Here is a 57,671-nt window from a genome sequence, read left to right as displayed (position 1 = left end):
GGGCATGTTCCACAATAGGGCTGATAAACACAATCGCAACAAGATGGAATTGTTTCAAGAATACTTGCAGCACATACTGTTTTACTAACACCATTATTTATTAAATCATAATAGGAATTCTCAAAAACATTACCCAATTTAAATGTGTCATATCCCATTTCATATAACATTCTTCCTTCGTCACATGTAAAAATATTTCCATCAGAATAATAAGCAATCTGTCCAATACTTGCACCACATGGAGATCGTAATTCCATATAATTTTCTGCATTACCTTGAATACGGCTGTATAGTATTCCCGCATGATTTTCCTTTATATAAGTACCATTACTGTTGATTGTAAATAATTCATCTAGAGCTTTACGATAAAAATCTAAAAATTCTTTAGCTGAATATCCAATAAGATTCCATGATTTATTTGCTTTTCCTAATGGAGTAAGAGGTCTAAGAAAAATGCTATCAAATCCAAGTTCTTGATAAGTGTTTACAATTTCTTTAGAATAGTTCAATGAATGACGCGTTGTTGTTTGAATGGCACCAACACGTAATCCAGCATTGCGAATTTTATTAATAGATTGCGTTACATCCTCAAAAGTACCTTTACCTGATTTATATGGCCGATTAAAATCATGAACATAAATAGGTCCATCTAATGAAGTTGAAATATCAAATCTGTATTTTTTAAAGAATTCAAGTATTTCATCAGTAATCAATGTTAAATTAGTTACAACATTATAAAATATTTCATGATTTCCTTTATGTTGCTCTGCATACAATACGATTTGTTTGATTACATTAAAATTTATTAATGGTTCACCACCCTGAAATTCAAAACTCAAATATTTATTTGGTGATTGAAGAGCAATATCAACTGCTTTTTCAGCCATCAATTCATCCATAACTCGTAGTTTAGTATTTTCATTCCCTTTGTTTGCTTGACAATAAATACAGCTTGTATTACATCCAGTAGTCACTACAAATATATGTAGTGAAGTCGCAATATTTAAATGGCTTTTAATTTGTCTGATGCTACTATAATTTTCATTACAAAAAAGTAAATTCGTTCCTTCGTATATAAACTGTTTTTGAATCAATTCTTTTCCTATATCTGAATTCAAATCAATTGTTTTATTTATAATTTTTCTGAAATCCTCTAAGGAGACAAAAATATGTTTACCTAAATCATTGGTCATCAAAATCTTATCTTTAAACTGTCTAAAATTAAAATAATTCCATTTCATATAATTGCCTCCAATTCAGATTCCTCTAGATCCTTTGTTCCAGAAAAAATTCCTCCACATTCAGTTTTCACTTTACATTTTTTACATTTATTACTATAACGAATTTTTTCATATGAAATGCTTTGTTTAGAAATAGACCAGTATGAAGATGATATGGTACAAAGAGGAAAATTATACAATTTTACTTCTATTCCTGCTTTTAACAATTTTAATATGGCTGTTTCAATTTTTTGGAAAGTTTCTCTATATGGAATCCAAACATCTTTATAATTTAGTCTAGCATTTCCAGTCATTTCCATTGCAATAATGCTGACATACGCAACAGTACTAAAATCATTAATTATTAATTCAGCTATTTTTTCAAAGTCATCAATATTCATTTTATTAGTCACAAGTCGCAATTCCACTGCAATATTATTTCTAAGAAGCTGAGTAATCCCAAACTTTGTCTGATTAAAACTTCCTGAACTACGAGTTATTGCATCATGTATTTTTGAACATGATCCATGTATTGGTATAGCAACAACAGAATAAGCCGGCGCACATTCACTAAATAATTTGACATATCTTGGGATCGAAAATATTCTTCCGTTTGTAAGAAATAAAAACTCAGTATTTAGAAAAAATGTCTTTAAATATTCAATAAAAGTAAAAATACGATCTCCTATCATAAAAGGTTCTCCCCCTGTTATTGTCAGGTGTGGAGTGTCCTTGGGAATATGTCTAGCAAGTTCAATCAATTCTTGTAATGGTACTGCTTTACTATTTTTTCTAGAAAAATCTGGTGATGGGCACATAATACAATTTGAGTTACAAGAACCAGTAATAAAGAAATAATTATCGTCTGATTTATCATTATATTTTCTTGAAACTAAACCATTTTCCCATACTTCAATAACATCGAAGCTATTATATTTATTAAGTTCAATCACTTCACTCATTTCATTTGTCAATTTAATCTGATCCGGATAGATAGTTGCATCATTTTCAGTAATAAAGAGAAAATCTAAACAATTTGCTACCAATTCTCTTCGATCCATTTCATTTTTTGCGATAGATAAAATTCTAAAAAATCCTTTATAATTTTTAATTTTAATCATAATGTGCTCCATATAATGAAATAAATAATAAAACCTGCCGAAACAAAAATCGCAAAAGGTATTTTTTTCACTATTATCAATTCTTCGACTTTTGTTGCTTTAGCCCACAGTTTTATACTATCAATTTCTTCATTTGTTAATCTGTTACTCAAATCTTCTTTTGAAACTTTAGGCAATCCTGGTGTAATAGATAGTTGCATTGGTAAAGTGCAGGCAGTTGAAAGAATCATACCTGGTTTCAAATCAATGATTTTTATTGTTTCATATATATTAGTTTTAATAAACATCTGACAAAACAATAAAATAAATATCAAATAATAATGTTCAGGATTTAATGAAATAGGAATCTGCTTCATTAATATTGAACACGTTAAAGTAATCAAAAACGTTCCTATTAACATTCCTTTTTTATGAAATATTTCATTTTTTCCAACAAACCAAGCTATTACAAAACATATTATTCTAGTAATCCATTCATTAAGATATAAACCATTTCTTCCAATGAAAATAAGAATTATATTGAACAATGACAAATATATCAATGCTTTAAAGTATGACGAAAAAAACATCTTGAAATTTTGAATTACATACTCTTTTGAAATTACTTCTTTTTTTACAATCATTGACCAAATAGAATTCATTAATAAATACATAAACCCTACAATCAAAGAAATTCCTATAGTAAAATATAAAGTCAAATTTGTATTCCCGTACACAATATATAATCTTGCTGGATAGAGTAACGACAATACAATCGTCATTTTACTATCACCACCAGCATAAGAATTACTCAAAAATAGAATAGTGCTGATCAAAGCGATAATGATTAGATTCAATAAAAAATCAAAAAAAAGATCTCGAACAAAAAAGCCGTAATACACTAAGTCCACTAGTATTGCTATTCCTGCAAATAAAAGCAAAGCCTTGTTATAAATCAACCCTTCTTTCAAATCTGTTTTACTACATATAAAACTCGCAACAATAATTAAAAAAATACTGCACATTTCTAGTATATTCATTTATGTATTTTCAACTCCAATTAAATAATTTTCAAATTCTTTTATAGTCCTATCTTCATCATACTTACATTGATCAAATTCTAATACGTAATAATTATCATCTTTTACCAGTTTAATCTTAGCTAGCCCATTATACGCAGAAATAGCACGCATTACTGATTTATATCTGTATATTTCACTATGAATTTCAATTATTTTCATTATTAAACCAATCCTTTAATATCTCATCTTCTGAAAATGCTTCAGGAACCACTGATTCATTTAAAACATTTTCCTTAGCAACTAAACTAGTTGACATGGCACGAGCTAACAATAATTCTCGAATATCCTTTGTTTGTAGATATACTTCATGTCTTATACTTTGTGAAAGCATTTCATTTATAAATTCATTTTCACTTATCTCTTTTCCATCTAATTTAGTTTCTAATCTTACATAATAATAACTTTCATCTGCATCCAAATGAATATATGCTTTATCAGAAAAATTATAGGCTGCCTTAATCAAAGCAACCTTTGAATATAATTCTTTTCTAAATCTTATCTCTTTCATAATTTTTAATCTTCCCTCTGTAAACTATATTTAATTTGATAATTGAATGAACAAATAAATCATAAAGCCATATTTTATTATCCTGAAATTCACAACAAAAATAAGTTGTAATAATGTCATTAAAATTATTTTCTAATATCTTTCTCACAATTAAATTGTTTAAAATATCCATGTTAAGTTCAAATAATAACAATTAATGTAGTCCTCAAGAACATATGAACTTACAGAATCTATACTGATAATGTTCAAATAATAACAATTGATGTAGTCCTCAAAAACTTATTTGAAACGTTTTTATTTTTATATGCGTTCAAATAATAACAATAAATGTAGTCCTCAAGAACTCGATACAGTGCTGGTCAGACAATCCGTATGTTCAAATAATAACAATTAATGTAGTCCTCAAGAACGATAATCCTAATTGATTAACAGCAGATAAGTTCAAATAATAACAATTAATGTAGTCCTCAAGAACGGAGGAGGATTCTCAATCAAAGAGATTCAAGTTCAAATAATAACAATTAATGTAGTCCTCAAGAACCTGATACTTATTCATTATGATTCATCACCAGGTTCAAATAATAACAATTAATGTAGTCCTCAAGAACGCGGTCTGTGAAGCCGTCCATGCGTTTTGGTTCAAATAATAACAATTAATGTAGTCCTCAAGAACCTTTTTCTTCTTTGGTTTAGTTGAACATGAAGTTCAAATAATAACAATTAATGTAGTCCTCAAGAACTGTGATAGTGTTCTGCGATATGTCCACCAAGTTCAAATAATAACAATTAATGTAGTCCTCAAGAACTGAATCTACGTTCATCCGCCCAATCTTCCTGTTCAAATAATAACAATTAATGTAGTCCTCAAGAACCTTGAACTGCTGTTGCCATGTCTTAATTCGTTCAAATAATAACAATTAATGTAGTCCTCAAGAACAAACCCACGTCTTTTGTCTCCAAACATATGGTTCAAATAATAACAATTAATGTAGTCCTCAAGAACATGTACCCTTGTTTGTTTTGCTTTGAATCCGTTCAAATAATAACAATTAATGTAGTCCTCAAGAACCTTCAAAATGAAAACCATCTGCATTGCATAGTTCAAATAATAACAATTAATGTAGTCCTCAAGAACAAAATCATCATGTGGATGGCTTGCTTCCAGTTCAAATAATAACAATTAATGTAGTCCTCAAGAACCCACATAACTTACTCCTTTACATTGAAGACGTTCAAATAATAACAATTAATGTAGTCCTCAAGAACTCTTTATCTATATATGATTCAAGGTTATCGGTTCAAATAATAACAATTAATGTAGTCCTCAAGAACTGGCTGATGATCATCTTATTTGTATCACTGTTCAAATAATAACAATTAATGTAGTCCTCAAGAACATTGATACTTGATTCAGAGTTGAGTACAGGTTCAAATAATAACAATTAATGTAGTCCTCAAGAACGTCATGATCTGCAATTCTTTAGTCAATTCGTTCAAATAATAACAATTAATGTAGTCCTCAAGAACGTTGGTCGCTTATCTTTCGATTGTCTACTGTTCAAATAATAACAATTAATGTAGTCCTCAAGAACGTTGGGGATAATCCATTATCAATGAGTGTGTTCAAATAATAACAATTAATGTAGTCCTCAAGAACGTTAATACCGCAATATCTTCTTCTACTAGGTTCAAATAATAACAATTAATGTAGTCCTCAAGAACCAACGGAACCATTAATAGATATTGAAAAGGTTCAAATAATAACAATTAATGTAGTCCTCAAGAACAGCTGGCTTTATTATACCATGATTTTTACTTAATATTAGCCAAATATTCAGATTCAGTGTCAATTGGTTTAATCAAAAAAGTTGTATTTTTATCCTCAAAATTTCTATATAATTCGATATTTTTTTCAGTTTGATATTGAATATTCTTTTCGAAAAATGTATGAAATATATAAGATAATCGGTTGAAATCATCACGCTGAATATTTATTTTTTCTAAAAAATTGTGATATGAAAGCCTTACAAAAGCCATAGATTTTATATCAGCAATATCTGTAAAAATAGATTCATTGTCTATTAATAAAAAATTATGATCTTTATCAATTTTCTTTATCCAATTTAATTCTTTTTCCTGAATATTAAAATCAATAAGAACAATATTATTTTCGTTTCTATTTAAATAGAGAAGCAAATTATATAAAACAATGTATTTATCTGTTTCTGAAAACATATCTGTATTAATTTTGAATGATTGAAGTAATGTTGATATATCAAAATCATCAATTTCTATTTCAACATGTTTGTCTAAATCTTTTTCTAAAATTCTTTTCAATTTATATATTCCACAATCTGTCAACAAATCATAGAATCCATTTCGTATTAAATCAATTGATTGAAAATATTCAGAATTTTCTTCAATTATTTTTGAAATTTCTAAATTCATAAGACTTTTATTTTTGAATTCAAAATTTGGATCTATATTCTTGCTAGAAGGAATATAAATAAAATTAAAATCTTTTGATAATATGATTTCATCTTCATCATCTTTTATTATTGCTTTATTCTTTTTATTATTGTTAAAATAAGAATCCAAACAGTCAATTATATCTGCTTTAAATTCAGAAAAAGAAATGATATTAATGCAATAATTAAAAGGAAGAATATATGTATTATCTGTAATCAAACTTTTAATTATCATCACTAAATCCTCCAACTATTAATGTACGCTTTGTAGTTGTAATTGCTTCTTGTAACGTATGTTTTTTATTTACATTAACGATATTTTGATATTGATTTTCTGAAATAATTAAGTATCTAATATCTCCTTCAGTCGGTGAATGCATTGATATATGTTTTGAAACAGTTTTAGCAGAATCTTTATTTATACATAATTTTGAATATATCGAATATTGAATTCGAATAAATCCTTCATTCTTCAAAAATTTTATGAATTCTCTATATACTTTCTGTTGTTGTTTGGTCTCAACAGGTAAATCAAACATTAAGATTAGTCTCATAAATCTAATCATCCCCATTAAAAATAATCCCTTCACTTAGACTAATTTTAAGTACATCACTTGTTTTTTCATTTAGAAAAGATATATATGAATCAATAATATCTTCTATTGCATCACATAGCCGGAACCATTTATCATTCACTTTAATCTTACACTGCAATAAATTAACCAATTCCATCTTGTGTGCTGCTTTGAATTTATCTTTGATGTTTAAATATACCCAAATATCCACAATTGCTCTAAATGGTTCGATAAAATCATATGTTAAATTAAATGCATTTGATTCTCCTATATGGTGAATACCTAATTGTGTAACAAATCCTCTTGCCACAATACATTTAGAAATATAACTAGATAATATTTTATATCCATAATTTAGTGCAATATTTGTAACATTTGTATCTTCTCTTCTAAAATCCAACCCAAACAAAGTTCTAAAATAAACACGTGCACTTGCACTTTCTCTATTTGTTTGATCATTATTGTATACAGAATTCTTATAATCTTTTAATATTTCTTGTGATTCTTTATTTTTTTCAAGCAAGTTTAATACATCTATTTCTGTATTAATTTTCTGTTCTATTATTAATTTCCAGAGCCTCTTTTTACGCGTGATTTTCCAATTTATTTGATTATTTAATTGTTTAAAAACCAAAGAATGATTATTGAACGCCTGAAATACACCAATAGGATCATTTTTACTATCACATATTACAACGTTTATATTTTTCTCGACCAGTTTAGTTAACAAAGGTATCGTGATAACTAATTTATCATGTGAAAAAATAATTGTATCAATATCACATAACGCAAATGTTTGGTATTCATTTCCTGTAGTTAATTTCATTCTGTTTTCACTTAATGACACTTTACAATCTGAACTAATTATTATTGTTTTCCAGCCCATAAAGAAAATAAGGTAGCACAATTGCTACCTTTGATAGTTTTCGAATTAATCTTATTCTTTCGAACTACATTAACTCTTATTATTTGAACAACTAAACTATATCACTTCCGTACAAATTCTCCAAGAAAAATCTTCCTTTTTTATTTTAGAGTATGCGTATTCATGATACTTTGGACCCTGAATTAACAATTTATTGGATTCATTCAAAGAATAGCGAATTCCTAATGGACTATATTTTAGTTTTACGTATTGAGAATCCTCATCAAATTTTGGATTATTAGCCGCTGGTGTGTATTGTTTAGTAATGGATTTTGGAGTACATTTCCTATTTACTATTAAATTTAAAAAAGCTATTTTTTCGATGAACGAATTTAACGTTTTCTCATCAGTTAAAATTTCATAAATTGCATCCTCATATTTTTCCAAATCTTCTATAGCCATTAAATTGTCAATACAAAATCTAATTAATTTATTTTTATCAATTTCTTCAAATGGAACTTCATTCTTATTTTTATTTATTCGGTCTTTTATATTAAAAGCATCAACCAGTGTATGTTTAATCGTTCCGAAATCATTATAAATATCATTATAAGCAAAATTGTAAATATGTTTCATCTCCAAAATTTTTTTTGCTATACTTCCAATATTGAATTTTTGAATCACATTATTTTTAGTGTCATAAATCAAATCATTTTTGAATACACGGAGTCTGAATAAATATGTTTTTAATTCTCCATTTTCATCCAATAATTCTGATGCTTTATAATAATCTCTAATTAATCTTAAATACTTTTCTTTATTGATGTTTCCTTTAGAATCAATTATTACTTTTGGAATATGTATAGCAATGTGCTTCTTATGTCCTTTTTGATCTGTACACTTATAAAAATCAACCGCAGCACAATATACTGTACTAAATGCTTTTCGTTCGTCATTAACACCTAATATCACTAACGGATCTAGTTTATTTTCATCTTGATTCCTTTTCATTTTAGGAGAGTATATTGTTGCTTTAAAAAACTCACCTGTATAATTTTTTTCTGTCTTTATAGAATAAAGTGGAGTCGTATTTTTTATTTCATTTAATAAAGAATCACTATTCTTCAAATCATGTTTAAATGTTTTTTTGTACATATTTTGAATCCAAATAACATTATCTCTTGTTTCATTTTTTTCAATGTTATTCATTGATTTTATCAAATTTTGATAAGCACTAAAATTTCCTCTTTGATCATAATTAGGATAATACGTATTTAATATTTGGTCTGCTAAAACCAACGTTGCCGCATCTAAGGCATGATGTTGATCACCTATTTTTCGATTTTTATTTATATAAAATGCTCTTCTAAATGTATCAGTAAAAGCTGATTTTAATGCAGAAATATGTGTATCATAATTATTCACCTTATTATAGGCTCTTAAAATGGACATAAACTCACGTATAATATAACGTGTATCAACTAAATTACGATTAATAAAACCTTCAACTTCTGCAGTATTTTTTAACAACAGTCTTTGATGTTTATTTTCTGAAATCAAACCTAACTTAAACAATTCATGAACACGATTTTCATAATCACTTTGAATAATAGGATTACCTGTTTTAATTTCATATGCTCCATCTTCAATATACATCAATGGCACACGATTATTTTTTAATGAATTATATTGTTTATTTATAAGCATCTTGTTGTCCATTGAATCATCTCCGAAACCTCTAGGTAATATATGATCAATTTCATAATTCAATAAATTATGAATATCAATTTTTTCTCCCGATATCATATCTCGCCCATTTTGTCGAATATACAATTCAATTTTTCTTTTATTGTTATTTGTTTCCAAATAAGTTGATATTGTATCCCAATCTTCTAAATAAGATTTTCTAAACTCTTGTTTATGCTCACTTAATTGTTTAAAGATATCATTATAACAATCTTCCATTTTATTATAGTGCTTAGCCTGTATTTCACCTGTTTGAGAACTATCTTTTAATTCTCTAGCTGTTTCAATTACAACTCTATCTGGAACACCATACATATTTGTAACTGTATTATACAATTTTAAACATTCATTTAAAGCCCTAACAACCTCTCTAGAAATAGGAATAACTGGCTTTCCATCTTCTAACAATAAATTAATGCCCAATATTTCTCCATTTCTAAACTTTTCCTCATATTTGTTTGATGAAAAGTCTATTGGATTACCATTGATGTCTTTTGCATTTGAAATTAAAGTCATTTGTTCATTTCGATATGAAGAAGTATTATCTTCAAATAATTCCTCTAACAAAGACCTACCAGATTCATTTATCGAAGTTTCTAAAATAAATGCTTTGGAAAACGAATAAAACCCTTTTGATTTTAATTTCGATAATTTTTTCGAAATATCTTCAGAATAACCTAATTTAATAAAATGTTTAATGCTAGAATCTTCTTCATCAAACAAATTAATGTCCATAACTATTTCTTCAATTTTATTGATTTTTTCACTTTGAGAAAATATTTCTGTGATAGATTTTAGTCTTAATTCAGGTAACAAATTCACAATTTGATGATATAAACTATATCCTACTTTAAATTTTTGAATTGTCCCTTTGTTGTGCGTTGAAACTGATTTTAAATTCAAAACATTTGCCACTTCTTCATATTTAAATAATTTGCCTTCTTTTAAAAATAGTAAATCAAACACTTTATATTTCTCGGCAGAAGTCAAGTAATGGTCATTTTCATTTAAATCTACACAATCTAAATTATTTAATTCATTGATTATACTAAAAGTTTCAGCAATAAAAGAGCCTTTTGGAAGTGCATATTCCTCCGTTAAATATGTACAATGAGAAATCATTCTTTTTTTCCATTTCTCAATTGTCAAGCTTTCATCTACACAACTATCTTTACTATAGTTATAGCTGTATTTAAAATTCCCCTTTTTTTCTACCCAACCATTTCTTGCATTTTCACCTAGTGGTCCAACATAATAAGGAATTCGAGATTTTATAATATCCAAGCAGATATCAATAAATTCATCAGTAATCATAGAATTATATTCTTGTTGTTTCTTCAATATTGCTTTTGCTTCTTTTACATATAAACCATTAGGAAATTTATTTTCGATATTCTTAACAGCCCGAATACGATCCGGATAATTATTATTGACTCTTACCATTTTTGACTGTAGTTTTTTCTTATCATTTTTGAAATCTGGATCATTCATATCCTTTTTATGATAAACTTCTTTAACAGTTTCTAGTAAAGCAACATCTTTCTGACAAATATAATTATATTCTTGTAAAATAGCTGCTACATTTTTTACATCATATAGTTCTATACATCCTTTTAGAAAATCATTTAATTCTTTAGCTTTCAATAGATCATTTATATTAACCTTTTTGCTATTTTCTTTTAATTGAACAGACGGATTTATTAAATTTAAATCTGCTTTATTGTTGCAAATTAAAAGACAAATCTCCTGTAGTGCTTTATCATTTTTATCATCTATTGTAAAATTCTTGATTTTAATTTCTTTCTTCAAAGTATTTACTTTAATCGTTTGATTAAAAATTGGTAATAAGACAGACTTCTCAAAATCAATTTTGTCTGCAAAATCAACATAATCTTCTACTAACGAATAAAAGCTCTCTTTAAATATGTCAAAAGAAATTGAATCTGTATTTTCAAAATCTACTGTTTCTAATAGAAAATGCCCTCTTGTTTTGCAAATATTATATAAAGCTAAAAATAATTCTCTAATAGATACTTCTTCAGTTAATGCTCTATTTCTTAGATGATATATTGTCGAATCTTTTTTATTTTGGTTCTTTCCAAATGAAAGATAATTTACATTAATTTCTTTTTGATTATTATCTAGAAAAATATCTTTACTATCAATAAACCCAAAATCAACAAACGCTTGTATCATTTGTCTTTTTCGCCAATTTTTATGACGTAAATTTCTTCTTGCAGATCTATGATTTCTTGCTTCTTTGGCTTGAGTAGCAGATTCAAAAATTGAAACACCCATATCAACCATTTTTTGATTACTCTGGTTATACAACATCCAACCAATTGAACCAATTCCAATGTCTAAACCTAAAACTAAATTATTCATACTTACCTCCATAAGCTTTACGTACATTATATAACTTTTCTAAACCATAATAAAAATAATAGAACTTATTAATCTATTTATAAATAACATAATTACTTTTTATATTATTAAACCTTTTTATTAGACACTATCAATGTCATAAACAAAAAATATATTTATAGCTCATGGGTTCTATATTATTAATATCCTAATTTTTGAAATGCCTGTAAGTAATGATTGCATTTTCTTTCATAATCATCTGTATTGATAGAAATATCTTGTCTTGCGTACTTATTATTGTATTTTAATCTTTTGGTGCATATACCAATACATTATGATAAAAATTTCTTAATCATATTTCTCATATTTAAAATTAAAACAATATCCTTTTTACAGGTGATATAATTGAATTAATTGGGATTGTAAGAATTGATAACTGAAAAGGAAAACATTTTTATATGAATTATAAAGAAATTTTAAAAAAAAGAATAAAGACTCACAGGAAAATTTTATTTTCAAAAGAAGATGAAATCATTTTATCTTTGAATGAAATAATCTGTAATATGCCTAGAAAAGCCGTTATTTTATGGGCTCTGGGACTGGCAGAAGAAACTGTAATATTACTTGAAAGAAAATATCCTTTGGAAAAACGTCCTCGAATGGCATTGATGTCAACAAAAATGTGGGCATCTGGGGAAATTAAAATGCCTGTCGCAAAAAAGGCAATACTGGATTGTCATGCCTTTACTAAAGAAATTTCATCCCCTGTAGATATCGCAAGAGTTCATGCGATTGGACAAGCCTGTTCAACGGTTCATACAAATGGTCATGCCATTGGATTTCCAATATATGACCTAAGTGCATTAATTTTTGAAAATGATTTAGACAATTATGATGAAATCATCACTTCTCGTATTCAGTATTATACTGAAAAACTATTATACTGGAAAGAACACTATAAAACCCATTCCAGTCAATGGGCTAGTTTTATAATCGATTAAGAAAGAAAAAGTGAATCCAAACTTCTTCTTAGAACAAGAGATTCCTTTTTTTGAATTTATATTATCTAACATCCTTTTATCATTTGATTTCAGCTAATTATCTACACTAAAACAGATAATATTTCATAAACCTCATCTATTTTTTTGAATATCCTGCCAGTTAACATTATTCAGTATTTCTGCATTGTCACCATAGAAAACAGAACCTGCATCTTCATCATTCTGTAAATGATACATAAACCAGGCTGTCATATATCCATCGGCATAAGTCAGCATATCTCCATGATCCGTATCTTTTCTTCAAGCGATTACCTTTAAAACGTCGTCGGAAATCTTATTGTACTTTTCCTGAAGCTCAACCAGTGGACAGATCCCTGAATTTTTTCCGTCACCAGCATCCACTTTTCCAGTTCCTGCAACCATAAAACAAGGAATCTTTACACCCGTTATATCAAAGGGGGCTTTCAACAAATCCTTGCTTATTTGATAGGTTGGTGCACTTGCTGCATAATCCATTAAATGATTTTATATAAATTAATGGTATACTTTATATAAGTTTATATATTTAATTTACTGGAAAGGAAAGAAAATGAAGATTAATAAAGAACAATGGAAATGGACAAGAGAGCCTAAACAATATTCAATATCTGAGGATAAAATAGAAATCATCACAAATCCACATACAGATCTATGGCAGCGTACGTATTATCATTTCAGAAACGATAATGCGCCTGTACTTCAAATAAAGACAAAAGATAAATTTTTTTCTTTTGTAGTTAAAACTGAATTTGAAAGTAAAGTACGTTTTGATCAATGTGGTATTGTCCTATATCTTGATAGTGAAAACTGGCTTAAGGGTTCTATTGAATATGAAAACGACGAATTTCAACATTTAGGAAGTGTGGTAACGAATCATGGTTATTCGGATTGGGCAACCACTGAAATTGATGCTGGAATCCAATCTATGTGGTATAGATTAAGTCGAAGAGAAGATGACTATTGTATTGAATGTTCGGAAGATGGAATTACGTTTAAACAAATGAGAATTTGTCATATTTATGAAGCCAAGGATGAAATACAGTTTGGAATTTATGCTTGCAGCCCAGAAAATTCTTCATTTAAAGCTATTTTTACAAATATGGAAATAACAGAGTGTAAATGGTTACCTCATGATGGACAGGCACCTGATATAGAATAAAGATTGAATTATTTTGTTGATTATAGTAAAAAACAGCTAATTTTGATTAGCTGCCTGACATACATGATAAACCAATATACTATTTGTGATTGATCCAATTCCTTTTGGAACCGGTGTAATATTGTCTACAACCGGTTCTACTTTTTCATAAAGAATATCTCCACATAATTTCTGTTTAATTTCATTATAGTTGATTCCTACATCAATAACCGTTTGTCCTTTTGAAAAATAAGTGTCGTCCATGGATTCCATCTGTCCTGTGGCAACAACAACTATTTCTGCTTTTTTTGTGATTTCTTTTAAGTCTTTTGTTTTTGTATGACATAAAGTTACCGTCGCATTTTTAGAACACATCATCATAGACAATGGTTTTCCAGCCACCAGACTTCTTCCCACAATGACAACATTTTTAGAAGTAACATCTATATCATAATGATCCAGACATTCCATTACCGCCTGAGCTGTACAGGGAGCATATCCAACAGGAGTATTGGTAAATACCCCAGCTAAACTTTCATTTGTACAGCCATCTACATCTTTACTGGAAGAAATATAGTTTCTGGCTTTCTCATTGTCCAGATATACCGGTAAAGGTCTAAACATTAAGATTCCATGAATATCTGTATCCTGGTTTAAAGAATCCAGCTTTGAATAAAACTGTTCTTTGGATACCTTTTCATCCATGATAACATTTCTGACTTCCACTCCGATTTTTTCACATCGTTTCATCAATCCTCTTTCATAAGATAAATCACTGGGTTTGTTTCCCACTCTTACAATGGCTAAAACCGGTTTATTTCTTTTTGCCAGAGTCATGCTTTTTTCATCAATAGCCTTGGCAACTTCATTTCCATACAAAATCATATTTTAGATCCTTTCCAGTACAGAATCATAGATTCTTAAAGCTTTTTGACAATATAGATCCAGATAAGACTGTACCTGTTCTTCCAGTTGACTGGCATAGTCTTTTTCTTTCATCAGATGCGTATTGACATATACATTGATGGCCGCTCCTTTTAAAGCTCCATAGGCAATACTGGCAGCCGTTGCCGCATCAGAAATTGCCAGTTTAGATCCAATTTCTGCATAGATTTCCAGTACATCTATTACCTGACCTATATGTTTTATCATTTCAAAAGGGGCAAGAGCTGCCTGTTTTAAACATTGTTCCAGGATTTCTTCTCGATTTTTATCTTCTTTTGGAATTCCATATGCTTTTGATAAAGGCTCAAAAGCCAATGCATCCTTTTGAATATCTTCCAGTAATACTTTACGAAGGCTTTCTGATTTTTCTAAACAAGATTCAATCTGTTCTTTTACATGGGCATACTTCTTTTTATTGACCGTTAAATTTCCCACCATTGAACCTAAAGAAGCACTTAAAGCTCCTGCCAGTGCACTGGCACCTCCTCCTCCAGGAGTGGCTTTTGAACAAGATAATTCTTCTGTGAATTCATTTATTTTCATTTCTAACATATGTTTATAACCCCATAATTTTCATACTGATATTTGAAAATAAAGAAACCATTGAACTTTCTAAATGGTAAATAGGTGCATTGATCACTCCTGAAAATAAGATTGCAATAAAGATTATTGATAATACAGGAGTCCCCTGAATCAGTCTAAAGTATTTATCTTCATCTAAAAAGGAAAATAATACTTTAGATCCATCCAATGGTGGAATGGGAATGCAGTTAAAAATTCCTAAGCCAATGGATAAATAAGCCGTCTGTGCCAATAGATCCAATATAAAACTACCAATGCCAGTATAATATAAAGAAGGAATAAATCCTAAAATCAAATAATAAAAGAAGATACAGACAAATCCTAAAATAAAGTTCATGACAGGTCCAGCAAAAGCGGTCCATACCATACCATTTTTGGGATCTTTATAATAGCGAGGATCCACGGTAACCGGTTTTCCCCATCCAAATCCAAACGCAAATAAACACAACAGCCCCATCCAGTCAATATGAGCCAGTGGATTGATCGTCAATCGATTGTGTGTTCCTGCACTTCGATCTCCTAAACTATAGGAAACCAAAGCATGAGCAAATTCATGAAGGGTAAAAGCAATTAATAGAGCCAGTAATCGAATGGCAAGTGAACGAATATTAAACATGATTATACATTAAAACGGAAGTGCATAATGTCTCCATCCTGCACAACATAGTCTTTCCCTTCTAAACGCAAACGACCCGCTTCCTTAATGGCTGCTTCGGTTTCCAGCTGGTCAATGTCTTCAAAACGATACACTTCTGCACGAATGAATCCACGTTTAAAATCGGTATGGATCACTCCTGCACAATCCGGTGCTTTCATTCCTTTTTTAAAAGTCCATGCACGACATTCGTCTTCTCCAGCGGTTAAGAATGTACATAAATTCAATACCGAATAGGCACTCTTGATCAAAAGATCCAGCCCTGAATAAGGAACACCCAATTCTTCTAAAAATGCATCTTTTTCTTCTTTTTCTAAACCAGACAATTCTTCTTCCATTTTGGCACAAAGAGCAATCACCTGACTCTGATCCTGAATCGCAAATTCTTTTACCCGATTGTAATAATCCACAGAATCTGGATCCATCACACCTTCTTCATCCAGATTGGCAACATAGATCACTGGTTTTGCGGTCAATAAGTTATAGCTTTTCACCAGTGCTTTTTCATCTTCATTCAGATCCAGCAAACGAGCAGGTTTTTCCTGTTCCAGCCATGGCTGCAGACGATCCAGCAAAGCCAGTTCCGCTAAAGATTCTTTATCTTTATTGGTTTTTGCTTTTCTTTCGATCTTGCTTCTTCGATTTTCAATGGTCTGCAGATCCGCAAAAATCAGTTCCAGATTGATGATTTCAATATCACGAATCGGATCAATGGAATCTTCCACATGAGTAATATTGTTGTCATCAAAACAGCGAACCACATGACAGATCGCATCGGTCAGACGTATATTGGATAAAAACTGATTTCCCAGTCCTTCTCCTTTACTGGCTCCTTTTACCAGTCCAGCAATATCGGTAAATTCAAACGTTGTATAAATGGTTTTCTTTGGATGAAACAGCTCACATAAGCGATCCACTCTATGATCTGGAACTTCTACAATTCCTACATTGGGCTGAATGGTCGCAAATGGATAATTGGCTGCCTCTACCTGTGATTTTGTAATGGCATTAAATAAAGTGGATTTCCCTACATTTGGAAGTCCTACAATTCCAGCTGTTAAAGACATATCAATTATTCTCCTTTACTGATTACTTTTTTTAATTTCTTTTCAAATTTAACTCTAGGCATTAATACACTGGCCCCACATCCTAAACATTTGATTCGAATATCGGCTCCCATACGAATCACCTTCCACTGTGTGGATTTATGACAAGGATGTTCTTTTTTCATTTCCACTATATAATTTAAATCATATTCTTTATTTATCATATAAACTCCTAAAGATCATCACTATCCAATACAATGGTAATTGGACCATCGTTACACAAATCAATTTTCATATCTGCACCAAATACACCTGTCTGTACAGGTACATATTCTAAACATTTTTCATTAAAATAATCATACAGAGGCATAGAAATTACAGGCTTAGCCGCTTCTATAAAACTAGGACGATTTCCTTTTTTACAATTGGCATATAAAGTAAATTGGGAAATGGATAAAATGGAACCTTTTACATCTAAGATCGATAAATTCATCTTTTCATTTTCATCCATAAAAATACGCAATTTCATAATTTTAGAAACCATTTTATCTACAATTTCTTTCGTATCGCTTTCTTTAAAACCAACCAGAATACAATACCCTTTTTCAATTGAAGATACTTTTTTTGAATCTATAGTACAGCTTGCATGTTTTACCAATTGGATTACCGCTCTCATTTTTCTTCCTCCAGTAAACAGACACACATCGAAGCAATTCCTTCTTCTCTTCCTACAAAACCTAATTTTTCTCCACGAGTGGCTTTAATGGAAATTCTGTCTATATCACAATGAAGAGAATGTGCAATGTTTTCTCTCATTTTAAGAATATAGCCTGCCATTTTCGGCTTTTCTGCTAAAATGGTCGCATCCACATTTCCAATATGATACCCTTTTTCTTTCATTAATGCATATACATGTTCTAAAAGTACAATACTGGATATTCCTTTATACTTAGGATCGGTATCTGGAAAATGTTTTCCCAGATCGCCTAAAGCCAGAGCACCTAGAATACTTTCCGCAATGGCATGCACCAGTACATCGGCATCGGAATGTCCATACAAACCAAGAGGATGCTCAATTTTTACACCCCCTAAAATCAGATCCCGATTTTCTTTTAATGGATGTATATCAATGGATTGTCCAATTCTCATTTGACCCATACCACCTTTGATGTTCTTTTGCACATAGAAACTTCCTGTTCGCTGTAACCCAGAATACAGTTTCCAATTCCTGCATACGTTTCACTAAATCCCCACTGATTCAACAATTCTCTTCCTTCTTTGGAATCAAACATTTCTCGAGCTCGATGGATCCAGCAGGAAGAAACGCCTAAAGCATGGGCTGCATTCATTAAATTTCCCATAGCCAGAGCCCCATCGTATTCATAGGTACTTCCTTCTTTGGTATCCACTAAAACAACAATAACAGCTTTTGCTCCAAAAAATGGATCGCTGTCTGTGTGCAGGATTTCTGCATTCATTTTGGATAATTTATCAATCATCTCTTTATTTTTTATCACAACAAAACCTGTATTCTGACGATTTCTCCCTGTTGGAGCACATTGTCCTGCATAAACTATTTTTTCTAAAACTTCATCTGAAACTTCCTGATCATTATAGTTTCGAATACTTCTTCTTGTACATAAATTTTCATATGCATCCATACTTCTGTCCTCCTTATAGCCCACTTATTATAACAAAAAAAAGTCTAGTTTTACACTAGACTTTCAAATTAACGTTGTACCTGAATAAATTGAGGAGCTCCACCATTGATATAAACGGAAGCAACAACTGTCTTGCTGACTCCATTTTCATCATAGTAGTTACCATGAACAGCCATTCCATTTCCGATATAAACGGCAATGTGATCGACTCCACGTCCTCCATTGTAGTAATAAACCAGGTTACCAGCCTGTGGATCATCTGTATAATATCCATACTGACCTACATACTGATCTGGCCATAACTGATAAGCATCCTGTACTCCAGCCAATGCCAATGCCTGCTGTACAACCTGTGTACACCATTGACCATCCGTAACTCCAACAAGTGAAAGAGCAGAAGAAGCAATACGATCGTTTAAATCCTGGTAAGGATTTGCTGGTGTTTCAGGAACTGCTGGTGTTTGTTCAGCTGGTGCTTCCGGAATAACTGGTGTTTCAATTTCTGCAGGAGCTTCTGGTTCTGCAGGTGTTTCAGGAACCGCTGGTGTTTGTTCAGCTGGTGCTTCCGGTGTAACCGGAGTCTGTTCTTCTGCTGGAACTTCTGGTACTTCTTCAGCTGGTGTTTCAGGAACTTCTACAACCTCTTCTTTGTCAGAAACTTCTGGAACATCAGTTGTATTGGATTCTTCTTTTTGAATTTCAGTTGAAACAAAATCTGCTGTTTCTGTTTTTACTTCTGCTGTAACTGTTTCTGTCATTTCAACATTTACAGTCGCAACCACTGCATCTTCTGTTGTCTTTTCATCAACCGTACCATCTTCTTCTGAAAAATAATACGATTTACCTTCGATTTCCTGCCAACCTTTTGCAACTGTTGCATCTTCGTTTACATATTTATCTCCGTGCCATCCTGGATTTGTTTCCATTGCGTAAACAGTAGCTACCACTGGAAAACAACTGGCTACACATAACACGGATGCGACTTTCTTTCCGTTATTTTCAATTAAACTCACTATCATCTACCCCCTTTTACAGACTTCTAGTTATCTATAAGATACCATAGAATTTGATTAAATACAAAATTTTTTAAAAAAATTTTACTTTTCCTTAACAAATACAGAATCCATGAAATCTTTAGATGGTTCTTCTATATAAAGCCAGGCCACCGGTTCATAGGAATTGGTAATAATATTCTGTACAAAGACTTTTCCATTGATTGTAAATCGTCCACTTCCTAACACATATGCCTTTGCGTAATAATACTGATTGTTTGAAATGGATTTCATCAGTAATATAACATCTTTACCCATTTCTGGAACCTGCTGTTCCATTCGATTCCATCCCGATGAAACCATCTGAATAAACATCTGATTAAGACTGTCTTCTGTTAATCTTTCATTTTCTTCTAAAGATATGATTTTCTTCATTCCCAGATCCATTTCCTGTTCAATAAAATATTCAAGATCTCGAGTAAATGGAACCTGACGAATGTTATTTTTACGAAGCACAATTAATTTCTCCAGTTTATTTTTAATACTGGTTCTTAGCTGAATCAGATCTTTATAATTTACAGGTGGAAGTTCATTTTTTTCCAGTATCCATTTTGCCATCAGTAAAGGTTTTAATACCCATAAACAGCTTTTAACTCCAATATTTTCACGATTTATAATTTTCTTATAATTGTTTCTGGCCATAGATATATAATGTAAAGCCAGTGTACGAAGTGAAAATCCTTTTTCCAGTAAACATTTACGAATCGGCAAAAAACCTGAATCTTCATAATATACAACAGGAGAAGCCAGCCACTCATATAAATTTGTCTGACTTTTTGATACCGTTCGCAATACTTTTTTTATGTCCCATCCAACAATATCAAAATGTTCTTCCTGTATTTCCATTTCTTCTTTCTGTCCAAATAAATTCAAATAAGAATGCAGAGGCATCGAATAAATAAAACGGATATTATAATCACTCTCTTCATTATGCAATCCATACGCCCGACTTCCTGCTTCGCACACATATAATAATTTAATTCCTTCAATCTGTTTCAGTCTTTCTATAATCTCCATATAAACATCCCCTTGTTTATATTATAAAAAAAAGGAACTGATTTTTAAATCAATTCCTTACATCTTATTTAAAATATCTTTCTAATAAACCTTTTAAAGCTTTACCATGTCTAGCTTCATCACGTGCCATTTCATGAACTGTATCATGAATCGCATCCAGATTGTTTTTCTTAGCACATTTAGCCAATTCAAATTTACCAGCTGTTGCACCAAATTCACAATCCACACGCCATGCTAAGTTTTTCTTAGTTGAATCTGTCATATTTGGTTCTAAATCAGATCCTAACAATTCCGCAAATTTAGCTGCATGTTCTGCTTCTTCAAAAGCTGCTTTTTCCCAGTATAAACCAATTTCAGGATATCCTTCACGGTGTGCAATACGAGCCATGCATAAATACATACCGACTTCTGAACATTCACCTTCGAAATTTGCTTTTAACTGATCAAAAATATATTGTTTATCTTCATCTGAAATATCTGGATTGTTTTTTACAGTTTTTTCATAAATACCAAATTCATGTTCGGCTGCTAATTTCATTTCTCCTTTTACTTCTTCAAACATTTTTGCTGGAACTTTACATACTGGACATGTGAAATCTTCTGGTAAAAAATCTCCTTCATATACATATCCACATACTTTACATACCCATTTAGACATATTAAATTTCCTCCTTTTAACTGTTATCATTATAAACTTTTTAAAATTAGAATACATCTAATTTGCTCAAATTTTTTAATTTTTTTTATTTCCTGTAAAAAATGGAATAATATTGAAAACAATAATAGATATGGAAATATTTCTGGCATTACATCCTGCAAAGTACTCCAGTCCGATTTATAAATCCAGTCTACATTCATTCGAATCACCTGTAATAATGTCAGAATCAGAAAAGTTAAACTGGAAATCATTGCCCAGATGGATAGTCTTCGATTTAAACGAAACAAAAGCCAGTTAACAATACAGAAAAGAATACTGAATCCCCCACAAAGTATCCACATAAAAATTATCCCCCTTATGGATTTATTTTAGCACTTTCCATTTTAAAGAAAAGAAAAAACCGTATGAACGGTTTACTCTTTTATGACAGCTTCTTTTGTATATTTTAAGTCACTTCCCTGCTGGTAAATAAATTTGGCATACATTTCTGTTCCAAAGAAATCTACTTTTGTATCATACCAGTCTGGATGGGCAATGATTCGATTGGCTGTATCCATGATATACTGCAATGTTTTTGGATGCAGATCGATGGTTCCATGTCCTGGAAAAATTCCCGATACTTCTTCGATTCTTGGCATAAAATCTTTTAAGGCATCTCTTAAAGAATTAATAGTGCAGAATTCTGGATATTGTTCTTTCTCGTCTCCCCCAAAAGCACTGGTTACATCTCCGATAAAGAAACATCCATTCTGATGATCTAAAAATCCAGATTGTCCCGCAGTATGTCCTGGTAAATGAATCAGTTCCACTATGTAACCTTGTCCTAAATCAAAATAATGATGATTGTCTACACCAATCACTTCATATGGACTAAATGGAGGTAAATCGTTTTCATCAAACCATGTATAAGACAATTCTCCATTTTCATCGTGCACAAAATCATAAACTACCTGTGCACTTTGATTGTCTTTAATAGCCTGTGCATCGGCATAATGGCAATACACTTTTTCAAAATGACTGTTTCCAGAAACATGATCAATGTGTCTATGGGTATTACATACAATTACTTCTTTATCTCCCACTAATTTATGAATCAGTCCTTTTAAATCTCCCAATCCAAAGGCTGTATCGATCAGTAAAGCTTTTTCAGGTCCATCAATTAAATAACACCACATTTCTGCTGCATGAATGCCATCGTAATAAATACAGTACACATTGTCTCTGAATTTATATACTTCTGCATACGGATTGATTTCTGGATAGAATTGTTTTAAAGTACTATATTCTCTTAATATCTTTAAAAATGACCATCTTGATGGTTTCTCTTTTTCTGGATTAATATATCTTGTTTTTAAATCGGATTTTATCGGTCTAGGATCTAACATTTTATTCCTCCCATATCTTTCTTTGTCTTGAATTTAATATAAACATCTGTTCTCTATATTTTGTAATAGTTCTTCTGGATACAATGATATTTTCTTTTTCTAAATATTTTCGAATCTTTTCATCACTGAATGGATAATTTTTATCTTCCTGATCAATGATTTTTTTATCTGATTCTGAATATACTGTTTGCTTAATTGAGACACTCCTCCATGAGAAAATAAATATTTGATGGGATAATATTCATTTTCAAATTCAAAAGATTTATTCATGATTGCTCTTGAAACAGTAGAAATTGCCAGTCCACATTCCTTTGCGATCTTTTCTAAAGTACATGGTTTTAATTCTTTATGATATAGAAAGAAATCTTTCTGTATCTGACAGATCGCATTTAAAATCTGGATCAGTGTCATATTTCTTTTCTGCATCGCATTAAATATCAGTAAAGCCTGTTTTCTCTGTTCTTTTAAAACTTCACTGTCAATCAGTTCAATGTCTACATCTATATTAAACATTTCAATTTTAATCTGTTCATCGATGATTCTTATTTTACATTCAGGAACTAAATAGGTACTCTTTTTTGAAAAAGCACTGCCTGGTTTTGGATTTAATGTTTTAATAAACTGAAATCCTTCTATAATTTCATCATATTCTAAATCCGTTTTTTCTATGATTTCATCAAATTTAGAATAAGCCAGTTCATTCAGATATGAACATAGAATGTATCCCGTTTCACTTTCTGGTTTTTCACTCTGTTCACACTGTATCTGTAAACATTGTTTCAAATCAAAAGAAAACAATCCATATGGTTCACATTGTCTTAATAGATTTATATGATAAAGAAGAGTCTCTTTATTCCAGTTACTTTCTTTAAGGATAGAATCCAGTGGTTTATCAAAATATCCATTGTCATTCAGACAGGAAATTAAATATTCAACCACCATTTCATCAATTTTTTCATTAAATAAACGAACCCGATTTAAAATATGTTCTCTTAAATCAGGTTTATTGTATTGATATTCCAGCAGTAAATCATATCCATCTTCTTTCATCTGAATACATGGATTGTCAATAGACAATTCTTTTAGATAAGACTGTAACTGTATAGAATTACAGGAAAGGACATGCAGATACTGCTGCTGTTTTTTATTAAATTGTTGTGTCTGGGTTAATTTTGGAATCAGTTGCGTTTTCATTGATGCAGTACTTTCTTTTTAATAATTCTTTATTGATATTGTATTCTTTTTCAAAATATTCGTCCATGGAAGAATATCGATTTAAAATGGCATCAAATGTGGATTCTAATAATTCTGAATGTACCGAACAGACATAATATAAAGTTTCTTTTACTTCTTTGGTATAATCCGATTTATATAATATGGGCATTAAATGTTTCTGTACCGATTCATTACTGATTAGATAATCTTTATAGATTGTATCTAAATCACATCCAAATAAAGTTAATATCAGTGCAGAAAAGATACCCGTACGATCTTTTCCTGATCCACAATGAAATAAGATAGCTCCATCAGTTTCTTCCATTAATTGAAATACATTTAAAAAGGCCTTATTCTGAAACGGAATGACTTTATATCCATTTCGAATAAAAGAAGACAGTTGAATGATTTCTTCTTTTGTGGAAGCTTTTGTGACCAGTCTGGGAAAATAAAAATCATCAATTCCTGTTTCCGGCATTAAACAGCACCAGTTATAATGTACAAAGCGATCATCACAAATATATCCATCCTCTTTAATTTCCAGTTCACTTCGAAAATCAATAATGGTCCGAATGTTTAACTGATACAGTTCATCCCAGTCTTCTTTTTTAAATTGTAAAGGTGCATCACTTCGAAACAGAAGATTCTTTTTAATAACCGGATACACATCGTGTAAATCTCTAAAATTTGATAAATTCATGTTATTTCACTATATATTTATAGTTATCTCCCGATTGTTTAAACCAGCAAGGTACATCACACTGGCAGGCATCTTTGAGATAAGTCAGCATATATTCCATTCCTGGTTCTTCCAGATTGAAATGTCCCATTCCTAAGGCTACACGATTGCGGTTTAAACATCCTGAATCTCGAATGTATTCTGCATACGTAAAATCAATCAGTTCCATTGTCAAAAGACAATCGATATCACTTTTTTCTGTATCCATTATCGCCTGTTTCGCATCTCCAAATACATGGAACAGAACCGCTGCTTTTTTTATTTTTGTCTGTTCATTTCCCATTAATTTGATTCCATTTAACTGACATGTATCCACCAGCTGTTTAGCAAGATCCTGTGCATCGATCTGTGAATCAAATTCATATGCGGTTGAACAGACTAAAGAATCATCAAAAGTATTGATTGGATTGTCAATTAAATGATCCCATCCCATTTTATTTGCCAGACCAATAAAGATTCCATCGGTATAATCTCCATTGTATGGAATTCCAGAATGAATATAATCATGATTTCTCCAGACACAAATATTGTTTTCTTCCATCAGCTGTTTCTTTTCCAAATAGACAGAATTTTTAGATTCTTCTAACCAGTCTGTATGATCTCCATGATTCCAGAACAAAGCTTCATGACAAATGATGAAATTGGCTCCTTTTTCAATCGCAAAGCGAATGACATCCACACTGGCCCAGCATGTTGTCACAATTCCAGTACATTCCTGATCAGGATTTCCAAACAGAATCTGATCTCTGGATGTAGAATCATCAATGGTTCCATATCCTTTATGATACTTCTTTATATTTTCAATCATTTTACTGATTTTCATATTCAACACTCCTATTCATCGTCTTCATCGACCTGAACACTAAAATTATTTACATAAACCATCTGATTTTTACAATCGTTTAAGATGGATTGTATCGAATCACTGGTAAAAGGTATATCTTCACTGGCTAAGATAAAAGATAAAGCCATCGGCAGATTCATACCGCAAAGAACATGGACTTTATCATTCATATAAGGATAGAACTTCTGATAAACGCTTCCTCCCATCATATCCGTTAAGACAATCACTTCATCTTCTGGTTCAAAGGATTGAAACAATTGAGGAACAATTTCATCAATGTTTTCTCCATCATCCAGATATGCATTGATATCATAAATGTCTTTTGTCGAATTTGTTAAAAAATTAACGGTGTCTTTTAGTCCATATGCCAATTTATGATGGGATGCAAAAATAAATCTTCTCATAACAATTCTCCATTTCAGTTCTATTTTATCATAAACAAAGAGCTAAAGAAGCCTGGGACTTCTTTAGCTGTACACTTTTCTAAGCCGTAAAGATACCTGTTGCAGCACCGATCCAAGAAAGAACGATGATGATCAGAATCATATGAGTCATCTTTACTTTCTTTTTATTCATAAAGAAATACATCAGTCCTACCGCAACAACTGGAAGTAAACGTGGCATAACACCATCGATCAGTCCCTGTACTTCCATCACAACGTCACCATTTGTGAAAGTAAGACCTGTTTTTAAATTGACAACAGAAGCAATTAAAGCACCAACAACTGTTAAACCAAGTACAGAACAGGCTTCTGTGAAGACTGTAATCTGCTTTCCTAATTTTGTGACAACGTTAATACCCATGTTGTATCCCCATTCCACTTCAAGGATACGAACTGCTAAGAAAGCAAATGTAAAGGCAGCCCATAAGAAGATTCCCAATGGATTTCCCTGCATACCCATGCTGGCAGCAATCGATCCGAAGATTGTAGGAATCATAGCCCAGCCAATTGTATCACCGATACCTGCTAAAGGACCCATGATACCAACTTTAAAGTTATTGACCGCTTCCAGTGAATCCACTCCACCTTCATCTTCGATACCTAAAGCCGCTCCCATTACAAATGGAGAGATCCAAGGCATTGTATTATAATATTTCATTGCGTTTAATAAAGATGCTTTGAAATCTTCATCATCTGGATACATTTTACGTAACAATGGATAGACAGAGAAGGCATAAGAAGGTGCCAATTGTGTTTCATAGTTGAACGTTGAAATACCGATCAGCCAGCGTCTTGCCGCCTGGCGACAATCTTTTTTTGTCAATATTTTTTCTTTACTCATCTTCTAAATCTCCTAAAGAAGAAACTGCACCAGCTGGAGCTGTTGCCGCTCTCATTTCTTTCTTATATACTTCATAAGCAGCAGCTAAACCTACCGCACCAACACCTAATACAGGAACACCTAAATAAGCTGTTAATACAAATCCAATAATCAGGAATGACCAGTATTTGCTTAATGGCATATACATTAACAACATTGCCATCCCGACACCAGGAAGAACTCCACCAGCAATTGATAAGCCTGTTGTAAACCATGCTGGCATGAAGTCTAACACTGCATTTACAACTGTTGGACCAACAGCAACACATAAGAATACTGGTAATGCAGAACACAATCCGTAGAAAACTGGAGAAACTTTTACTAAACGTAAGAAGGAAGCAAATTTTCCATTTTCGATCAGTGACATTTCTTTATGCATTAAGAAACCATTGAAGATTTTATAGATAACGTCAAAGTTAACCCCTAACATCGCAACTGGGATACCAATTGCCAATCCAGCTTCCATTCCTCTTCCTGTGGAGCAGGCAATGGCAGTGGCAATAATGGCAGCCACTGGATAATCTGGCATAGATGAACCACCAACGGCAACAACACCCATAGACATCAGCTGCATTGTTGCACCAATATACAATCCTGTAGCAGGATCTCCCATAACTAAACCGACTAACCAGCCACATACAATGGTATTAAATGCGAATAACTGCAATGTAACTGTGTCCGTCATTTTCCAATACGCAATCAAAGTGATCAAAACAATTTGAATGACAGTCATTTTTTTCTTCTCCTCTTCTTTTATAAGCTGATTTTTGATTGTAATGGCTCAGCTTTATCTGTTGTTGTGAATTGAACATCCACCTGTGTACCATTTTCAATTAGTTTTTTATATGTTGCTTTCTGTGAATCCATAATACTGGCACGTGAACTCACTGGAGTTCCCTGTGTTTTATTGTCTCTTGTGATTCCTACTACAATTCTAGGAATTTTCTGTCCAGCTTCTTCTTCCAGTGCAAGCATTGTTTCTGGTTTTTCACAAACCACAAACACTTTATGGCCATCGTATTTTCCAGCTTTAAAATTTTTAATAGCGGTTTCCAGTGTAATAATGGAACAAGCCATCCCAGCTGGTTTTCCCAATCGCATGCTTTCTTTGATAACTGGATCATTAGCTACTTTATCATCAATTACCATAACACGCTGTGCCCCAGACTGAGGAGCCCACATAGTGGCTACAATTCCATGCAGTAAACGATAGTCAATTCTACCTAAAACAATACTCATTTTCTTCTCTCCTTTCTCACTTCGCCTTTATATAGCAAATTTCATGCCAATTAGTGTCGGTGTTTAAATTTTTAATATAAAATGATATCATATATGAACTTGAGGAGGTGAACTATATGAACCGAATCAAACAATATATAGGAACCCGTGACTTTTATCTGCACGCTTTGGCCATTGCCATCCCAATGATCCTTCAGAATATGATCACAAATTTTGTCAGTATGTTAGACAATGTTATGGTAGGACAGATTGGAACGATGCAGATGAGTGGGGTTTCCATCGTCAATCAGTTTATTTTTGTCTTTAATATCACAATTTTCGGCTCGGTATCCGGTGCCAGTATTTTTGGATGCCAGTTTTTTGGACAAAGAAATGCACAAGGACAGAAATATACATTTCGTTTTCGACTGTTGTTTGCTTCTCTTATCATTCTAACTGGTTTTTTTATTTTTCAATTGTTTGATACGCAGCTGATTTCTTTATTTTTATCTGAAAAAGATTCACAGGAAGTCATTTTACAGACACTGCAGTATGGAAAAGATTACTGTTCTATCATAGTGTATTCTTTAATTCCATTTGGAATTGGACAAGTCTACTGTTCAGCTATTCGGGAATGTAAAGAAACAAAAATCCCAATGTATGCAGCTTTATCTGCTATTGGATTTAATTTAGTCTTAGATTATGCTTTGATCTTTGGTAAATTTGGATTTCCGGCTATGGGAGTCAAAGGAGCAGCCATAGCTACTGTAATCGCAAAAATCATTGAAGCTTTTGTCATGATTTTCTGGGCTCACACGCATTTAAATAAGAATCCTTATTTAGTCCATGCTTATGCCAATGTATTTGATATTCCCGCTTCTTTAGCCAAACAGATTTTATTAAAAAGTCTTCCTTTACTGGTCAATGAATTTTTATGGTCTCTGGGAATGTCTACCATTGCCCAGTGTTACAGTGTAAAAGGACTGGATGTTATAGCTGCCAGAAACATTGCCAGTACTCTGACCAATTTATTTGGCGTGGTCTATATTCAGTTTGGTTCAGCTATAGGAATTATGACAGGTACCAGATTAGGAGCCAGTCAGTTTGATCAGGCCAAAGAGGATGTAAAGAAGCTGATGCCTTTTGTGTGTATGGTGACCACACTGGTTGCCATCTGTATGATTCCCATTGGCATTGCCTTTCCAAAAATCTATCAGACAAGTGTTTCTATACAATCTCTGGCTACTTATTTTATTCTGATCAATGCTCTGGCTATGCCCTTGTGGAGCTATGCCAATTCTTCTTATTTTATATTACGAAGTGGAGGAAAAATCGGTATTACTTTTTTATTTGACAGTGGCTATACATGGATCATAGTTATTCCATTTGCCTTCATACTCACAAGATATACTTCTTTTTCCATTCATACACTGATCGTTCTCATTACATTTATCGATGCGATCAAAGCCTTCGTAGGTTATTTTTTAGTAAAAAGTAATATATGGGTGCAGAATATAGTAAAATAGCCTTCCGGCTATTTTACTGTAAATTCTACATTGGCTTTTCTTTTTGTATTCAATACATAATCTATATTTTTAGAATCTGAATTTTCATAAAACAAACAGGCTTTTTCATATCCAATGGAAAGGCTTTTTCTTTGAATCAGTCTTTCCTTTAATATTTCTTTATCCACATACATAAAAACGGTATCATCCAGTTCCATACCAATTTCATTCCATGGACTTTCTTCAGATAATAAATAGTTTCCTTCAATTAAAACAATATCACTTTGAATAAAAACTTCATTTTCAACTGGTTCATGAACGATCCGTGAATACACTGGCCAGAAACAATCTTCCTTTTTCGTCTTAATGATATATTCCTTTAATTTATAGACATCAAATGTATTGGGACTTCCTTTTTCATTTAGAAGCTGTTTTTCTTTTAATGCCTGATTTGTATAATGAAATCCATCCATACCTATACTTTGAAAAGAAACATCTTTATATAAAGCACAAAATAAAGTTTCAAGAAATAAAGATAAAGTGCTTTTTCCACTTCCTGGACAGGCTGCTAAACCAACAATGATTCGCTTCTTCTTTGCCTGATACATTTTATACCATCTTTCTAAAAGAGGTTTAAATATTGTTTCAATGTCTTCTTCTCTATAAATGGCTTCTACCATCTGTCCATTCACATTCAGTTTATTCATCGTCTTCATTTTTACTGGTTTCCTTCATATTCTGTATATAAATATAGATGTATTCCACTTCTTCAATGGGAATCTGAATGCGATAATATTTTTCTACTTTCTGAAAAGCCGATTTCAGATTAAAATAGAAATCCTGAAATTCTAAGGAACATTCATCCAGTGTCTTAATATAAGAATCGATTCCATCTCTGGAAACCAGTCTTTCTATCAGACAACAAATGTGTACATACAGACCAAAACACATATTATTGGTAAAAGTGGTATTTAGTAAAGTTTGTAGAACATCAATGGAATCCGCTACGTGCTCCAGTAATTTATTGGGATTTAAGAAAGTCAGATTCATAATGATATTGGTTAAAGAAAAATTCTTTAATAAATTCTTCTGAAACTGATCCATATCTTCTTTTGATAACAGCCCTTCAAAATAATCGGTTAAAAATCCAAAAGATTCATTTACGATCAGATCTTCAATCGAAACAAACTGAAGACCTGGAATATTTGGATTTAAGGTTCCTACAATACATAAAACTTCATATCGTTCAAAAAATTCCGAACCCAGATGATTTTTAACCAGAGTGGAATAATCATACGTCAGTACTTTAACCGATAATTTCTCTGGTAAAGAATCTTCCAGTATTTCTTTCAGTTTTTCTGCTGTACCTAAACCCGTTGCACAGGAACATAAAATAATTTTTTCTTTTTCTTTTCGCTCAGCAATCTTATAGCTGATATTGATATTTTCAATTGACTGATCAAAAATCTGTTTTAGTGACTGATTCTGTATCATACCTTGACCTACATATAAGGCAAATTTTGTCGATACATTATTGGCAATGGCAATATTAAAATCATTGGGCTTTAAATCATTATAGATATCCTCTAAAGAACCCATATCCACTAATAGAACCAGATCTTTAATATTCATACAATTTTTAATAAACGCATTCAGCTTATCCAGAATCCGGTCTGTGGTTGTATCCAAAGGCATATCCAAGGCATCAAATACATAGGTATCCAGCATCTTATTTACAGAAGAAGCAATCGAAGATGCAGTGGCGTATCCATGCGCAATAATGATTCCAATTCTTTGTTTCTGTAAAACTTCATTCCATATTCTGGATAGATATAAAGCCAGACACGATTGAAAAAAATCATTCATCTTAATATTTAAATGTAGATGTACCAGATCGTTGATGGAACTTAAAATCTGTGTTTCTTTTACATACTGTTTTTTTATTAGAGATATAAATACATCGTATTCTTCAATATCTACTTTAGAAGCCTCTGAACGATTGGAAAAGTAATCCAGATAAAACATACAGATCGCATTGATTTCCTTATCTTTTAAATTGCAGCGATATTTCTGATTTACCATTTCAATAATCGATTTGATGGCTTCTACAATTCCCAGATTGGAAGCATACATAGCTTTCTGATCGGAAAATAAAATGGAATTGATGTATTGAGAAACCAGAACATAGATCTTATCAAAATATTCATCCAGTAATATTTCATTATTCTGCAATCGCAAAGTCCATTTCTGAATATTTTTTATGATATTGTACCCCAATTCATTTGCGGATTTCTGTTTTAGCTGTTCCAGAGTAAAATTCTCATGTTCCACCATCATTATCGTTCCCGATGTAATAGATAGAGAATGTGGTAAATGAAGATTGTTGATGGTAATACAGTTCTTATTTTCACTGCTGAATAAAGCATTCATACAGGTCTGTTTTAATATATTTTTTAATTCCCCTACATTTCCTTCATATGTCGTATTTAATAAAGTATGATAACAGCTGGATGTGATTTTTATTTCTTTATGAATCTGTTTTGATTCATTTTCCAGTAAAGATACAATCAGTCTGGACTTCTCTTTTTCTCCTCTTTGTTCTAAAGAAGGAATTGAAATCTGTATCGGAATTCGTCTCAATAATGTTTTTAATAAGGCGTCTTTAGGATTTTCTGTTGTCGCAAATGCCAGAAATACTTTACTTGTATAAAGATGTTCATTGTCTCCGATCTGTCGATACGTTCCATTGTCCATAAATAAAAATAATTTTTCCTGGCATTCTGGTTTTAAACAATGCACTTCATCTAAAAACAAAACCCCTCCATTTGCCTGTTGAATCAGACCGGGATTGTCATGATCGGCTCCTGTAAAAGCTCCTTTTTTATATCCAAATAAATATGCTGTCAATAATTCTGGATTGTTGGCATATTCTGAACAGTTCACATGTACATATTGAGAGTCTGATTTAAAGATATGATGATGAATTCCATATTCATACATTTTCTTCACAATCAGACTTTTACCTGTTCCTGTAGGACCATATAATAAAGTAGGAAGTCCATTAGGTGGATAGCTTAGACTGGCTTTACACGTTTCCACTACACTTCTTAAAGAACCATCGTATCCAATTAAAGTCTGAAAGTCTTCTTCTTTATTTTTCATAGAATGATTCAAATCTTCTAAAGAATTGTATAAATTCTTTGGTATGGGTTTCTTATATCTTTCTTCCAGTACTTCTTTATCTAAAAATAATACCGGTCGAGAATTGATTTTAATAAAACTTCCATTATTATAAAGATCGTTTAAATGAGAAGAAATCCAATTTCGAGAAAATCCCAATACTTTTCCTAAATATAAAGCATGGTTGTTTTCATATTGTTCATTTTTTGTATTTTCTTTAATTAAATTTCTTAATTGTTTTTCCATAAACTACTCCAATGTTTTCATCGCATCCAGTATCTGATCATAAGTTGCCAGTCCTGAATGAAAGGCTGTGGCTCCTCCACAGGCGGTCGCCAGCTTTAAAGCTTCTTTGTACCCTTTCTTTTTAAGAACACCGGCAATAAATCCAGCCACCATGGAATCTCCTGCTCCTACTGAATTCACAACATTTCCTTTACAGACACCCTGTTTATATACATTTCCATTTTCATCCACTAAAATGGCTCCATCTTTTGCCATAGACACCGGTACATTTTTAGCTCCCATTTCCTGAAGTTTTTTTGCACAGTCAATGATCTGTTCTTCTGTTTCAAAAGTAACCCCAAAAATTTCCTGTAATTCCAGATTATTCGGTTTAATTAAAAATGGATGATAAGGTAATGTTTTCATCAGCAGATCTTTTTCCGCATCAATCACAAAATCAACATCTTCATTTAATTGTTCGATTACTTTTTCATAGGCATCACTTTGTACAGAAGATGGAATGTTTCCAGATAATATCAGAAAATCTCCTTTTTTCAGTGAATGAATCTTTTCCAGCAATGCATCAAAATGTACTTTTTCGATTACAGGGCCCATCCCATTGATTTCTGTTTCTTCATCCGATTTCATTTTTACATTGATACGAGTCATTCCTTTTTGAACTTCAATAAAATCCGTATAAATTCCCATCTGACTCAATCCATCTTTTAAAGCTTTTCCTGTAAAATTGGCGATGAATCCCAGTGCCGTACTTTCAATATTTAATTCATTTAAAATGCAGGAAACATTAATTCCTTTTCCTCCATAAAAAATATCTTCTTTTGTATTTCGATTGATCTGTCCCGCTTTAAAATGATTCACCTGAATCACATAATCTAAGGCTGGATTAAATGTAACTGTATATATCATAATATCACCTCAAATTCATTTAAACGTAAAAACAATCAGATATCAATTGTTTTAAAAAAACAATCACAAAATATGATTGTTTCAATCAGATATTCGATTATAATTGAAGTATGAACAAACAAGATCGATGGCAAAAGATATTAAAACTCACTCAAGAAAAAAATAAGGTTTCAAGTGAAGAAATTCAGAAAGAATGTCATACTTCCATTGCGACCGTTCGAAGAGACCTTCAGCAGATGGAAGATCTTCAGCTGATTCAAAGATATCATGGAGGGGCTATGTGCATGACACAGGTGGATGAACTTCCCATGTTGTATAAATCCAGTGAAAATATTTCTGAGAAAATACAAATTGCCAGAAAAGCAGCCAGTAAGATCAGAAACAACCAGACTATTTATATTGATGCAGGAAGTACCACTTTTGAAATGATTCCTTATATTCATAGTAAGAATATCACAATTGTCACTATTGGAATTCCTCATTTAAATGCTTTAATGAATAAAAACATTCAAACTTTTGTTCTTCCCGGGATAGTAAGAAAAAGTACCGAAGCCATAACAGGTGCGAAAACATTGGAATATCTGGATCATTTCTATTTTGATTGTGCCTTTTTAGGAACCAATGGCATACATGAAAAAGCGGGCATCACAACCACAAATGACTGGGAAGCCGCTGTAAAAGAAAAAGTCATTCATCGCTGTTCACAGGCTTATATCTTAGCAGATTCTACAAAATTCAATAAAATCTATCCCATAAAATATGCAGATTTGGATGATGTGATCTGTATCAGTGAGATTCAGCCTTTTCCAATGCGTTATTTTTAAGATTATCGATTTTCTTCGATCCATTCAACCGCAAAATCGACCAGTTCTCTTTGAGACATAAACGTTAAAGTCGCATTTCCAAGATGCGTCTTTTTTACTACATGTTTCTGTTCAAATGCTTTACCAATTTCAATGAAATCATCGCCATCCACATATAATGTTTCATATTCTTTCCATACCCGTTTTCCATTTTCAAAAATGGCACTGTGTTCGATACAATTGTGTTTTGATGGATATTGAGCTAAGGCATCCGCTAAATGTAAAGAAGTATTTTTATCATAATCTACACCAATCAGTAAAACATATCCATTTAATTCATATAATTTTCCAACAGGAGAATCCATTGTGAAAATATTGGATAGTGTATGATTTTCTGTGATATATTTCGCATTCTTTCCATTGGCTGCCACTGAACGGGCTGGATGATTCGAACGCAATGTCCCTGGCCATAAGCGAAACATTTCGGCTATGGCTCCCATCGTATTGGTAGGAGTCAAATCTTTCTGATAAGCAGGCCAGTATTTACGAATCCGATCCCAATCCTTTTCCTTTACATCCCAGTGAACTCCTGTTTCTGGATCTAAATTTTTCCAGGATTGAGTTGGCATCACAATGGTTCCCTGTTCCCCTGTACTTTCCAGCAAGGCTTCAATAACACTTTGAGCTCCTCCACATACATAGCCTATGGAAGACAAAGACGCATGAACCATAATATTTTGTCCTCTTTGTACATCTAATCGTTTAAGAGCTTCTAAAATATCTTCTTTAAGTATTAATGGTTTCATAATGGTATTGTATCAGAAAAACCAGCTTTTTTGACAATCTTAAAAAAAAGATCCTTCCATAAGAAGGATCTCAAAATCAGACTATTTTGTTTTTTCAATGATTTCAATAAAGCTATCTTCTTTTAAAGAAGCTCCACCAATTAATGCACCATCAATGTCTGGACATGCCATGTATTCAACGATGTTTCCAGGTTTAACAGATCCACCATATTGAACACGTACATTTTCAGCTGCTTCGTCACCATACATTACACGAACCTGGTCACGTACGATTGCACAACATTTTTGTGCATCGTCTTTTGTAGCAGATTTACCAGTACCGATAGCCCAGATTGGTTCATAAGCGATAACCATATTTCCAACGCATTTTGGACATAAGTCAGCAATAGAACCAGTTAACTGATCACGGATTACTTTTTCAGTTTCTCCAGCATCGTATTGTGCTTCTGTTTCCCCAATACATAAGATTGGAGTGATTCCAGCTTCAATTAAACGTTTTGCTTTTTTGTTTACAGTTTCATCTGTGTCTCCAAACATCTGACGTCTTTCAGAGTGACCGATGATGCAGTATTTTAATCCGATTTCTTCTAACATTGGAACAGATACTTCACCTGTATAAGCCCCTGAGTCAATCCAGTGACAGTTTTCTGCAGCAACGATTAAATTTTTTGCATTGTCTACAGCTGTTCTTAAATCTGTGAATGGACATCCAATTCCATAAGTCGCATTTTCACTTGCAGCAACTGCATCTACTTTTTCAAAGAATGCTTTTGTTTCTGCATTGTTTTTATTCATTTTCCAGTTTCCAACAATAATAGGTTTTCTTGCCATGTCTACAACTCCTTATTTTTCAGCAATGATTGCGATTCCAGGTAATACTTTACCTTCCATATATTCTAATGAAGCTCCACCACCAGTAGAAACGTGTGAGAACTTATCTGCATATCCTAACTGTTTAGCAGCTGCAGCTGAATCTCCACCACCGATTACAGTGATTGCATCATCTAATTCAGAGATAGCTTTACAAACTTCTTCTGTACCTTTGGCAAATTTTGGCATTTCAAATACACCCATAGGTCCATTCCATACAACTGTTTTGGCACCTTTTAAAGTTTCTTTGAACAATTCAACTGATTTAGGACCAATATCCAATCCCATCCATCCATCTGGAATCTGACCAGCATCCGCAACACCAGTGTTTGCTTCTTCAGAGAATGCATCTGCAATTACATTATCAATTGGAAGAACCAGTTTGTCTCCAGCTTTTTCCAGATATTCTTTTGCTAAATCTAATTTATCATCTTCAACTAATGAAGTACCAATTTTTCCACCAGTTGCTTTACTGAAAGTATAAGCCATACCTCCACCAATAATAACTTTATCTGCTTTCTTTAATAAGTTATCAACAACATCAATTTTAGAAGATACTTTAGATCCTCCAATAATAGCTACAAATGGATGAGCTGGTTCATCAACTGCTTTTCCCAACATTGTAACTTCTTTTTCAACTAAGAATCCCAAACCATTTTCTTTAATATTTGTTGGAATACCTACAGTTGAAGCATGAGCACGGTGAACAGAACCGAATGCATCTTCTACGAATACATCACCTAAACTTGCCCAGTATTTACCTAATTCTTCATCATTTTTGCTTTCGCCTTTTTCATAACGAGTATTTTGTACCAGTACGATTTCTCCATCTTTCAAACCTGCAACTGCTTCTTCCAATTCAGGTCCACGAGTCACTGGACAGAAAGTAACTTTTGTTTCTGGTAACAATTCCTGTAAACGAACAGCAACGCATTCCAGATTGTTTTTTGCTTTGTCTTCTTCTGTTTTTACTTTACCTAAGTGTGAGAATAAAACAATTTTCGCATTGTTTTCAATTAAATACTTAATTGTAGGTAAAGCCATAACGATACGATTGTCATCTGTAATTTTTCCTTCTTTTCTAGGAACGTTAAAATCACAACGTACTAAGACTTTTTTTTCCTGCAACATCAAGATCTCTAACAGTTTTTTTAGCCATTTTATATCCTCCTATAATGTCTAAATTTGCGATTACATTATACCACTAGTCAAATTGATTGACTAGTTTTTCACAAATAATTCCATAAAAAATAAAAAAGATCTTAAATAGAAGATCTTTGTGCTGTTCATAATGGTATAAATTTTTCTAAAAATAATTCTAATGATGTAACAAGAAGTGAACAGACCAGACTTGATATGATACATAATTTCTCATCCAGTCGGAAGAAAAGAATCAGGAAAACGACACATCCAAACAGAAAGAGTATCCCTAACTTTTTCTTTACATCTATATTTTTAGATATCTCACTGATCATCTTTCCTATACAAAAAACAATCACAAGCGTACCTAAAAAAATAAGTACCTTTGACACCATAAAAATCCCCTCCTTTTTTATAGTCTCTTTCTCTATCCCGTTTCTATTATCTCATGAATACAAAAAAGTAAAAGTCTTTTTTTTAAAAAATTACGGTCGTTACTTATGATAAGAACGACCGTTTAAAATCATAAAACCACGATAAATCTGTTCCAAAATCAGAACTCTTGTCATCAGATGCGTAAAAGTCAGATCCGATAATTTCCAGCGAATATTTGCTCGTTTTATCAATGCCTGACTGGGTCCCAATGAACCAGCAATCACAAAGACGATATGACTGGATGCACTTTGCCATTTTTCCAGTTCTTTGGAAAAAGAAAGACTATCCATCATCTTTCCATGAAGATCCAGTAAGATCACAAAATCATTTTCCTTGATTTTTGATAAGACACGATCTCCTTCTTTTTCTTTTATTTTAATGACTTCGCTTTCTCGATTCGTATGATCATTGGTTTCATCTTTAAATTCAATCACATTGATTTTTGAAAAAGGAGAAATTCGTTTAATATATTCCTTTTCCAGTTCACTTAAAGCTTTGTCTTTGTTTTTTCCAATTGCGTAAATTTCAATCAAAGAATGGCCTCCGTTGGAAATTGACTTGTTAAAGCTACAACCTGTTCTTTAATTGCGGCACAAGTCTGTTCGTTATTGGCTTTCAGTACTTCAATCATCCATTCTGTAACCTGTTCAAATTCTTTTTCTTTGAATCCACGAGAAGTCATAGCAGCTGCTCCTAAACGAATTCCTGAAGTCACAAATGGTTTCTGCGTATCAAATGGAATGGTATTTTTATTGCATGTAATACCAGCTGCATCCAGTAATTTTTCCGCTTCTTTTCCACTCATGCCAATGGAATCTAATACATCCACCATCAGTAAATGGTTGTCACTTCCTCCAGATACAATTCTGAATCCAGCTTCTTTAAATCCTTTAACCATAACCTGTACATTTTTTAATACCTGATCGATATATTCTTTAAATTCAGGCTGACTGGCTTCATACAGACAGATTCCTTTGGCTGCAATGACATGTTCCAATGGTCCTCCCTGCATTCCTGGGAATACTTTGGAATCCAGTTTTTTCGCAAATTCTTTTTTACAGAAAACCATTCCTCCTCTTGGACCACGAAGTGTTTTATGAGTTGTTGTTGTCACAAAATCTGCATAAGGAATTGGGCTTGGATGCGCTCCTGTTGCGACCAGTCCAGCAATGTGTGCCATATCCACCATCAGATAACAGCTGGCTTTATCCGCAATTTCTCTTAATCGTTTAAAATCGATAATACGAGAATATGCACTGGCTCCAGCCACAATTAATTTCGGTTTCACTTCTAAAGCCTGTTTTTCTAATAAATCATAATCAATGCATTCACTTTGTGCATTTACTACATAAGGAACAAAGTTATATAACGTCCCTGAAAAGTTTAACGGATGTCCATGTGTTAAATGTCCTCCCGCTGCCAGATCCATTCCCAGTACAGTATCTCCTGGGTTTAGAATGGTATTGTATACTGCCATATTGGCTTGTGAACCTGAATGTGGCTGCACATTCACATGTTCGGCTTTAAACAGATCAAGAGCTCTTTGAATCGTTAAGCGTTCGGCTTCATCAACGTGAATACATCCACCATAATAACGTTTTCCCGGATAACCTTCCGCATATTTATTTGTCAATACAGAACCTTGTGCTTCTCTTACTTCTTTTGATACAAAGTTTTCTGAAGCAATCAATTCTACATTCTGTTTCTGTCTTTGTTCTTCTTTTTCAATAATTGAAAACATTCCCTGATCTCTCATTGCATTTTCCTCCATTTTTATACTATCATAGCAGATTATTTTAAAAATTCTTCATCAATTACATCTTTTGTGACCGATTCGATATAATCCATGCTTACTCTATTTCATTCAAAATGAATATAGATTAAACAAAAATAATATGAGTTCCTGCTCTATTACGCTTCTTTTGCGCCATAATATTCCTCCAGTGTCCAGTTGTTTTTATAAATCTTTTCTGCCACTTCTTTTCCTACATATCGAAAATGCCAGCTTTCATAACCATATCGCGTTACATCCGTTTTATCTTCGGGATACCGTAAGATAAATCCATATTTATGTGCATTTTCTAAGATCCATTCGTATCCATCATAATTTTCAATTTCATTAAAATTATATCCATTAAATGTAATATCTACAGCCAGTCCTGTATTGTGTTCACTTTGCCCGGGACGAGCATAATAGGCATCTGCATATTCCTGCCCATATACAGAAGCATTGTGATCCCATAAACCTTTCTGGTATTCATACGTGCGATAGCCTGAAATAGCTCGAATCTCTAAATTTTCTTTCTGTGCCGCTTTACACCATTCAATATAGGCATCATAAGCTTCTTTGCGAAGCTGAATGATATCCTGACAGGCATAATCCTGTCCCTGAACACAGGCAAACGTATCCAGGTCCACTAAATCATCCGGTACATAGCCATCTTCTAACGCATAGAATTTGTTCACAAGATAAGCTGGATCGTCATCGTCTTTTGCAATGGTTGTCTGCTGGTATGGTTCTAAGTCCATATCGCAATTCACATCCATTACACTCTGTTTCATATCACCATTATAATAAGAAACATAACGATCTAAACGATCGGGCCAGTAATTGGACAAAGAAATTAATTCTTTTGCCTGTTCTTCATTAAATCCCGCTTCTATAATCTTTTCTACATTTGTATCTGCATTCGAATTTTTTTCTTCCTGTACAACGGTTTCTTCTGGTTTAAAAAAGATTTTTTTGATTCCATATACAGCCAATCCAATAATCAGTAAGAAACACAATACTAAAATCAACAAACGAGCTACATTTACTCTTCTTCTTTTTTTCTTTTTAGCCATCAACTTTCTCCAATACTTCTCCAATAAAATACAACGAACCACATATCAGCATATCTGTAACGGGATGATTGATTCTTTCAATCAATTCTTCTTTTGAAATCAAAGGATAGGATAATGTTTCCAGCGGATAACAGCGATAGCTGTCAATGGAAACCAAAGTAATCGGACAATGTAAAGTTTCCAGTATCTTTAACATTTCTTCAACATCTTTATCGCTTAAAGCAGAAAAATATATGTCTCCGTCCCATTTTGAAATGGATTTCACCAATGCCTGTATGCCATCCATATTATGAGCTCCATCCAATATCACTTTATATGGACGATTTAGTTGTGTAAAGCGTCCCAACCATGAAAATTCATCAATTGATTTCTGAATCCATTCCACTTCTAAATCAATGCCTAAGGCATGACAGGTTTCTAAAGCCAGTCCCAGATTGTCCATCTGATAAGAAGGTAAAGAGGTCGTATATGTATGATTTTCCCATTCAAATGCGTTCATTCCTTCTCTTTTTTCATATGGAAAATCCACAAATCCTAAAATAGGATGCATAACAGAAGCCACATTTTCCATAACCGTTTGACAGTTTTTCTTTTTTTCCGTTGTCAAAGCCAGTACATTTGGCTTAAAGATACCACTTTTTTCATACGCAATCTGTTCAATGCAATCCCCTAAATATTGTTGATGATCCCATCCAACATTGGTAATTAGTGTTGCACAATAATCCAATGCCGTTGTCGCATCCAATCGTCCTCCCATACCAACTTCTATAATCGCAACATCCACTTCCTGTTTTAGAAAATAGTCCAATGCCATCCATAAATCCATTTCAAACATTGTCATCTGTTTTTCACTGAATAAAGACTCATACCGATCATAAATCGCTTCCCATTCGTTTTCTTCAATTGATTTATGATTCACTACAATTCTTTCCATATGAGAAATTAAATGAGGAGATGTAAACACCCCCACTTTATATCCAGCATTTTCAAGTAAACTAGCCAGCCATTGACAGGTACTTCCTTTTCCATTAGTTCCGCCAACCTGAATTTTAGACAAATTTCTATGTCCTGGCAAATATTCATTTAACCAGCTTCGAAATAAACGTAAATCGTGATTTTTTCCACGACAATCTTCCATCTTTTCTATTTTTTCTTTTACATTCATGTAGCTATTATAACATTTGTGGTATTATAAACAAAGAAATCGAGGAAAAACTATGGCAATAAATAATGATTGGGATCAATTGTTTGATCAGGAGATTCAAAAAGACTATTTAATCAAAATTCGCTATTTTTTAGCCCGTGAATATAAAACAAAACAGATCTTTCCAGAAAAAGAAAATATCTTTGCGGCTTTTAAAACCACTTCGATCAAAGATACAAAAGTGGTCATCTTAGGGCAGGATCCATATCATAATGTCGGTCAGGCACAAGGATATGCTTTCTCTGTACCTGAAAACTTTCCCCTTCCTCCTTCTTTAAAAAATATTTATAAAGAACTGGAAATGGAATACCATCAGCCGGTAAACCGAAACGGCGATTTAACGGACTGGGCCAGACAAGGTGTCTTACTGATGAATACCGTTTTAACCGTTGAAGCACATAAAGCTTTTTCTCATAGTAAAATAGGATGGCAGAATTTTACCAATGCCGCTTTACAATTATTGAACCAGCAGGATCAGCCCATTGTATTTTTATTATGGGGAAACAGTGCCATTCAGGCCAAAAAATTTTTGAACAATCCAAAACATTTAGTCTTAACCAGTCCGCACCCTTCCCCACTAAGTGCCAGTCGTGGTTTCTTTGGGAACAATCATTTTATTCAGGCCAATCAGTATTTAATACAGAATGGAAAAACACCCATCCAATGGATCTAAAAAAAAGAGTTCACAACTCAATGTCATTAAGTTAAGAAATGGCATCTTTTAAGAGGAACACAAAAAATGTGCTCCTCTTTTTTTATGGAAAATTTGAATTTTTTTGTTGACATACAGGTTGAAATGTGTGGCCTATTATCATTTCTGATAATAGGCCAATTGTTTATAGGTATATGTTTTTGGAGGTACTTATGAACAATTATAAATCGTTAAAAAAGCAGTTAAAATTCTGCATCAAAACCATGAATGATTCTTCTTCACTATTTGTTGTTGATTCAAATAAGGATTTTACACGGAAAAGAAAACATCTTTTTGGAAGTACACTTTTCAATGTGCTTTTATTAGAGTCTGGATCTTTAAAAGATGAAATGTTCAAATTGTTTGGATATAAGCTTGATACGCCTACAGCTTCTTCATTTGTACAGGCACGTAGTAAGATTCGTCCAGATGCATTCCGTACATTATTCAATATGTTCAATGAACGAACACAGAAAATCAAGCTTCACAAAGGTTATCGCCTTCTCGCTGTTGATGGTTCTGTTCTGCCTATCAGCAGTGCTATCAAAGATACTAAAACCACTTTTTATAAGGCCAATAATTCGAATAAACCTTTCTCCGCCTATCATCTGAATACAAGCTATGATCTATTGGAATGTACTTATGATGATATCGTTCTTCAAGGAAATGCCGTAATGAATGAAAATGGTGCATTCAATGAAATAGTGGATAGATATGATGGTCCTAAAGCTATTTTCATTGCAGACAGAGGCTATGAATCTATCAATTCTTTTGTGAAAGTAGGTATGAAGAATCATAAGTATTTGATCAGAGTAAAGGATATTCATTCTAGAACAAGCGTACTGCGAAGTTTTGGCCCTTTTCCAGATGCAGAATTTGATATGCATGTTCGCCGTACCCTAACTACTAAACAAACGAATGAAATAAAAGCTCATCCTGAAATATATAAGTTTGTCCCTAAGAATCAGAGATTTGATTTTTTCGACGGAAGCCCTTATTTTGATTTTGAATGTCGTGTTGTACGTTTCAAAATTAGTGATGACACCTACGAAAGTATTATTACAAATTTAGATGAATCCGAATTCAATATACAAGATATTAAAGAACTGTACCACCTTCGTTGGGAGATTGAAACAAGTTATCGTGAATTGAAATATCATCTAGATTTAAATACATTGCATTCAAAGAAAAGAATGTTTATAGAGCAGGAAATTTATGCAAAGCTAGTGTTATATAATTTCTGCAGCAGAGTAAGTAACAATATAAAAATTAAAGAAAAAGACAGAAAATACGAGTATCAATTAAATTATGTACGTGCCTTTCATATAATACGTAACTACCTAAAAGAAAAAGGTGGAAAGAATCCACCTGATATTGAATCACTGATAGCTAAAGAAATACTGCCAATCCGTCCTAATCGCCAGAATGAACGGAAAGTGAAAGCCAAATCACCGGTATCTTTTAACTATCGATATGATTAACAACTAATATTATATAATTTTTAAAATGTAGTAGCAATACTACAATTTTCGTCGTGCCTTCAAATAAAAATACCATCCAGAAAATAGTATCTGGATGGTTCGTCATTTCTTAACTTAATGACATTGGTTCACAACTCTTTTTTTATTCTATGATCAGTGCTCTGGCTTGTACAGAATTGATTCTTTTATTTTCTGATATTCTTCGGACTGAAAACAAGTATACAAAGCTTCTTTATCTGGAAATTGTATCACTATAACTCTTTGTGGATTTCGATTGGGATGTAAAGATTTTATTTTTTCGGATCGAATTAAATATTTTCCATTATATGATTCTACAATTGATTTAACTTCATTAATATATTCTTCATACAACTCCTTTTTCCTGTTCTATATACGTATCAATCAAAAAGAAACAAGGTTTACGGCAGCTTAATACACTCTTTTTAAACAATGGATTCTTCCATTGTTCTTTATTTAACGCTTTACAGACTTCATCAAATAATTCATCTTTACTTTGTCCTGTATCATATGTTTCTACCAGTTGTCTGATTGATTCAATCTGATTTATTGATTTTAAAATAATTTCTTTCATTTGAATGAAAGAATAAGGTTTCCCCCAGGCTGGATATACCGAATCAATATCCTTTAAAGTCATTAACTGTTTTAAGGATCCTATTAATGCATCCGAATCTATAAACACTAAAAAATCGTTTTGACAGGGAATGGTATCTCCTGTAAATAAATGATTTTCTATACAATAGCACACATCATCAAAAGAATGACCTGGACTTCTTATCACTTTGATATTCATGTCTCCTATTAAAATCGAATCCTCAACGATTACATCCACCTTTACAGAATGTTTTACCAGCTTATAAAAATTCGGAATGGGCCTTTGTCTATACTGTTCATCAATGTCTTCAATCCATTTTTTATCTCCTGCATATATTTTCGTACCATTGACATAAAGTTCAGCCCCATTCTGTGGTACAATCCCTTTCTTTTTTCTGAAAAATCCCATATCTTTTCTTCTGTTTTCATTTTATCGTATCGAACAAATCCGGTTAAAAAAAGCAGAAAATCCGTTAATTTTCTGCTTTTAATTCAAATAAAATGTCTCTTAATTGAGCTGCTCTTTCAAAATCTAAAACACGAGCTGCTTCTTTCATTTCTTTTTCCAGATTTAAGATCATGGTTTCTTTATCTTTTTTACCCATTTTCTTTTTCTTTAAATATTTTGCGGTCATTTCTTTTGTTTCTTTCGAACGAACCACATCATGAATTGGTTTTATAATTGTTTTTGGTATAATGCCATGTTCTTCATTGTAGGCTTCTTGAATGTTTCGTCTACGATTGGTTTCTTTAATGGCATAATCCATGCTTTCTGTAATGGAATCGGCATACATAATGACTTTTCCTTCGCTATTACGAGCTGCTCGACCAATGATCTGTACCAGCGATCTTTTGGATCGTAAAAAACCTTCTTTATCCGCATCCAGAATCGCAATTAAAGAAACTTCAGGAATATCCAGCCCTTCTCTTAATAAATTGATTCCAATCAGGACATCGTATTTTCCCTGTCTGAGATCATGAATGATTTCTGTACGTTCTATTGTTTTTACTTCATGGTGCAGCCATGCGACTTTTAAATCCATACTTTTCAAATAAGCGGTTAAGTCTTCTGCCATACGCACCGTTAAAGTGGTAACTAGAGTTCTTTGATTTTTTTCAATTCGATCTTTAATTTCGCCAACCAGATCGTCAATCTGCCCTTCAATTGGACGAACTTCTACAATAGGATCCAAAAGACCAGTAGGACGAATGATCTGTTCGATTACATGATTTTCTACTTTTTCCAGTTCATAATCTCCTGGTGTGGCCGATACAAAGATTGCTTGGGAAATCACATTTTCAAATTCATTAAATCGTAAAGGACGATTGTCTAAAGCACTAGGAAGTCGAAATCCATATTCCACCAATGTTTCTTTACGAGCCCGGTCTCCATTGTACATCCCTCTGATCTGTGGCAAAGAAACATGACTTTCATCTACAACCAGCAGAAAATCATCTGGAAAGTAATCGAATAATGTATAAGGCCTTTCTCCTGGCTTACGCCCATCGATGTGTCTTGAATAATTTTCAATTCCTGGACAAACCCCAATTTCTCTTAGTGATTCAATATCATGCAGACATCTTTGTTCCAGTCGTTCTTTTTCCAGTGGTTTTCCCTGTTTTTCAAAATAATCCAGCCGTTCTTTTAATTCCTCTTCAATGGAAGAAGCTGCTTTTTTCATCACATCCATAGTATTGGCATAACCAGTAGCCGGATAAAAATTATAGATGCGATAAGCCGCAATTAATTTTCCAGTTACTGGATCGACTTCACTGATTCTTTCAATTTCATCATCAAATAACTCAATTCGTACCACATACTGGTCGGTATGTCCTGGAGTTACCTCAATGACATCCCCTCTTTTACGAAACGTTCCTCTTTGTGGGTCAGAGTCATTTCTGTGATACTGCTGCTCGATCAAAGCTTCCATCAGTTTTTTTTGAGAGATTTCTTCTCCCACACGTAAAGAAAATATCATATGGCGATACTGTTCTGGATTACTGGCTCCATAAATAGAGGCAACCGATGCCACAATAATGGTATCTCTTCTTTCCAGTACACTGTTAACGGCTGCCATTCGAAGCATATCCAGTTCTTCATTTGTTTTTGTGTTTTTATCAATATAGGTATCTGTTTTAGGAACATAGGCTTCTGGCTGATAATAATCAAAATTAGATACAAAATATTCTACTCGATTCTGTGGAAAAAATTCTTTAAATTCGGAATACAACTGTCCAGCCAATGTCTTATTGTGCGCAAATACCAGAGTGGGTTTATTTACTTTTTCGATCACTTTTGAAATCGTAAACGTTTTTCCCGTTCCAGTGGCTCCTAATAAAACCTGAAATTTTTTATTTTCTTCCAATCCTTTTACCAGTTCCTCAATGGCTTTTGGCTGATCTCCAGCTGGCTGATAATTGGAATGCAGTATAAATTTATCCATATTTTCCTCCTTTTCTACCTATTTTTTATATTTTAAATTTATTGTTTTCAGTACACTCCGATTATATCAAAAAAAGGAAACTTTCGTTTCCTATTTGATATCCTTTCTACAATAATGAATAAATCCAATTCCAATTCCAATAATGGAAAGTACAATTCCAATTCCAATATATGTTCCATTTAATTGAAGCGTCTCTACAATATCACTGACTTCACAATATCCAAATGGAGTTATATATTTTAAAAATTCTACCGACTCACTGATATTGGCAATCAGATTTAAAAAATACATTAAAATCGACAATCCCAATCCAATTCCTATACTTCCTTTTGATAAAAAGCTGGAAATTCCAAAACAGATACAGGATAATTCAATCTGCATAATAAAGAAACTTAAATGCATTAAATTGATTTCTTTAAATGGAATTTCTTCTCCAATTAAAGAAATAGAAAGAATTGAACCTAAATACACAATCACATTTAATAGTACAATCTGAATCCATACCGCAATCAGTTTTTGAATCAGTACCTGTTTTCTTGAGATAGGATGACTAAGCAGGAATTCGGCTGTATGGTCTTTTTCTTCTTTACTTAAAATTGATACCGCACAAAAAGAAGCATAGAGGGCCGCTCCCAGTCCTAAAATGTTTCCACATTCCACACCATAAAATCCAATTAAAGTCCCAAAGTTCAAGGTATCCATTCCAAAAGCAGCTGTAAAAGATCCCATATCCGCAAATACTTTGGTCACATCCTGCATCTGCTCTTTCATCTGAGGAAACAGGAAAATACAGATCATCATCAAAGAAAGAATCGATATCGTCCAGATCCAGAAAGAAATCATTCCCTGTTTTACTTCATGTTTAATTAATGCCATACTCAATTCTCCTTATAATAATGCATAAATACTTCTTCTAAATCAGGTTCTGATATAGTGATGTCTTTAATATTTCCTTTGGATAAACAATTCAATAATAACGATATATCCCCATTATAAAGGAAAGAACATCCTTCTTTATCTTTCACCATATTCTTTATTCCATTTAAAGTATCAAAGCTGGCATTTCCATGAATCTGTATATATTTCGCATTGGAATTGGATAAATTTTCAACTGTATCACACGCAATAATCTTTCCATCTCGAATGATAGCCGCTTTATTACAGTTTCTTTGAATTTCACTTAAAATATGACTTGATAATAGAATCGTTGTTCCCTTCTCATTTTTTTCTTTCAGAATTTCAAAAAATTCTTTCTGCATCAAAGGATCCAGACCACTGGTTGGTTCATCTAAAATCAACAATTCTGGATTGTGCTGAAGAGCACATACAATTCCTACTTTTTTACGATTTCCAAACGACAGATCTTCTATTTTTTTATTTGGATCCAAATTCAATCTCTGACATAATAGACTGGCCTGTTTAGAACAATCCACCTTATATAGATCCATCGATAATTTTAATGCTTCTTTCACTTTCATGGATGGATACAACATCACTTCACTTGGCAGATACCCAATCTGTTTTTTTATTTGTTCCTTTTCTTTGACAATATCCATTCCATTGATTGATGCACTTCCAGATGTAGGATAAATCAATCCCAGCAAAGTACGAATTGTCGTTGATTTTCCAGCCCCATTGGGTCCAATAAATCCAAAAAAATCTCCTTTTTCCACTTCAAAAGAAACATCTTCAATTCCTTTTGATTTTCCATAATATTTTTTTAAATGATTGACTTGTATTATTTTCATGGTTTTCTACTTTCTAAGATAAATACTTTTCCAGAAACAGATCAACTTTTTAAAATCTTTTTCCATCTGATTCACATCCACTTCATTTCTTTGAACCATTTCCCATAAATATCCTTCCGATGCATAAAACATGTCTTTATACATCATTTCAATATCTATTCCTTCTTTAAATTGAGAAAAATCAAAATTTAATCTTTGCTGATCTTTTTTCAAATTAAAATAAGTATGATAACTTGCCTGTATCTCCTTACAAATTTCTTCCTCTTTTTCATAAAAGGCACGAATCACAAATTTTCCAATATCTGGATATAAGCGCATTATTTCCATTTTTGCCTTCATACCTCTTTCCATACTTTCAAATAAATCTTTCTGTTTATAACACTCATATTTTTCTAAATACTGAATGGTTAATTGTAAACAATAATCCCACAAATATAAATACAGATCTTTTTTATTTTTAAAATAGTAAAATAATAAAGATTTGCTGATTCCGGCTTCTTTTGCGATTTCACTTACAGGAGAATGTTTATAAGAATTTTGCGAAAAGATACGGTATCCTGCTTTTAATATTGCCTGTTGTTTATCTTCTGGTAAGGAAAAGAATTTATCGTTCATATTATAAGTGTAAAACGATTGACCGTTTTTGAGAAGAGTGCTTTATAAAATTAATACAATCTTAATAAAAAAAGACACATCTTAAGACATGTCTAATATTTTCCGTTAACTTATCAAAATTTTATACATCTATAAAAAAGGAGAAGCTGTAACAGCCCATCTATTTCTCATTCAAAACATTTTGAACATATTCTATACTTTGTTCCAATACTTTTGCGATAAATTGTATATCACATTTATTCTTATACATTGTTTTAATATTCTCTTTCATTGTGTTCAAAGAACCAATTTTTTCTCCTTTTTCAAGGCCAATTTCAATTCCTTCCAGTCTGGCATTTTCTACTTTTTGAGCACGATCCATCTCATATCTTTCTTCTTCTAATTTTTTCAGCCATTCCATTTCATTCTGACTGATATTATTTGCGCATTTCATCCTATAGAATATCCCCTTTTCTCTTTGTTTGATCAATTCTATTTTATCATGATATTTTTCTTCTGTGCAGTATTTCAATACAAAGGCATATTCTTCCGATATATTCATTTCTTCTTTATATTTGGCTTTTGGAAGTTCTACAACAACAAATGGATTCCAGTCTCCCTGTGGAATATCTGTATAGTCTTCTTTTTCTTTTTTTATATAGGTATGGACCAGTTTTTCATCTTCAATCCATTTAAAATCTAAAATAAACAATACATAACTTCTTTTTATTTTGGTATAGGGTTCTCCTTTTTTTATTTGAGAACTTACTAACTGTCCTCCATAATAAGCCATTCTCTGTGCCAGTTCATGTCTGTTATTACACATCTGCATCTCTACATCTATTTTTTCTCCCGTTCCAAAACGAGCCTGTATATCCAGACTTGATTTTTTAGCTTCTTCTATATTTCTGGATAATTCACTGGTCAAAATTTCCAGGTTTGTGACTTTTACATCGACAAAAGCTTCTATGAGTCCTTTTAATGCGATTTTATTTGGTTCACTGTCTTTTCCGAATATATAACGGAAATTTATATCTTTTTTAATATCAATCATATTATTCCTCCTGTTATATATATTCGAAAAAAATTGGATTTATAAAAAAAATTGCTAGAACTTTTTCCGGCAATTATTTTTCATTTAATACATTTTGAACATATTCCACACTCTGATTGACCATCTGCGCTATAAATTCAATATCTTGTGATTTTTCATACATTGTATGAATCACATTTTTAATACCAATTTCAATACCCTCTATTCTTCCTTCCCTTCTACCTTACAGTCTGGCATTTTCGACTTTTTGAGCACATCATCTCATATCTTTCTTCTTCTAATTTTTTCAGCCATTCCTTTTCATTCTGACTGATATTATTTGCGTATTCCATCCTATAGAATATCCCCTTTTCTCTTTGTTTGATCAATTCTATTTTATTACGATATTTTTTCTTGTTTTATAATAAAAAAGACACGTCCTAAGACATGTCTAATATTAGAGAAATAGCTTTGTCGTATTGAACATCCAAATGAGTTTCATTGATTTTTAATAATACTTCTGAAGCAATCAATTGAAACGTTTTTTCATCACAATCTCCTGTTGCTTCTAAGTTATGGTCCATCTGATACTGTTTTAAAGAATTAGAACTTTCTATACTGAAATAAGTATCTTTTCGATCTACATTATATCCTAAATAATCCAGATAAATCTGTAAGGCTTTCGCATTGGAATGAACCTTGTCTTTTTCAATGATTTCCTCTTTTTCCATCTGTTTATAAGTTGTAGAAATCACTTCATCTGCATTGCTTTCTACATCGGGTTTAAATCCTTTATTGTTGATGGAAGTTCCATTTGGTGTTTTCCATTGGGCAATGGTATATTTCAGACTGGTCCCATCTTCAAATGGAATGCTGACTTGTTCCGTTCCTTTTCCATATGTAGTGGTTCCCACCGTTGTGATTTTATCTTTTAAATTGTCTTTTAAAGCTCCAATTAGAACTTCTGCAGCAGAAGCTGTATTTTCATTCTGAAGTATGACAATGGAATCCATATCGATACAGTCATATTCATTTGAAGTTTTCTGTTCGATGGTTTCCTGTTTCTTTTCTTCTAAGAAAACCACTGAATCTTTTTCAAGCAGACAGGAGGCAATATCCAGTACGGAAGTCAGATATCCACCTGAATCATCTCTTAAATCCAGAACCAGCTTTTTTATTCCTTCTTTTTCCAGTCGCTTCATTGCACTATGAAAGGATTTTGCGGAATTTTCTGAAAAACTATTTAAAATTATATAACCATAATCATCATACATTTCACAGACAACTGTCGCATCATAACTGCAGGGAGTCATACTCGTCTGATACAGGGTATTGTTTCGAATATATTGAATTTTTAATTCTTTATTTTCATTTTCTTTAATATAAGAAATAATATCTTGTGAATCATTTTCGGAACAGATCTTATCTCCTACCTGGATCAGAACATCTCCGGATCTTAATTTTGCCTTTTCGGCAGGAGAATCCACAAAGACTTTTTTACAGACCATATTGTTGTTGGCATCTAAATAAAAAGTCATTCCGATTCCTACATTGCTTCCTTCCAGAGAACTGCTGAATTGGCTTGCCTGTTCCATACTGAAATAATTGGTATGTGCATCGGTTTCAAAATCAACCATTCCTGAAATTGCCTGTTCCACAAGCAGTGTATCCAGATTTTCAATGGAATTGGAATAATACCATTTATCTTTTAAAATTTCATAAATCGTCTGAAACTTCTCTAACTCATCACTTGTTTTTGTTTTATAAATTGTAAAGACGCATCCAGCACCCAGTACAAAACATATAAGGCAGGCAATGATCGAAGCTTTATATTTATCTATTTTTTCGAACATATTTTGATACCGCCAGTTTACTTGCCATCCATCCAATACCAATTCCCAAAGCGAATAAGATCCATCCGATCTGATGCATCATTGTTTCTGGTTCAATCAGCTTTAAAATACTGACAAATAAATTTCCTCCTGTAATTTCATAGATTTTTGTATATCCAGCCCGAATCACAAGATATGTCAATAAAGAACCCACAAATCCAATAAACATTCCCTGTAATTCAAATGGAATCTTAATAAAAGAAGGAGTGGCTCCTACTGTTCGCATGATTGCGATTTCGGATTGTTGAGAATAAATTGTCGTTCTTATCGTGTTGTGAATCAGATATAGACTTAAAAATATCAGCAGTATGGAGACACCATATCCGATGGTACGTACTTTCTCAAGCATTTCCATCATTTTTGTAACACTGCTTCCTCCATAGACACAACTGGACACCACATCCAACTGTTCAATTTCTTTTGAAGTCTGCTCAATTTTTGAGCCATCTTTTACAGTCACAAAAAACGCATTGGCTAAAGGATTGTTTTCTCCCCTATACATCACAAAGGCTTCTCCTTTTTCCTGGATCATCAATTCCAGTTCTTCATCTTTTGAAGAAAAAGTAATTTTATCTACATTGGATATATTCTGTATTTCCTTTTGAATATCTTCAATCTGATCCTGACTGATGTCTGTATTTAAGACAACATGAATGCGTACATCGGATTCAATATTTTTTGAAAAAGAATCGACATGAAATCCTATGATAAGACAGGCAGCCACCAGAAAAATAGAGATAAAGATTGCCATACTGCTCGATAAACAAAGAACAACATGTCGTTTTATCTTAATAAAAGCATGTTTTAATTCATAAAAGAATAAGTAGATCCATCTCATATGCTCTTATATCCACCTTGAGAAGAATCATGGACAATGTATCCATTATCCAGAACAATTGTACGCTTTTTATATTTCTCAACTAAAACACTGTCATGTGTTACCATAATTATTGTCGCATTGATACTTCTATTTATTTTTTCAAGCAGTTCAATGATTTCAAAACTCTTTTCAGGATCCAGATTTCCTGTTGGCTCATCCGCAATCAATAATTTCGGATTATTGGCAATGGCTCTTCCTATGGTAACACGCTGCTGCTGACCTCCAGATAATTCATCTGGATACGATTTGGCTTTTTCTTGCAGATCCACTAAATCCAGTACTTCACGCACTCGTTTACGAATCTGTTTTTTTGGCATTCCCACCACTTCCAGTGCAAAAGCAATGTTTTCATAAACGGTTAAACGAGGTAAAAGTCGATAATCCTGAAAGATACATCCAATCTGTCTACGATACTGTGGTACTTTTCGATGTTTTAAAGCCCCTACATCGCATCCATTTACTAAAATTTTTCCAGAATCCGGTACTTCTTCTCCATTTAATAATTTAATCATTGTACTTTTTCCAGAACCAGTGGCTCCAATCACATATACAAATTCTCCATCTTCAATTTTCAAAGAAACCTGATTTAAGGCATGTACCCCATTGGGATACGATTTATCAACATTTATTAATTCAATCATTGCTTATCTCCTTAGAAAAATCTTTCAGGACGTTCTCGACAAGGAGTGGCTGCTCCTGCTTCACATGCGGTAGCTGTGCTGTTCCATCCTGTACCAAAGGCAAAATCGGCACTTCGACTAAACATCGCAATGGCATCCGATACACTCATACTTCCTAAATTATAAACTTCAATATGGCAATGTGGTCCCGAAGAGTTTCCTGAATTTCCAGTCAAAGCAATGACCTGTCCCTGTGATACGCTTTGTCCTGCACTGACATTAAATCCTTCCTGCGCTAAATGGGCAAAAGAAATCGCATAAAGGGTTCCATTGACATTGCACAACATTTCAATGGTATTTCCTCCCCCATAAGGCCATCCAGCCCAGTTTCCTAAATATCCACCATTGGTAGGAGCTGGATTGGAAGCATAAATGATTACACCATCCGCTGGCGCCACTACTGCCGTTCCAATGCTGACTGCCCAGTCCAATCCCAAATGAAGTCCTCCACCAGGATAAGCCCATGTGCCTGCTGATCTTCCTCCACCTGAAATCGGTGCAATGAATCCATTTACTTTTGGAATATCTACACTGGTTCCAGAATTAATGACCCCATAAGAAGGAATCTGGTTTTTCTTGGCTGCTTCTTCCTGCATTTTCTGTCGCAGATCGGCTTCTACTTTATGATATTGTTCCGCTAACTGATCATAAGAAGATTCCAATTGTTGAACATATTCCTGTTCTTCTTCAATACGCTGTTTCTGTTCTTCAATCTGTACAGACAAGCGTTCCTGTTCTTCTTTTTTCAATTCCAGTTCTTTTTTCAGATCACTTAACTTTTCAATCTGATCCTGATCACTGGCTGTAATTCGTTCAATTCCACTAAAGCGTCTAAACATTTCATTTAAACTGGAAGACCCCATCAATAAATCTATCAGTATATTGGTTCCCGTATTTGCCTGTTCAGAAATCATACGAGATTCAATCTGATCTTCCCACTTATCAATTTCTTTCTGTTTTTCCACAATTTCATTCTCAACGGCTTCTATTTCTTTTTTAACCGCTTCAATTTGAGCCTGCATGCTCTCTACCTGTTTCTCTAACGAATCTGATAACTTCTTCTGTTTTTCTACAAGTTCTTCAATTCGACTTGAATTGGACTGTAAAGAATTCAAATCGTTCTTATACTCTTCCATTTCCTGTTTTAACTGTTCAAATTGTGCATCCAGATGATTCTGAAATCCAACACAGGCATTGACTCCTTCCTGTGTTGACTGTACTTTTGAACAAGTTGAATACCAGTAATCTTCATCGGAATAATCATAATCCTGTGCATGTACAGGAATGCACAACAATAAAGACAGGCATGATAGGATTAAAGCTGTTTTTCTGATCATCGTGTCCACCTCAAATACTTTCTAGCTGCCATTCCACTTCCTATCATTCCTACAATCAGACCCGTTACCATCAAAAGTAAGGCAACATAGATTGTATTAGGAAATGGTGGCATTAATTTAAACATACTGCTCATAAAAACTCCATCAAATCGATCATATAAAAATCCATATCCAAATATACAGATTCCCATAGGTAAAAGCGATCCAAAGAAGCCAGAAATCATACCCTCCAGCATGAAAGGAAAGGTAATGTACCAGTTCATTGCTCCTACATTACGCATGATCATGATTTCATCTTTTCTTGTCTGAATGGCCAGTTTGATCGTTGTACGAATCAGATAAATGGAAAGAATAGCCATAATCAGAACAAATATGTATCCCCATTTTCGAATGATCGACATTAAGGAAATTAAAGTGGTAATCAATGTTCCACCATAATTTACTTTGACAACATTATCCATTTTTTTAATTTTTTTACTGACAGAATCCAAAGAATGATTTTCTTTTAAATTTACAATTAAAACATCATACAATGGATTTGAATCTTTATATTGAGAAAATACATCTCCATTTTCTTCAATCAATTGATCCAATTCTTCTTCTTTACTTGAAAAAGTGACAGATGATACATCTTTCATACTTTCAATGGACTTCATTAAATCATTAACTTCTTCTTCATTGATAGAAGGTTTTAAAGAAACCTGTATAATAAACTCTTCTTCTAAACCTTTTGTAATATGACTGATGTTTAGTGCGAACAATCCCATGATCATTGCGATAAATAATGCGATTGCGATTGACAAAACGGATGAGAATGTTAACGAAAAATGCCTTCGAACATCCTGTCCTGCCATTTTAAACATTCTAGGTAAACATTTAATAAATAGTAACATTTTTGCACCTCATGGTTTATTATACCATATATCAAAAATCTTGTAAATTTGACAATTTAACACAATTCACAAAAAAAAGTTCACTTTATGTGAACTTAAAATCAAAATGGTGGAGCGTAGGAGGATCGAACTCCTGACCCCCTGCGTGCAAAGCAGGTGCTCTCCCAGCTGAGCTAACACCCCATATTCAATTTTTAAAATGGTGGGCCTGAATGGATTTGAACCAGCGACCTCACCCTTATCAGGGGTGCGCTCTAACCAACTGAGCTACAGGCCCATAAAAAAGTTCACACAAGTGAACATTAAATTTACAAAAAATGGTGGAGCGTAGGAGGATCGAACTCCTGACCCCCTGCGTGCAAAGCAGGTGCTCTCCCAGCTGAGCTAACACCCCATGTATATTAAATCCAGCAAATGGTGGGCCTGAATGGATTTGAACCAGCGACCTCACCCTTATCAGGGGTGCGCTCTAACCAACTGAGCTACAGGCCCATAAGTCATTCACTGAATGCTCAATAATAATATCACTAGCCCTAAATCATGTCAAACACTTTTTTATATTTTTTATAAAATAATAAGCAAGTTTTTTCTTATGAATTAAATTTAATGATTTCTTCTACATATTCAATTTTTATTTCTAATACATCTGCAATGGCCTCTCCTATTGCTTTCCCACGAGCCTCTCCATCACTTATCCCTTTTTCATAACCTTCTAGTCTGGCATTTGTGATTTTCTGGTTTCGATCCAGTTCATTTCTTTCTTCTTCTATCTTCTTCAGCCATTCTTTTTCATTTTCATAATACATTTTTTAATACCTCCTTTATTATATATACGTAATAAAAATTGAAAATGACTAAAAAATGTATAATTTTCAAAAAGAAAAACAAGGCTTCTAAACCTTGTCTTGTGTATTGGATTTGATGATTTTTTCTACATATTCAATTTTTGTTTCTAATGCATCTGCAATGGTTTCTATGTCGAAGCCTTTTTTGTACATAGA

At 32.7% G+C, this 57,671-nt stretch carries 59 protein-coding genes, 4 tRNA genes, 2 pseudogenes and 1 CRISPR repeat array (1 of these 66 running past the window's edge); of the genes and pseudogenes, 6 read left to right on the top strand and 59 right to left on the bottom strand.

From position 1 onward, the window contains the following. The 9 genes from hxsB to cas9 all read right to left on the bottom strand — a co-directional run. Positions 1-1,241, bottom strand: the 5' portion of a protein-coding gene (gene hxsB, locus FYJ50_RS05935; RefSeq protein WP_154460168.1) for a His-Xaa-Ser system radical SAM maturase HxsB. It extends 154 nt beyond the left edge of the window; the window shows 1,241 of its 1,395 coding nt (coding positions 1-1,241); it begins with the start codon at positions 1,239-1,241; its stop codon lies off the left edge, out of view. Beyond that, positions 1,238-2,341: a His-Xaa-Ser system radical SAM maturase HxsC gene (gene hxsC, locus FYJ50_RS05930; RefSeq protein WP_205946448.1), complete on the bottom strand. Its 1,104-nt coding sequence runs from the start codon at positions 2,339-2,341 to the stop codon at positions 1,238-1,240. Before hxsC ends, hxsB begins: the two co-directional genes overlap by 4 nt. Beyond that, positions 2,338-3,360: a hypothetical protein gene (locus FYJ50_RS05925; RefSeq protein WP_154460166.1), complete on the bottom strand. Its 1,023-nt coding sequence runs from the start codon at positions 3,358-3,360 to the stop codon at positions 2,338-2,340. The genes hxsC and FYJ50_RS05925 overlap by 4 nt, the downstream gene beginning before the upstream one ends. Further along, positions 3,361-3,561, bottom strand: coding sequence for an HxsD-like protein (locus FYJ50_RS05920; protein WP_154460165.1), 201 nt, complete (start codon positions 3,559-3,561; stop codon positions 3,361-3,363). Continuing rightward, positions 3,548-3,910 (bottom strand): His-Xaa-Ser system protein HxsD, encoded by a 363-nt coding sequence (gene hxsD, locus FYJ50_RS05915; RefSeq protein WP_154460164.1) that lies wholly within the window; start codon positions 3,908-3,910, stop codon positions 3,548-3,550. The genes FYJ50_RS05920 and hxsD overlap by 14 nt, the downstream gene beginning before the upstream one ends. Before the next feature lie 177 nt (positions 3,911-4,087). Next, a CRISPR array of direct repeats spans positions 4,088-5,697; the repeat unit is 36 nt; unit sequence GTTCAAATAATAACAATTAATGTAGTCCTCAAGAAC. A gap of 25 nt (positions 5,698-5,722) precedes the next feature. Beyond that, positions 5,723-6,613 carry a hypothetical protein gene (locus FYJ50_RS05910; RefSeq protein WP_154460163.1) on the bottom strand — a complete coding sequence of 297 codons (891 nt, stop codon included), beginning with the start codon at positions 6,611-6,613 and terminating at the stop codon, positions 5,723-5,725. Beyond that, positions 6,603-6,932 carry a CRISPR-associated endonuclease Cas2 gene (cas2, locus tag FYJ50_RS05905; protein WP_205946447.1) on the bottom strand — a complete coding sequence of 110 codons (330 nt, stop codon included), beginning with the start codon at positions 6,930-6,932 and terminating at the stop codon, positions 6,603-6,605. The genes FYJ50_RS05910 and cas2 overlap by 11 nt, the downstream gene beginning before the upstream one ends. Before the next feature lie 4 nt (positions 6,933-6,936). Continuing rightward, the gene (cas1, locus tag FYJ50_RS05900) at positions 6,937-7,839 is read right to left on the bottom strand and encodes a type II CRISPR-associated endonuclease Cas1 (RefSeq protein WP_154460161.1); all 903 of its coding nucleotides are present in this window, start codon (positions 7,837-7,839) and stop codon (positions 6,937-6,939) included. A 96-nt stretch (positions 7,840-7,935) separates the two neighbouring features. Beyond that, positions 7,936-11,949: a type II CRISPR RNA-guided endonuclease Cas9 gene (gene cas9 / locus FYJ50_RS05895; RefSeq protein ID WP_205946445.1), complete on the bottom strand. Its 4,014-nt coding sequence runs from the start codon at positions 11,947-11,949 to the stop codon at positions 7,936-7,938. 437 nt (positions 11,950-12,386) lie between these two features. Between cas9 and FYJ50_RS05890 the strand changes: the two genes are divergently transcribed. Beyond that, a complete protein-coding gene (locus FYJ50_RS05890; RefSeq protein WP_154460159.1) occupies positions 12,387-12,929 on the top strand; it encodes a putative immunity protein in 543 nt (180 codons plus the stop codon). Between the two features lie 132 nt (positions 12,930-13,061). Here the strand turns inward: FYJ50_RS05890 and FYJ50_RS05885 are convergent, their stop codons facing one another. Next, the gene (locus tag FYJ50_RS05885; protein ID WP_154460158.1) at positions 13,062-13,205 is read right to left on the bottom strand and encodes a hypothetical protein; all 144 of its coding nucleotides are present in this window, start codon (positions 13,203-13,205) and stop codon (positions 13,062-13,064) included. Between the two features lie 24 nt (positions 13,206-13,229). Next, positions 13,230-13,445 carry a hypothetical protein gene (locus tag FYJ50_RS05880; protein WP_154460157.1) on the bottom strand — a complete coding sequence of 72 codons (216 nt, stop codon included), beginning with the start codon at positions 13,443-13,445 and terminating at the stop codon, positions 13,230-13,232. Between the two features lie 73 nt (positions 13,446-13,518). On the opposite strand from FYJ50_RS05880, the gene FYJ50_RS05875 reads away from it, so the two are divergent. Further along, complete coding sequence (locus tag FYJ50_RS05875) at positions 13,519-14,127, top strand: DUF1349 domain-containing protein (RefSeq protein WP_154460156.1); 609 nt, start codon at positions 13,519-13,521, stop codon at positions 14,125-14,127. 36 nt (positions 14,128-14,163) lie between these two features. Here the strand turns inward: FYJ50_RS05875 and FYJ50_RS05870 are convergent, their stop codons facing one another. The 20 genes and pseudogenes from FYJ50_RS05870 to FYJ50_RS05770 all read right to left on the bottom strand — a co-directional run bounded on the left by FYJ50_RS05870 (position 14,164) and on the right by FYJ50_RS05770 (position 28,467). Further along, the gene (locus tag FYJ50_RS05870) at positions 14,164-14,991 is read right to left on the bottom strand and encodes a bifunctional 5,10-methylenetetrahydrofolate dehydrogenase/5,10-methenyltetrahydrofolate cyclohydrolase (RefSeq protein WP_154460155.1); all 828 of its coding nucleotides are present in this window, start codon (positions 14,989-14,991) and stop codon (positions 14,164-14,166) included. 3 nt (positions 14,992-14,994) lie between these two features. Beyond that, a complete protein-coding gene (locus FYJ50_RS05865) occupies positions 14,995-15,603 on the bottom strand; it encodes a cyclodeaminase/cyclohydrolase family protein (RefSeq protein ID WP_154460154.1) in 609 nt (202 codons plus the stop codon). Positions 15,604-15,607: 4 nt separating this feature from the next. Then, complete coding sequence (locus tag FYJ50_RS05860; protein ID WP_154460153.1) at positions 15,608-16,249, bottom strand: site-2 protease family protein; 642 nt, start codon at positions 16,247-16,249, stop codon at positions 15,608-15,610. Positions 16,250-16,251: 2 nt separating this feature from the next. Then, positions 16,252-17,355: a redox-regulated ATPase YchF gene (gene ychF, locus FYJ50_RS05855; protein WP_154460152.1), complete on the bottom strand. Its 1,104-nt coding sequence runs from the start codon at positions 17,353-17,355 to the stop codon at positions 16,252-16,254. Positions 17,356-17,360: 5 nt separating this feature from the next. Then, positions 17,361-17,558, bottom strand: coding sequence for a DUF951 domain-containing protein (locus tag FYJ50_RS05850; RefSeq protein WP_154460151.1), 198 nt, complete (start codon positions 17,556-17,558; stop codon positions 17,361-17,363). An 8-nt stretch (positions 17,559-17,566) separates the two neighbouring features. After that, a complete protein-coding gene (dtd, locus tag FYJ50_RS05845) occupies positions 17,567-18,010 on the bottom strand; it encodes a D-aminoacyl-tRNA deacylase (RefSeq protein WP_154460150.1) in 444 nt (147 codons plus the stop codon). Further along, positions 18,007-18,483: a 2-C-methyl-D-erythritol 2,4-cyclodiphosphate synthase gene (ispF, locus tag FYJ50_RS05840; RefSeq protein ID WP_154460149.1), complete on the bottom strand. Its 477-nt coding sequence runs from the start codon at positions 18,481-18,483 to the stop codon at positions 18,007-18,009. Before ispF ends, dtd begins: the two co-directional genes overlap by 4 nt. Then, a complete protein-coding gene (locus FYJ50_RS05835) occupies positions 18,480-18,995 on the bottom strand; it encodes a nitroreductase family protein (RefSeq protein ID WP_154460148.1) in 516 nt (171 codons plus the stop codon). The genes ispF and FYJ50_RS05835 overlap by 4 nt, the downstream gene beginning before the upstream one ends. 68 nt (positions 18,996-19,063) lie before the next feature. Continuing rightward, positions 19,064-20,014 (bottom strand): NlpC/P60 family protein, encoded by a 951-nt coding sequence (locus tag FYJ50_RS05830; RefSeq protein ID WP_154460147.1) that lies wholly within the window; start codon positions 20,012-20,014, stop codon positions 19,064-19,066. Between the two features lie 78 nt (positions 20,015-20,092). Then, positions 20,093-21,064: a nucleotidyltransferase domain-containing protein gene (locus FYJ50_RS05825; protein ID WP_154460146.1), complete on the bottom strand. Its 972-nt coding sequence runs from the start codon at positions 21,062-21,064 to the stop codon at positions 20,093-20,095. Between the two features lie 64 nt (positions 21,065-21,128). Further along, positions 21,129-21,722, bottom strand: a complete 594-nt coding sequence (locus tag FYJ50_RS05820) for a ferritin family protein (RefSeq protein WP_154460145.1) — start codon at positions 21,720-21,722, stop codon at positions 21,129-21,131. 29 nt (positions 21,723-21,751) lie between these two features. Then, on the bottom strand, positions 21,752-22,063 hold the full coding sequence (locus tag FYJ50_RS05815; protein ID WP_154460144.1) for a hypothetical protein: 312 nt from the start codon (positions 22,061-22,063) through the stop codon (positions 21,752-21,754). A 72-nt stretch (positions 22,064-22,135) separates the two neighbouring features. Beyond that, positions 22,136-23,107, bottom strand: a complete 972-nt coding sequence (locus FYJ50_RS05810; protein ID WP_154460143.1) for an MBL fold metallo-hydrolase — start codon at positions 23,105-23,107, stop codon at positions 22,136-22,138. A 1-nt stretch (position 23,108) separates the two neighbouring features. Next, positions 23,109-24,301, bottom strand: a pseudogene (locus tag FYJ50_RS05800) (RNA polymerase factor sigma-54). Further along, the gene (locus FYJ50_RS05795; RefSeq protein ID WP_154460141.1) at positions 24,255-25,022 is read right to left on the bottom strand and encodes a tyrosine-protein phosphatase; all 768 of its coding nucleotides are present in this window, start codon (positions 25,020-25,022) and stop codon (positions 24,255-24,257) included. The pseudogene FYJ50_RS05800 and the gene FYJ50_RS05795 overlap by 47 nt, the downstream one beginning before the upstream one ends. 1 nt (position 25,023) lies before the next feature. Further along, positions 25,024-25,884: a Nif3-like dinuclear metal center hexameric protein gene (locus FYJ50_RS05790; RefSeq protein WP_154460140.1), complete on the bottom strand. Its 861-nt coding sequence runs from the start codon at positions 25,882-25,884 to the stop codon at positions 25,024-25,026. A gap of 11 nt (positions 25,885-25,895) precedes the next feature. Further along, entirely contained in the window at positions 25,896-26,309 is a 414-nt protein-coding gene (locus tag FYJ50_RS05785) for a PTS sugar transporter subunit IIA (RefSeq protein ID WP_154460139.1), read from the bottom strand. A 79-nt stretch (positions 26,310-26,388) separates the two neighbouring features. Then, entirely contained in the window at positions 26,389-27,189 is an 801-nt protein-coding gene (locus tag FYJ50_RS05780) for a PTS system mannose/fructose/sorbose family transporter subunit IID (RefSeq protein ID WP_154460138.1), read from the bottom strand. Next, the gene (locus FYJ50_RS05775) at positions 27,182-27,961 is read right to left on the bottom strand and encodes a PTS mannose/fructose/sorbose/N-acetylgalactosamine transporter subunit IIC (protein ID WP_154460137.1); all 780 of its coding nucleotides are present in this window, start codon (positions 27,959-27,961) and stop codon (positions 27,182-27,184) included. Before FYJ50_RS05775 ends, FYJ50_RS05780 begins: the two co-directional genes overlap by 8 nt. A 20-nt stretch (positions 27,962-27,981) precedes the next feature. Beyond that, positions 27,982-28,467, bottom strand: a complete 486-nt coding sequence (locus FYJ50_RS05770) for a PTS sugar transporter subunit IIB (protein ID WP_154460136.1) — start codon at positions 28,465-28,467, stop codon at positions 27,982-27,984. 116 nt (positions 28,468-28,583) lie between these two features. Here FYJ50_RS05770 and FYJ50_RS05765 point away from each other — a divergent pair, with 116 nt between their 5' ends. Continuing rightward, a complete protein-coding gene (locus FYJ50_RS05765; RefSeq protein WP_154460135.1) occupies positions 28,584-29,972 on the top strand; it encodes an MATE family efflux transporter in 1,389 nt (462 codons plus the stop codon). Positions 29,973-29,980: 8 nt separating this feature from the next. On the opposite strand, the gene FYJ50_RS05760 is transcribed toward FYJ50_RS05765, so the two are convergent. Genes FYJ50_RS05760 through pfkB form a run of 3 tightly spaced genes read right to left on the bottom strand, consistent with a single transcriptional unit; the run spans position 29,981 to position 34,283 of the window. Then, positions 29,981-30,667 (bottom strand): nucleoside/nucleotide kinase family protein, encoded by a 687-nt coding sequence (locus FYJ50_RS05760; protein WP_154460134.1) that lies wholly within the window; start codon positions 30,665-30,667, stop codon positions 29,981-29,983. Then, complete coding sequence (locus tag FYJ50_RS05755) at positions 30,651-33,377, bottom strand: sigma 54-interacting transcriptional regulator (RefSeq protein WP_154460133.1); 2,727 nt, start codon at positions 33,375-33,377, stop codon at positions 30,651-30,653. Before FYJ50_RS05755 ends, FYJ50_RS05760 begins: the two co-directional genes overlap by 17 nt. Before the next feature lie 3 nt (positions 33,378-33,380). After that, positions 33,381-34,283 carry a 1-phosphofructokinase gene (gene pfkB, locus FYJ50_RS05750; RefSeq protein ID WP_154460132.1) on the bottom strand — a complete coding sequence of 301 codons (903 nt, stop codon included), beginning with the start codon at positions 34,281-34,283 and terminating at the stop codon, positions 33,381-33,383. A 110-nt stretch (positions 34,284-34,393) separates the two neighbouring features. On the opposite strand from pfkB, the gene FYJ50_RS05745 reads away from it, so the two are divergent. Further along, positions 34,394-35,107 (top strand): DeoR/GlpR family DNA-binding transcription regulator, encoded by a 714-nt coding sequence (locus FYJ50_RS05745; protein ID WP_154460131.1) that lies wholly within the window; start codon positions 34,394-34,396, stop codon positions 35,105-35,107. A 2-nt stretch (positions 35,108-35,109) separates the two neighbouring features. On the opposite strand, the gene FYJ50_RS05740 is transcribed toward FYJ50_RS05745, so the two are convergent. From FYJ50_RS05740 to FYJ50_RS05705, 8 genes and pseudogenes are all read right to left on the bottom strand, one after another. Continuing rightward, positions 35,110-35,892 (bottom strand): AAC(3) family N-acetyltransferase, encoded by a 783-nt coding sequence (locus FYJ50_RS05740; RefSeq protein WP_154460130.1) that lies wholly within the window; start codon positions 35,890-35,892, stop codon positions 35,110-35,112. Positions 35,893-35,973: 81 nt separating this feature from the next. Continuing rightward, positions 35,974-36,723 (bottom strand): triose-phosphate isomerase, encoded by a 750-nt coding sequence (gene tpiA / locus FYJ50_RS05735; RefSeq protein WP_154460129.1) that lies wholly within the window; start codon positions 36,721-36,723, stop codon positions 35,974-35,976. Between the two features lie 12 nt (positions 36,724-36,735). Beyond that, positions 36,736-37,921: pseudogene (locus FYJ50_RS05730) on the bottom strand (phosphoglycerate kinase). A 127-nt stretch (positions 37,922-38,048) separates the two neighbouring features. Continuing rightward, the gene (locus FYJ50_RS05725; protein ID WP_154460128.1) at positions 38,049-38,297 is read right to left on the bottom strand and encodes a hypothetical protein; all 249 of its coding nucleotides are present in this window, start codon (positions 38,295-38,297) and stop codon (positions 38,049-38,051) included. A 99-nt stretch (positions 38,298-38,396) separates the two neighbouring features. Continuing rightward, positions 38,397-38,870, bottom strand: a complete 474-nt coding sequence (locus tag FYJ50_RS05720) for a 23S rRNA (pseudouridine(1915)-N(3))-methyltransferase RlmH (RefSeq protein WP_154460127.1) — start codon at positions 38,868-38,870, stop codon at positions 38,397-38,399. Continuing rightward, a complete protein-coding gene (glyA, locus tag FYJ50_RS05715; protein ID WP_154460126.1) occupies positions 38,867-40,093 on the bottom strand; it encodes a serine hydroxymethyltransferase in 1,227 nt (408 codons plus the stop codon). The genes FYJ50_RS05720 and glyA overlap by 4 nt, the downstream gene beginning before the upstream one ends. Positions 40,094-40,248: 155 nt before the next feature. Further along, complete coding sequence (locus FYJ50_RS05710; RefSeq protein ID WP_154460125.1) at positions 40,249-41,181, bottom strand: M15 family metallopeptidase; 933 nt, start codon at positions 41,179-41,181, stop codon at positions 40,249-40,251. Then, on the bottom strand, positions 41,174-42,346 hold the full coding sequence (locus FYJ50_RS05705) for a bifunctional folylpolyglutamate synthase/dihydrofolate synthase (RefSeq protein WP_154460124.1): 1,173 nt from the start codon (positions 42,344-42,346) through the stop codon (positions 41,174-41,176). Before FYJ50_RS05705 ends, FYJ50_RS05710 begins: the two co-directional genes overlap by 8 nt. Before the next feature lie 52 nt (positions 42,347-42,398). On the opposite strand from FYJ50_RS05705, the gene FYJ50_RS05700 reads away from it, so the two are divergent. Together FYJ50_RS05700 and FYJ50_RS05695 are read left to right on the top strand one after the other, a co-directional pair. Continuing rightward, a complete protein-coding gene (locus tag FYJ50_RS05700; protein ID WP_154460123.1) occupies positions 42,399-43,058 on the top strand; it encodes a uracil-DNA glycosylase in 660 nt (219 codons plus the stop codon). Between the two features lie 191 nt (positions 43,059-43,249). Further along, positions 43,250-44,557 carry an IS4 family transposase gene (locus FYJ50_RS05695; RefSeq protein ID WP_235900937.1) on the top strand — a complete coding sequence of 436 codons (1,308 nt, stop codon included), beginning with the start codon at positions 43,250-43,252 and terminating at the stop codon, positions 44,555-44,557. A 153-nt stretch (positions 44,558-44,710) separates the two neighbouring features. Here the strand turns inward: FYJ50_RS05695 and FYJ50_RS10655 are convergent, their stop codons facing one another. The 17 genes from FYJ50_RS10655 to FYJ50_RS05615 all read right to left on the bottom strand — a co-directional run bounded on the left by FYJ50_RS10655 (position 44,711) and on the right by FYJ50_RS05615 (position 57,476). Next, positions 44,711-44,929 (bottom strand): DUF1330 domain-containing protein, encoded by a 219-nt coding sequence (locus FYJ50_RS10655; protein WP_235900936.1) that lies wholly within the window; start codon positions 44,927-44,929, stop codon positions 44,711-44,713. After that, complete coding sequence (locus tag FYJ50_RS10650) at positions 44,922-45,578, bottom strand: MBL fold metallo-hydrolase (RefSeq protein ID WP_235900935.1); 657 nt, start codon at positions 45,576-45,578, stop codon at positions 44,922-44,924. Before FYJ50_RS10650 ends, FYJ50_RS10655 begins: the two co-directional genes overlap by 8 nt. 64 nt (positions 45,579-45,642) lie before the next feature. Then, on the bottom strand, positions 45,643-47,613 hold the full coding sequence (gene uvrB / locus FYJ50_RS05685) for an excinuclease ABC subunit UvrB (protein ID WP_154460121.1): 1,971 nt from the start codon (positions 47,611-47,613) through the stop codon (positions 45,643-45,645). A 90-nt stretch (positions 47,614-47,703) separates the two neighbouring features. Continuing rightward, positions 47,704-48,489 carry an ABC transporter permease subunit gene (locus FYJ50_RS05680; RefSeq protein ID WP_154460120.1) on the bottom strand — a complete coding sequence of 262 codons (786 nt, stop codon included), beginning with the start codon at positions 48,487-48,489 and terminating at the stop codon, positions 47,704-47,706. A gap of 2 nt (positions 48,490-48,491) precedes the next feature. Beyond that, positions 48,492-49,361, bottom strand: a complete 870-nt coding sequence (locus FYJ50_RS05675) for an ABC transporter ATP-binding protein (RefSeq protein WP_154460119.1) — start codon at positions 49,359-49,361, stop codon at positions 48,492-48,494. A gap of 6 nt (positions 49,362-49,367) precedes the next feature. Beyond that, positions 49,368-49,976, bottom strand: a complete 609-nt coding sequence (locus FYJ50_RS05670; protein ID WP_154460118.1) for a TetR/AcrR family transcriptional regulator — start codon at positions 49,974-49,976, stop codon at positions 49,368-49,370. Positions 49,977-50,136: 160 nt separating this feature from the next. Beyond that, positions 50,137-51,009, bottom strand: coding sequence for an Rpn family recombination-promoting nuclease/putative transposase (locus tag FYJ50_RS05665; protein WP_154460117.1), 873 nt, complete (start codon positions 51,007-51,009; stop codon positions 50,137-50,139). A gap of 419 nt (positions 51,010-51,428) precedes the next feature. Continuing rightward, positions 51,429-52,841, bottom strand: a complete 1,413-nt coding sequence (locus FYJ50_RS05660; RefSeq protein ID WP_154460116.1) for a S41 family peptidase — start codon at positions 52,839-52,841, stop codon at positions 51,429-51,431. Then, positions 52,822-53,718: a permease-like cell division protein FtsX gene (ftsX, locus tag FYJ50_RS05655; RefSeq protein ID WP_154460115.1), complete on the bottom strand. Its 897-nt coding sequence runs from the start codon at positions 53,716-53,718 to the stop codon at positions 52,822-52,824. The genes FYJ50_RS05660 and ftsX (FYJ50_RS05655) overlap by 20 nt, the downstream gene beginning before the upstream one ends. Further along, complete coding sequence (gene ftsE / locus FYJ50_RS05650; protein WP_154460114.1) at positions 53,715-54,401, bottom strand: cell division ATP-binding protein FtsE; 687 nt, start codon at positions 54,399-54,401, stop codon at positions 53,715-53,717. The genes ftsX (FYJ50_RS05655) and ftsE overlap by 4 nt, the downstream gene beginning before the upstream one ends. An 11-nt stretch (positions 54,402-54,412) precedes the next feature. Then, on the bottom strand, positions 54,413-55,777 hold the full coding sequence (locus tag FYJ50_RS05645; protein ID WP_154460113.1) for a murein hydrolase activator EnvC family protein: 1,365 nt from the start codon (positions 55,775-55,777) through the stop codon (positions 54,413-54,415). After that, positions 55,774-56,670: a permease-like cell division protein FtsX gene (gene ftsX / locus FYJ50_RS05640; RefSeq protein WP_154460112.1), complete on the bottom strand. Its 897-nt coding sequence runs from the start codon at positions 56,668-56,670 to the stop codon at positions 55,774-55,776. Before ftsX (FYJ50_RS05640) ends, FYJ50_RS05645 begins: the two co-directional genes overlap by 4 nt. 107 nt (positions 56,671-56,777) lie before the next feature. Beyond that, a tRNA-Ala gene (locus FYJ50_RS05635) sits at positions 56,778-56,853 on the bottom strand. Positions 56,854-56,870: 17 nt separating this feature from the next. After that, positions 56,871-56,947, bottom strand: a tRNA-Ile gene (locus tag FYJ50_RS05630). A gap of 41 nt (positions 56,948-56,988) precedes the next feature. After that, positions 56,989-57,064 (bottom strand) — tRNA-Ala (locus FYJ50_RS05625). A 21-nt stretch (positions 57,065-57,085) separates the two neighbouring features. Then, positions 57,086-57,162, bottom strand: a tRNA-Ile gene (locus FYJ50_RS05620). A 98-nt stretch (positions 57,163-57,260) separates the two neighbouring features. Continuing rightward, complete coding sequence (locus tag FYJ50_RS05615) at positions 57,261-57,476, bottom strand: hypothetical protein (RefSeq protein ID WP_154460111.1); 216 nt, start codon at positions 57,474-57,476, stop codon at positions 57,261-57,263. Positions 57,477-57,671: the final 195 nt, after the last annotated feature.

This window comes from Floccifex porci (assembly GCF_009696175.1).
Taxonomy (GTDB): Bacteria; Bacillota_I; Bacilli_A; order Erysipelotrichales; family Erysipelotrichaceae; genus Floccifex; species Floccifex porci.
The sequence above is the reverse complement of the archived record's forward strand: the minus strand, read 5'-3'. Positions and strand labels throughout refer to the sequence as shown.

Coding starts and splice junctions, on each gene's coding strand:
- hxsC (WP_205946448.1), bottom strand. CDS start 2,341: ATGATTAAAATTAAAAATTATAAAGGATTTTTTAGAATTTTATCTATC.
- FYJ50_RS05925 (WP_154460166.1), bottom strand. CDS start 3,360: ATGAATATACTAGAAATGTGCAGTATTTTTTTAATTATTGTTGCGAGT.
- FYJ50_RS05920 (WP_154460165.1), bottom strand. CDS start 3,561: ATGAAAATAATTGAAATTCATAGTGAAATATACAGATATAAATCAGTA.
- hxsD (WP_154460164.1), bottom strand. CDS start 3,910: ATGAAAGAGATAAGATTTAGAAAAGAATTATATTCAAAGGTTGCTTTG.
- FYJ50_RS05910 (WP_154460163.1), bottom strand. CDS start 6,613: ATGATAATTAAAAGTTTGATTACAGATAATACATATATTCTTCCTTTT.
- cas2 (WP_205946447.1), bottom strand. CDS start 6,932: ATGAGACTAATCTTAATGTTTGATTTACCTGTTGAGACCAAACAACAA.
- cas1 (WP_154460161.1), bottom strand. CDS start 7,839: ATGGGCTGGAAAACAATAATAATTAGTTCAGATTGTAAAGTGTCATTA.
- cas9 (WP_205946445.1), bottom strand. CDS start 11,949: ATGAATAATTTAGTTTTAGGTTTAGACATTGGAATTGGTTCAATTGGT.
- FYJ50_RS05890 (WP_154460159.1), top strand. CDS start 12,387: ATGAATTATAAAGAAATTTTAAAAAAAAGAATAAAGACTCACAGGAAA.
- FYJ50_RS05885 (WP_154460158.1), bottom strand. CDS start 13,205: ATGCTGACTTATGCCGATGGATATATGACAGCCTGGTTTATGTATCAT.
- FYJ50_RS05880 (WP_154460157.1), bottom strand. CDS start 13,445: ATGGATTATGCAGCAAGTGCACCAACCTATCAAATAAGCAAGGATTTG.
- FYJ50_RS05875 (WP_154460156.1), top strand. CDS start 13,519: ATGAAGATTAATAAAGAACAATGGAAATGGACAAGAGAGCCTAAACAA.
- FYJ50_RS05870 (WP_154460155.1), bottom strand. CDS start 14,991: ATGATTTTGTATGGAAATGAAGTTGCCAAGGCTATTGATGAAAAAAGC.
- FYJ50_RS05865 (WP_154460154.1), bottom strand. CDS start 15,603: ATGTTAGAAATGAAAATAAATGAATTCACAGAAGAATTATCTTGTTCA.
- FYJ50_RS05860 (WP_154460153.1), bottom strand. CDS start 16,249: ATGTTTAATATTCGTTCACTTGCCATTCGATTACTGGCTCTATTAATT.
- ychF (WP_154460152.1), bottom strand. CDS start 17,355: ATGTCTTTAACAGCTGGAATTGTAGGACTTCCAAATGTAGGGAAATCC.
- FYJ50_RS05850 (WP_154460151.1), bottom strand. CDS start 17,558: ATGATAAATAAAGAATATGATTTAAATTATATAGTGGAAATGAAAAAA.
- dtd (WP_154460150.1), bottom strand. CDS start 18,010: ATGAGAGCGGTAATCCAATTGGTAAAACATGCAAGCTGTACTATAGAT.
- ispF (WP_154460149.1), bottom strand. CDS start 18,483: ATGAGAATTGGACAATCCATTGATATACATCCATTAAAAGAAAATCGG.
- FYJ50_RS05835 (WP_154460148.1), bottom strand. CDS start 18,995: ATGGATGCATATGAAAATTTATGTACAAGAAGAAGTATTCGAAACTAT.
- FYJ50_RS05830 (WP_154460147.1), bottom strand. CDS start 20,014: ATGATAGTGAGTTTAATTGAAAATAACGGAAAGAAAGTCGCATCCGTG.
- FYJ50_RS05825 (WP_154460146.1), bottom strand. CDS start 21,064: ATGGAGATTATAGAAAGACTGAAACAGATTGAAGGAATTAAATTATTA.
- FYJ50_RS05820 (WP_154460145.1), bottom strand. CDS start 21,722: ATGTCTAAATGGGTATGTAAAGTATGTGGATATGTATATGAAGGAGAT.
- FYJ50_RS05815 (WP_154460144.1), bottom strand. CDS start 22,063: ATGTGGATACTTTGTGGGGGATTCAGTATTCTTTTCTGTATTGTTAAC.
- FYJ50_RS05810 (WP_154460143.1), bottom strand. CDS start 23,107: ATGTTAGATCCTAGACCGATAAAATCCGATTTAAAAACAAGATATATT.
- FYJ50_RS05795 (WP_154460141.1), bottom strand. CDS start 25,022: ATGAATTTATCAAATTTTAGAGATTTACACGATGTGTATCCGGTTATT.
- FYJ50_RS05790 (WP_154460140.1), bottom strand. CDS start 25,884: ATGAAAATCAGTAAAATGATTGAAAATATAAAGAAGTATCATAAAGGA.
- FYJ50_RS05785 (WP_154460139.1), bottom strand. CDS start 26,309: ATGAGAAGATTTATTTTTGCATCCCATCATAAATTGGCATATGGACTA.
- FYJ50_RS05780 (WP_154460138.1), bottom strand. CDS start 27,189: ATGAGTAAAGAAAAAATATTGACAAAAAAAGATTGTCGCCAGGCGGCA.
- FYJ50_RS05775 (WP_154460137.1), bottom strand. CDS start 27,961: ATGACTGTCATTCAAATTGTTTTGATCACTTTGATTGCGTATTGGAAA.
- FYJ50_RS05770 (WP_154460136.1), bottom strand. CDS start 28,467: ATGAGTATTGTTTTAGGTAGAATTGACTATCGTTTACTGCATGGAATT.
- FYJ50_RS05765 (WP_154460135.1), top strand. CDS start 28,584: ATGAACCGAATCAAACAATATATAGGAACCCGTGACTTTTATCTGCAC.
- FYJ50_RS05760 (WP_154460134.1), bottom strand. CDS start 30,667: ATGAAGACGATGAATAAACTGAATGTGAATGGACAGATGGTAGAAGCC.
- FYJ50_RS05755 (WP_154460133.1), bottom strand. CDS start 33,377: ATGGAAAAACAATTAAGAAATTTAATTAAAGAAAATACAAAAAATGAA.
- pfkB (WP_154460132.1), bottom strand. CDS start 34,283: ATGATATATACAGTTACATTTAATCCAGCCTTAGATTATGTGATTCAG.
- FYJ50_RS05745 (WP_154460131.1), top strand. CDS start 34,394: ATGAACAAACAAGATCGATGGCAAAAGATATTAAAACTCACTCAAGAA.
- FYJ50_RS05740 (WP_154460130.1), bottom strand. CDS start 35,892: ATGAAACCATTAATACTTAAAGAAGATATTTTAGAAGCTCTTAAACGA.
- tpiA (WP_154460129.1), bottom strand. CDS start 36,723: ATGGCAAGAAAACCTATTATTGTTGGAAACTGGAAAATGAATAAAAAC.
- FYJ50_RS05725 (WP_154460128.1), bottom strand. CDS start 38,297: ATGGTGTCAAAGGTACTTATTTTTTTAGGTACGCTTGTGATTGTTTTT.
- glyA (WP_154460126.1), bottom strand. CDS start 40,093: ATGAGAGATCAGGGAATGTTTTCAATTATTGAAAAAGAAGAACAAAGA.
- FYJ50_RS05710 (WP_154460125.1), bottom strand. CDS start 41,181: ATGGCTAAAAAGAAAAAAAGAAGAAGAGTAAATGTAGCTCGTTTGTTG.
- FYJ50_RS05705 (WP_154460124.1), bottom strand. CDS start 42,346: ATGAATGTAAAAGAAAAAATAGAAAAGATGGAAGATTGTCGTGGAAAA.
- FYJ50_RS05700 (WP_154460123.1), top strand. CDS start 42,399: ATGGCAATAAATAATGATTGGGATCAATTGTTTGATCAGGAGATTCAA.
- FYJ50_RS05695 (WP_235900937.1), top strand. CDS start 43,250: ATGAACAATTATAAATCGTTAAAAAAGCAGTTAAAATTCTGCATCAAA.
- FYJ50_RS10650 (WP_235900935.1), bottom strand. CDS start 45,578: ATGGGATTTTTCAGAAAAAAGAAAGGGATTGTACCACAGAATGGGGCT.
- uvrB (WP_154460121.1), bottom strand. CDS start 47,613: ATGGATAAATTTATACTGCATTCCAATTATCAGCCAGCTGGAGATCAG.
- FYJ50_RS05680 (WP_154460120.1), bottom strand. CDS start 48,489: ATGGCATTAATTAAACATGAAGTAAAACAGGGAATGATTTCTTTCTGG.
- FYJ50_RS05675 (WP_154460119.1), bottom strand. CDS start 49,361: ATGAAAATAATACAAGTCAATCATTTAAAAAAATATTATGGAAAATCA.
- FYJ50_RS05670 (WP_154460118.1), bottom strand. CDS start 49,976: ATGAACGATAAATTCTTTTCCTTACCAGAAGATAAACAACAGGCAATA.
- FYJ50_RS05665 (WP_154460117.1), bottom strand. CDS start 51,009: ATGATTGATATTAAAAAAGATATAAATTTCCGTTATATATTCGGAAAA.
- FYJ50_RS05660 (WP_154460116.1), bottom strand. CDS start 52,841: ATGTTCGAAAAAATAGATAAATATAAAGCTTCGATCATTGCCTGCCTT.
- ftsX (WP_154460115.1), bottom strand. CDS start 53,718: ATGAGATGGATCTACTTATTCTTTTATGAATTAAAACATGCTTTTATT.
- ftsE (WP_154460114.1), bottom strand. CDS start 54,401: ATGATTGAATTAATAAATGTTGATAAATCGTATCCCAATGGGGTACAT.
- FYJ50_RS05645 (WP_154460113.1), bottom strand. CDS start 55,777: ATGATCAGAAAAACAGCTTTAATCCTATCATGCCTGTCTTTATTGTTG.
- ftsX (WP_154460112.1), bottom strand. CDS start 56,670: ATGTTACTATTTATTAAATGTTTACCTAGAATGTTTAAAATGGCAGGA.
- FYJ50_RS05615 (WP_154460111.1), bottom strand. CDS start 57,476: ATGTATTATGAAAATGAAAAAGAATGGCTGAAGAAGATAGAAGAAGAA.